This is a genomic window from Arthrobacter sp. MP_M4 (genome assembly GCF_035984855.1).
In the GTDB taxonomy this organism is placed as follows: domain Bacteria; phylum Actinomycetota; class Actinomycetes; order Actinomycetales; family Micrococcaceae; genus Arthrobacter.
In genome coordinates this window covers 1-57,671 of record NZ_JAXCHX010000019.1, presented here as the reverse complement: position 1 = coordinate 57,671, position 57,671 = coordinate 1, and the positions used below count along the sequence as shown (strand labels likewise).

Annotated in this window: 46 protein-coding genes (1 of these 46 running past the window's edge); 20 read left to right on the top strand and 26 right to left on the bottom strand. The window is 67.0% G+C overall.

Features of this window, described 5'->3' with window-relative positions; genetic code table 11:
* A protein-coding gene (locus RCH15_RS13705) for a bifunctional acetate--CoA ligase family protein/GNAT family N-acetyltransferase (RefSeq protein WP_326961220.1) crosses the window boundary here: on the bottom strand, positions 1 to 2,038 show its 5' portion. It extends 653 nt beyond the left edge of the window; the window shows 2,038 of its 2,691 coding nt (coding positions 1–2,038); it begins with the start codon at positions 2,036 to 2,038; its stop codon lies off the left edge, out of view.
* Positions 2,039 to 2,104: 66 nt separating this feature from the next.
* Between RCH15_RS13705 and RCH15_RS13700 the strand changes: the two genes are divergently transcribed.
* The gene (locus RCH15_RS13700) at positions 2,105 to 4,627 is read left to right on the top strand and encodes a DNA gyrase/topoisomerase IV subunit A (RefSeq protein WP_326961219.1); all 2,523 of its coding nucleotides are present in this window, start codon (positions 2,105 to 2,107) and stop codon (positions 4,625 to 4,627) included.
* Between the two features lie 492 nt (positions 4,628 to 5,119).
* On the top strand, positions 5,120 to 5,638 hold the full coding sequence (locus RCH15_RS13695; RefSeq protein ID WP_326961218.1) for a DinB family protein: 519 nt from the start codon (positions 5,120 to 5,122) through the stop codon (positions 5,636 to 5,638).
* 15 nt (positions 5,639 to 5,653) lie between these two features.
* On the opposite strand, the gene RCH15_RS13690 is transcribed toward RCH15_RS13695, so the two are convergent.
* The 5 genes from RCH15_RS13690 to RCH15_RS13670 all read right to left on the bottom strand — a co-directional run bounded on the left by RCH15_RS13690 (position 5,654) and on the right by RCH15_RS13670 (position 13,449).
* Entirely contained in the window at positions 5,654 to 6,646 is a 993-nt protein-coding gene (locus RCH15_RS13690; RefSeq protein ID WP_326961217.1) for a GNAT family N-acetyltransferase, read from the bottom strand.
* A 21-nt stretch (positions 6,647 to 6,667) separates the two neighbouring features.
* Positions 6,668 to 10,192, bottom strand: a complete 3,525-nt coding sequence (gene cydD / locus RCH15_RS13685; protein ID WP_326961216.1) for a thiol reductant ABC exporter subunit CydD — start codon at positions 10,190 to 10,192, stop codon at positions 6,668 to 6,670.
* Positions 10,193 to 10,198: 6 nt separating this feature from the next.
* Positions 10,199 to 11,248, bottom strand: a complete 1,050-nt coding sequence (gene cydB, locus RCH15_RS13680; RefSeq protein WP_326961215.1) for a cytochrome d ubiquinol oxidase subunit II — start codon at positions 11,246 to 11,248, stop codon at positions 10,199 to 10,201.
* A gap of 36 nt (positions 11,249 to 11,284) precedes the next feature.
* On the bottom strand, positions 11,285 to 12,886 hold the full coding sequence (locus RCH15_RS13675) for a cytochrome ubiquinol oxidase subunit I (RefSeq protein ID WP_326961214.1): 1,602 nt from the start codon (positions 12,884 to 12,886) through the stop codon (positions 11,285 to 11,287).
* A gap of 185 nt (positions 12,887 to 13,071) precedes the next feature.
* Positions 13,072 to 13,449, bottom strand: coding sequence for an META domain-containing protein (locus tag RCH15_RS13670; protein WP_326961213.1), 378 nt, complete (start codon positions 13,447 to 13,449; stop codon positions 13,072 to 13,074).
* A 186-nt stretch (positions 13,450 to 13,635) separates the two neighbouring features.
* Between RCH15_RS13670 and RCH15_RS13665 the strand changes: the two genes are divergently transcribed.
* On the top strand, positions 13,636 to 14,022 hold the full coding sequence (locus RCH15_RS13665; protein WP_326961212.1) for a BlaI/MecI/CopY family transcriptional regulator: 387 nt from the start codon (positions 13,636 to 13,638) through the stop codon (positions 14,020 to 14,022).
* Between the two features lie 6 nt (positions 14,023 to 14,028).
* Entirely contained in the window at positions 14,029 to 15,018 is a 990-nt protein-coding gene (locus RCH15_RS13660; RefSeq protein ID WP_326961211.1) for a M56 family metallopeptidase, read from the top strand.
* A gap of 40 nt (positions 15,019 to 15,058) precedes the next feature.
* Here the strand turns inward: RCH15_RS13660 and RCH15_RS13655 are convergent, their stop codons facing one another.
* Positions 15,059 to 17,167 carry a DNA gyrase/topoisomerase IV subunit B gene (locus RCH15_RS13655; RefSeq protein ID WP_326961210.1) on the bottom strand — a complete coding sequence of 703 codons (2,109 nt, stop codon included), beginning with the start codon at positions 17,165 to 17,167 and terminating at the stop codon, positions 15,059 to 15,061.
* Positions 17,168 to 17,404: 237 nt separating this feature from the next.
* On the opposite strand from RCH15_RS13655, the gene RCH15_RS13650 reads away from it, so the two are divergent.
* A complete protein-coding gene (locus tag RCH15_RS13650) occupies positions 17,405 to 17,626 on the top strand; it encodes a DUF7455 domain-containing protein (protein WP_326961209.1) in 222 nt (73 codons plus the stop codon).
* A 196-nt stretch (positions 17,627 to 17,822) separates the two neighbouring features.
* Here RCH15_RS13650 and RCH15_RS13645 read toward each other — a convergent pair whose 3' ends face one another.
* From RCH15_RS13645 to RCH15_RS13630, 4 genes are all read right to left on the bottom strand, one after another.
* Positions 17,823 to 19,148, bottom strand: coding sequence for an RNA polymerase sigma factor (locus RCH15_RS13645; RefSeq protein WP_326961208.1), 1,326 nt, complete (start codon positions 19,146 to 19,148; stop codon positions 17,823 to 17,825).
* 530 nt (positions 19,149 to 19,678) lie between these two features.
* On the bottom strand, positions 19,679 to 21,082 hold the full coding sequence (locus tag RCH15_RS13640) for a DUF4192 family protein (protein ID WP_326961207.1): 1,404 nt from the start codon (positions 21,080 to 21,082) through the stop codon (positions 19,679 to 19,681).
* 159 nt (positions 21,083 to 21,241) lie between these two features.
* A complete protein-coding gene (locus tag RCH15_RS13635) occupies positions 21,242 to 22,573 on the bottom strand; it encodes an MFS transporter (protein WP_326961206.1) in 1,332 nt (443 codons plus the stop codon).
* 34 nt (positions 22,574 to 22,607) lie between these two features.
* Entirely contained in the window at positions 22,608 to 23,546 is a 939-nt protein-coding gene (locus RCH15_RS13630) for a proteasome assembly chaperone family protein (protein ID WP_326961205.1), read from the bottom strand.
* A gap of 292 nt (positions 23,547 to 23,838) precedes the next feature.
* Here RCH15_RS13630 and RCH15_RS13625 point away from each other — a divergent pair, with 292 nt between their 5' ends.
* From RCH15_RS13625 to RCH15_RS13605, 5 genes are all read left to right on the top strand, one after another.
* Positions 23,839 to 25,365 carry a leucyl aminopeptidase gene (locus RCH15_RS13625; RefSeq protein ID WP_326961204.1) on the top strand — a complete coding sequence of 509 codons (1,527 nt, stop codon included), beginning with the start codon at positions 23,839 to 23,841 and terminating at the stop codon, positions 25,363 to 25,365.
* Between the two features lie 257 nt (positions 25,366 to 25,622).
* Positions 25,623 to 27,008, top strand: a complete 1,386-nt coding sequence (gene lpdA / locus RCH15_RS13620) for a dihydrolipoyl dehydrogenase (RefSeq protein WP_326961203.1) — start codon at positions 25,623 to 25,625, stop codon at positions 27,006 to 27,008.
* 126 nt (positions 27,009 to 27,134) lie between these two features.
* Positions 27,135 to 28,880, top strand: coding sequence for a 2-oxoglutarate dehydrogenase, E2 component, dihydrolipoamide succinyltransferase (sucB, locus tag RCH15_RS13615; RefSeq protein WP_326961202.1), 1,746 nt, complete (start codon positions 27,135 to 27,137; stop codon positions 28,878 to 28,880).
* A gap of 161 nt (positions 28,881 to 29,041) precedes the next feature.
* A complete protein-coding gene (locus tag RCH15_RS13610) occupies positions 29,042 to 29,392 on the top strand; it encodes a hypothetical protein (RefSeq protein WP_326961201.1) in 351 nt (116 codons plus the stop codon).
* 191 nt (positions 29,393 to 29,583) lie between these two features.
* On the top strand, positions 29,584 to 30,012 hold the full coding sequence (locus RCH15_RS13605) for an OsmC family peroxiredoxin (protein ID WP_326961200.1): 429 nt from the start codon (positions 29,584 to 29,586) through the stop codon (positions 30,010 to 30,012).
* A gap of 81 nt (positions 30,013 to 30,093) precedes the next feature.
* Here the strand turns inward: RCH15_RS13605 and RCH15_RS13600 are convergent, their stop codons facing one another.
* A complete protein-coding gene (locus RCH15_RS13600; protein ID WP_326961199.1) occupies positions 30,094 to 33,708 on the bottom strand; it encodes a S41 family peptidase in 3,615 nt (1,204 codons plus the stop codon).
* A 73-nt stretch (positions 33,709 to 33,781) separates the two neighbouring features.
* Between RCH15_RS13600 and RCH15_RS13595 the strand changes: the two genes are divergently transcribed.
* Positions 33,782 to 34,684: a TIGR01777 family oxidoreductase gene (locus tag RCH15_RS13595; protein ID WP_326961198.1), complete on the top strand. Its 903-nt coding sequence runs from the start codon at positions 33,782 to 33,784 to the stop codon at positions 34,682 to 34,684.
* A 16-nt stretch (positions 34,685 to 34,700) separates the two neighbouring features.
* On the opposite strand, the gene RCH15_RS13590 is transcribed toward RCH15_RS13595, so the two are convergent.
* Positions 34,701 to 36,503 (bottom strand): serine/threonine-protein kinase, encoded by a 1,803-nt coding sequence (locus tag RCH15_RS13590; RefSeq protein WP_326961197.1) that lies wholly within the window; start codon positions 36,501 to 36,503, stop codon positions 34,701 to 34,703.
* Between the two features lie 105 nt (positions 36,504 to 36,608).
* On the opposite strand from RCH15_RS13590, the gene lipB reads away from it, so the two are divergent.
* The 4 genes from lipB (at position 36,609) to RCH15_RS13570 (ending at position 39,639) form a co-directional block, all read left to right on the top strand.
* Complete coding sequence (lipB, locus tag RCH15_RS13585) at positions 36,609 to 37,277, top strand: lipoyl(octanoyl) transferase LipB (protein WP_326961196.1); 669 nt, start codon at positions 36,609 to 36,611, stop codon at positions 37,275 to 37,277.
* Positions 37,274 to 38,281, top strand: a complete 1,008-nt coding sequence (gene lipA, locus RCH15_RS13580; protein ID WP_326961195.1) for a lipoyl synthase — start codon at positions 37,274 to 37,276, stop codon at positions 38,279 to 38,281. Before lipB ends, lipA begins: the two co-directional genes overlap by 4 nt.
* Before the next feature lie 88 nt (positions 38,282 to 38,369).
* Positions 38,370 to 39,131, top strand: coding sequence for a DUF4191 domain-containing protein (locus RCH15_RS13575; protein WP_326961194.1), 762 nt, complete (start codon positions 38,370 to 38,372; stop codon positions 39,129 to 39,131).
* 145 nt (positions 39,132 to 39,276) lie between these two features.
* Entirely contained in the window at positions 39,277 to 39,639 is a 363-nt protein-coding gene (locus RCH15_RS13570; RefSeq protein WP_326961193.1) for a DUF3817 domain-containing protein, read from the top strand.
* Positions 39,640 to 39,856: 217 nt separating this feature from the next.
* Here RCH15_RS13570 and RCH15_RS13565 read toward each other — a convergent pair whose 3' ends face one another.
* Positions 39,857 to 40,294: an RDD family protein gene (locus tag RCH15_RS13565; protein WP_326961192.1), complete on the bottom strand. Its 438-nt coding sequence runs from the start codon at positions 40,292 to 40,294 to the stop codon at positions 39,857 to 39,859.
* 294 nt (positions 40,295 to 40,588) lie between these two features.
* On the opposite strand from RCH15_RS13565, the gene glnA (RCH15_RS13560) reads away from it, so the two are divergent.
* A complete protein-coding gene (glnA, locus tag RCH15_RS13560; RefSeq protein ID WP_326961191.1) occupies positions 40,589 to 42,013 on the top strand; it encodes a type I glutamate--ammonia ligase in 1,425 nt (474 codons plus the stop codon).
* Between the two features lie 111 nt (positions 42,014 to 42,124).
* On the opposite strand, the gene RCH15_RS13555 is transcribed toward glnA (RCH15_RS13560), so the two are convergent.
* From RCH15_RS13555 to glnA (RCH15_RS13525), 7 genes are all read right to left on the bottom strand, one after another.
* Entirely contained in the window at positions 42,125 to 42,325 is a 201-nt protein-coding gene (locus tag RCH15_RS13555; RefSeq protein ID WP_326961190.1) for an AsnC family protein, read from the bottom strand.
* 43 nt (positions 42,326 to 42,368) lie between these two features.
* On the bottom strand, positions 42,369 to 42,974 hold the full coding sequence (locus RCH15_RS13550; protein WP_326961189.1) for a GNAT family N-acetyltransferase: 606 nt from the start codon (positions 42,972 to 42,974) through the stop codon (positions 42,369 to 42,371).
* A gap of 54 nt (positions 42,975 to 43,028) precedes the next feature.
* Positions 43,029 to 43,445, bottom strand: coding sequence for a VOC family protein (locus tag RCH15_RS13545; protein WP_326961188.1), 417 nt, complete (start codon positions 43,443 to 43,445; stop codon positions 43,029 to 43,031).
* Between the two features lie 58 nt (positions 43,446 to 43,503).
* Positions 43,504 to 44,253 (bottom strand): amino acid ABC transporter ATP-binding protein, encoded by a 750-nt coding sequence (locus RCH15_RS13540; RefSeq protein WP_326961187.1) that lies wholly within the window; start codon positions 44,251 to 44,253, stop codon positions 43,504 to 43,506.
* Entirely contained in the window at positions 44,250 to 45,692 is a 1,443-nt protein-coding gene (locus tag RCH15_RS13535; protein ID WP_326961239.1) for an amino acid ABC transporter substrate-binding protein/permease, read from the bottom strand. Before RCH15_RS13535 ends, RCH15_RS13540 begins: the two co-directional genes overlap by 4 nt.
* Positions 45,693 to 45,925: 233 nt before the next feature.
* Complete coding sequence (locus RCH15_RS13530) at positions 45,926 to 48,937, bottom strand: bifunctional [glutamine synthetase] adenylyltransferase/[glutamine synthetase]-adenylyl-L-tyrosine phosphorylase (protein WP_326961186.1); 3,012 nt, start codon at positions 48,935 to 48,937, stop codon at positions 45,926 to 45,928.
* Between the two features lie 9 nt (positions 48,938 to 48,946).
* A complete protein-coding gene (gene glnA / locus RCH15_RS13525; protein ID WP_326961185.1) occupies positions 48,947 to 50,287 on the bottom strand; it encodes a type I glutamate--ammonia ligase in 1,341 nt (446 codons plus the stop codon).
* Between the two features lie 260 nt (positions 50,288 to 50,547).
* Between glnA (RCH15_RS13525) and panB the strand changes: the two genes are divergently transcribed.
* Together panB and RCH15_RS13515 are read left to right on the top strand one after the other, a co-directional pair.
* Positions 50,548 to 51,474: a 3-methyl-2-oxobutanoate hydroxymethyltransferase gene (gene panB / locus RCH15_RS13520; RefSeq protein ID WP_326961184.1), complete on the top strand. Its 927-nt coding sequence runs from the start codon at positions 50,548 to 50,550 to the stop codon at positions 51,472 to 51,474.
* Between the two features lie 203 nt (positions 51,475 to 51,677).
* A complete protein-coding gene (locus tag RCH15_RS13515; protein ID WP_326961183.1) occupies positions 51,678 to 52,073 on the top strand; it encodes an SHOCT domain-containing protein in 396 nt (131 codons plus the stop codon).
* Between the two features lie 70 nt (positions 52,074 to 52,143).
* Here the strand turns inward: RCH15_RS13515 and RCH15_RS13510 are convergent, their stop codons facing one another.
* The gene (locus tag RCH15_RS13510; protein WP_326961182.1) at positions 52,144 to 52,704 is read right to left on the bottom strand and encodes an AAA family ATPase; all 561 of its coding nucleotides are present in this window, start codon (positions 52,702 to 52,704) and stop codon (positions 52,144 to 52,146) included.
* A 10-nt stretch (positions 52,705 to 52,714) separates the two neighbouring features.
* Entirely contained in the window at positions 52,715 to 52,882 is a 168-nt protein-coding gene (locus tag RCH15_RS13505) for an SPOR domain-containing protein (RefSeq protein WP_326961181.1), read from the bottom strand.
* Between the two features lie 101 nt (positions 52,883 to 52,983).
* Between RCH15_RS13505 and map the strand changes: the two genes are divergently transcribed.
* Positions 52,984 to 53,862 carry a type I methionyl aminopeptidase gene (gene map / locus RCH15_RS13500; RefSeq protein ID WP_326961180.1) on the top strand — a complete coding sequence of 293 codons (879 nt, stop codon included), beginning with the start codon at positions 52,984 to 52,986 and terminating at the stop codon, positions 53,860 to 53,862.
* Between the two features lie 88 nt (positions 53,863 to 53,950).
* Positions 53,951 to 54,754: a polyphosphate--glucose phosphotransferase gene (gene ppgK, locus RCH15_RS13495; RefSeq protein ID WP_326961179.1), complete on the top strand. Its 804-nt coding sequence runs from the start codon at positions 53,951 to 53,953 to the stop codon at positions 54,752 to 54,754.
* A 142-nt stretch (positions 54,755 to 54,896) separates the two neighbouring features.
* On the opposite strand, the gene nrdR is transcribed toward ppgK, so the two are convergent.
* The 3 genes from nrdR to RCH15_RS13480 form a co-directional block, all read right to left on the bottom strand.
* The gene (gene nrdR, locus RCH15_RS13490; RefSeq protein WP_326961178.1) at positions 54,897 to 55,388 is read right to left on the bottom strand and encodes a transcriptional regulator NrdR; all 492 of its coding nucleotides are present in this window, start codon (positions 55,386 to 55,388) and stop codon (positions 54,897 to 54,899) included.
* Positions 55,389 to 55,527: 139 nt separating this feature from the next.
* Positions 55,528 to 56,928 carry a histidinol dehydrogenase gene (hisD, locus tag RCH15_RS13485; RefSeq protein ID WP_326961177.1) on the bottom strand — a complete coding sequence of 467 codons (1,401 nt, stop codon included), beginning with the start codon at positions 56,926 to 56,928 and terminating at the stop codon, positions 55,528 to 55,530.
* Positions 56,925 to 57,566: a hypothetical protein gene (locus RCH15_RS13480; protein ID WP_326961176.1), complete on the bottom strand. Its 642-nt coding sequence runs from the start codon at positions 57,564 to 57,566 to the stop codon at positions 56,925 to 56,927. Before RCH15_RS13480 ends, hisD begins: the two co-directional genes overlap by 4 nt.
* Between the last annotated feature and the right edge of the window lie 105 nt (positions 57,567 to 57,671).

Below are 57,671 nucleotides of genomic sequence, written 5' to 3'. Positions count from 1 at the left end.
CGGCGGCCTTCTCGGGGTCCAGCCGAACCAGCTGCTCACCGCCCACCGTTTCCAGCAGCCCTTCGAGCAGCTCGTGGGTGCCGTCGGCGTCGCATCCCTCCGGTTCCACGAACAGTCCCTGGTCCCGGTCCAGCCACTGCGCGTACCGGACCACAGCACCCAGGGCTGCGACCGCGGCGCCGGGGTTGGAGTAGCAGGGAACAACCGTGGTTCCCGCGTCGTCACCGACCATGCCCTCCACGTAAATGGACGGGTCCAGAAGACCGCTGAACGCCGCGACCACGGGTTTACCGGCCGCCACGGAACATTCGGCCAGTACCCCGGCGATTTTCTCCACGGTGAGGCCGTGGGCCGGCAGCAGGGCAACCACGACGGCGTGGACGGAATCGGCGGTGAGGACCTCTTGCAAACTGTGCCGCAGCGCGGGCAGGGCCACGGACATCCCGGCGTCGAGGTCTATGTCGGTGACAAGGCGCTCAACGCCAAGTCCCTGCGCCGCTGCACTGTCCGCAACGACTTTGCCGAGCGCCCGCGAGTTGCTGAAGACCGCGATGCCGGGTCCCGTGGGCAGGGGCTGGCTTGAGACGATCTGGGCGATGTCCATGAGCTGTTCGATGGTTTCCACGCCGATGACGCCGGCCTGGCGCATCATCGCGTCGAGGGCTTCCGGCGGCGCCATGGTGGTGCGGACAGCGTGGCCGGGCGGCAGTCCGAGGCCCATGGCACCGGACTTGGCCACGATGACGGGTTTGGTCCGTGCCAGCCGCCGGGCCAGGCGGGAGAATTTACGCGGATTGCCGATCGACTCCAGGTAGAGCCCCACGGCGGTGGTAGCGGCGTCGTCCTCCCAGAACTGCATCATGTCGTTGCCGGAGACATCAGCGCGGTTCCCCGCCGAGAGGAAGGTGGAGAGCCCGACGCGGCGGCGGCTGGAGGCGGCGTAGAGGGAGACTCCGATCGCCGCGGACTGGCTGAACAGGCCCAACCCTCCGCGGCGGGCCAGCGAGGGCGCCATCGAGGCGTTCAGGGACACTGCCGGGTCGGTGTTGAGGATGCCCAGGGAAGCGGGGCCGATCACGCGCATGCCGTTGGCACGGGCTTGCCGGACAAGCTCGCGCTGGCGGGCGAGGCCGCGCTCGCCGTCATCCGCGAACCCGGCGGTGGCCACCACGATGCCCTTGACGCCGGCGGCGCCGCATTCCTCCACGACTTTGGGGACCTCGGCGTACGGGACGGCGATGATGGCGAGCTTGACGGGGCCCGGGACCTCGGACAGCCGGGCGAAAGAAAGCATCCCGGCGAGCTCAAAGGCTTCGGGATTGATCGCATAGACCGGCCCGGTGAAGCCGCCTTCAATGATGTGCTCCAACAGCTGGTAGCCCACGGTGCCCCATTTGCGGCTGGCACCGATGACGGCTACGGAGGTCGGGGCGAGCAGTTCCTGGATGCTGCGGGCTTCTGCACGGTGTTCCCGGGACTCCATCACGGCGCGGGATTTGTCCGTGGGGTCGATATTGAATTCGAGGCTGACCACGCCGTCGTCGAAATGGCGTTTGACGTCGTACCCGGCGTCAGAGAAGACCATCAGCATTTTGCGGTTTTCCGGCAGGACCTCGGCACTGAACTTCCGGATTCCGTTTTCGCGGGCGGCGGCGGCGAGGTGTTCGAGCAGGATCGAGCCGATGCCGCGGCCCTGGTGCGCGTCTGAGATGTTGAACGCGACTTCGGCCTCCACGGGGTCGTCGAGCCGGTCGTAGCGGCCGATCCCCATGATTTCCCCGCCGATGGTGATCACCAGCGCCACCCGGTCCTTGTAATCCACCTCGGTGAACCGTTTGAGTTCCTTCGCGGAGAGTTTGGACTTGAACGCGAAGAACCTCATGTAGATGGACTTCTGCGACTGCCCGACGTGGAAGGCCTGGACCGCGTCGGCGTCCGAGGGGTGGATGGGACGCAAATGCGCGGTGCCGCCGTCGCGCAGCACAACATCGGCTTCCCAATATTCCGGATATACGCCGTCCGCGGGCTGATCCACCATAGGCTTAGCCTAGTCATAAACTCAGCCAGTTTTCGTTCTGCCCCCTCAGAAGGACCCACCAGCCTCATGGCCCGCCGCCAAACCCCGTCCCCGGCAGGGGAAGCCAGCCAGGATTTCGTAGAGAACATCGTCGACATCGACGTCACGTCGGAGATGGAAGGTTCGTTCCTCGAGTACGCCTATTCGGTGATTTACTCCCGCGCCCTGCCCGACGCCCGCGACGGCCTGAAACCGGTGCAGCGGCGCATCCTGTACATGATGAGCGAGATGGGCCTGCGGCCGGACCGCGGCCACGTCAAGAGCGCCCGGGTGGTGGGCGAGGTCATGGGCAAGCTGCACCCCCATGGTGACACCGCAATTTACGACGCGATGGTGCGCATGGCGCAGGACTTCTCGCTGCGGCTGCCGCTCATCGACGGCCACGGCAACTTCGGCTCGCTCGACGACGGCCCCGCGGCGCCGCGGTACACCGAAGCCCGCCTCGCTGCCGCCGCGCTGACGCTGACCGACCACCTCGACGAGGACGTCGTCGATTTCGTGCCCAACTACGACAACCAGCTGACCCAGCCCGACGTACTGCCGGCGGCCTTCCCGAACCTGCTGGTCAACGGCGCCACCGGCATCGCCGTCGGCATGGCCACGAACATGGCCCCGCACAACCTGGTGGAGGTCATCGCCGCCGCCCGGCACCTGATCGAGCACCCGGACGCCACGCTGGAAGACATCATGAAGTTCGTCCCCGGCCCTGATTTGCCCACGGGCGGACGGATCGTCGGGTTGGACGGCATCCGCGACGCGTACGCCTCGGGACGCGGCTCCTTCAAGACCCGCGCCAAAGTCGAAGTCGAGCAGCTTTCGGCCCGCCGCACCGGACTGGTGGTCACCGAACTGCCGTACATGGTGGGGCCGGAAAAGGTGATCGAGAAGATTAAAGACGCCGTCAACGGCAAGAAGCTCGCCGGTATCAGCGACATCGTGGACCTCACCGACCGCAAGCACGGCCTGCGCCTCGTCATCGAACTCAAGAACGGCTTCAACCCGAACGCCGTGCTCCAGCAGCTGTACCGCTACTCGCCGATGGAGGATTCCTTCGGCATCAACAACGTCACACTGGTCGACGGCCAGCCGCAGACCCTGGGACTGCTGCAGCTGCTCTCCGTTTATGTGGAGCACCGCATCACTGTGGTGCGCCGCCGCACCGCGTTCCGCCTGGGCAAGAAGAAGGACCGCTTGCACCTGGTGGAGGGCATGCTCATCGCGATCGTGGACATCGACGAGGTCATTCAGATCATCCGGTCCTCGGACGAGGCCGCCGCGGCCAGGACCCGGCTGATGTCCATCTACGACCTCTCCGAGATCCAGGCCAACTACATCCTGGAACTCCGGCTCCGGCAGCTGACCAAGTACTCCCGGATCGAACTTGAGAAGGAGCAGGACGAGCTGCGCCGCGAGATCGCCGAGCTTGAGGCCATCCTGGGTTCGGGCGAACGGCTCCGCGCCCTGGTGTCCGCCGAACTGGCAGAGATCGCCGAGAAGTACGGCACCCCGCGCCGGACCGTGCTGCTCGAGTCAGAAGCTGTTTCGCCTACCGTCGCCGCAGCCCTGGCCGCCGCGCCGGGCGCCAAGGGCAAGGCTGCGCCCCTGGCACTGGAAATTGCGGACGACCCGTGCTGGGCGATCCTGACCGTTTCGGGTCAGATCGCGCGCACCGCCAACCAGGACAGCCTCGCCGAGTCCGGCCCGCGGACCCGGCACGATGTCTTCACGTCGGTGCTGAAGACCTCAGCGCGCGGCGAGATCGCCGCTGTCACGTCGCAGGGCCGGATGCTGCGGCTGCAGGTGATGGACATGCCCGTGCTTCCGCCAACCTCGGGCACCCCGAACATGGCGGGAGGCGTGGCCGCCAAGGACTTCATTACCCTCCTCAAAGGCGAGTCCCTCGTGGCGTTCGCCCCGCTGGATGAGGTGCTGGCGATCGGCACGGCGCAGGGGGTGGTCAAGCGCGTGCAACCGGATTACCCGCTGAACCGCGAGGACTGGGAAGTCATCGCGCTCAAGGACAGGGATGCCGTGGTCGGTGTGGCCCCGGCGGGTTCCGACGACGTCGATCTCGTCTTCGTGACGCGGCAGGCCCAGTTGCTGCGCTTCAGTTCCGCCGCCGTCCGGCCGCAGGGCCGGACCGCCGGCGGCATGGCCGGGATCAAAGTTGCCGCCGGGGACCGGGTGCTGTTCTTCGGCACCGCCAGCCCGGCCGACGCCGCCGCCGTCGTCGTCACCATCGCCGGCACCGAGGGGGCGCTTCCGGGCACCGCTCCGGGAGCCGCCAAGGTCACCGCCCTCGCCGAATACCCGGCGAAGGGCCGCGCTACGGCCGGTGTCAGGGCGCACCGCTTCCTCAAGGGTGAGGACACCCTGCTGCTGGCGTGGTCCGGTCACGGCCCCGCGAAGGCATCCTCCCAGGCCGGGGTGGCCCGCTCCCTCCCCGGGGAACACGGCCGGCGCGACGGCTCCGGCATTCCGCTGTCCCAGGCCATCGACGCGATCGGCCCGAGCATGTCCTGGGAGCCTGCGCCGGCGCCGGACGCCTAGGCCCTCTTGAGCCCGGGTGGCCGGGCGCGGGGGTCGTCCTGGTCGCCGGGCCTTCCTGTCGCCCACCCATTTGCCTCAAGTGGCCGTTGCCGCTCACCGTTCGCCACAGATGGCCGTTACCGCTCGCCGGTTCACCACAAAAGGCCGTCAAGGAGCCGGGCAATGCGGCCATTTGTGCTGAATCGCGGGCGGTGAACAACCGGCACCGTCGCCCCGGCGGGTCGGACCCGGGCTGGGCAACGGCGCCTAAGCCGCGGGCACCTGTGACTTCGGCTTCGAGGTCTGCAGCCCCTGCCGGCAGGGGCTGCAGAAGCGGGCCCCTGTTCGCGGCTTTCGTCCCCGGAGACCTTCTTTGCATTACCCAAAAAGTGAGCCCTGCTGACCAGCGTCTTTGAGAGGAGCTGTTGAGCAAACGGACATACGTTGAGGTCCTGACCAGTTGCGCACCCTGCCCTCGCGGGCAGCGGAACGCACTGCCCTTAGACTGCTCCCATGCCTATCATTCCCGATGTCAAGGATTGGACCTGGGTCCTGCAGCGGCCCTGCCCGGAGTGCGGTTTCGATGCGTCAGCGGCGACCCCCGCAACAGTGCCGGGGATCGTGGCGAGCATGCTCCCCCGCTGGCGGGTCGCGCTGCGGCGCCCGGATGCGGCGGCCCGCCCCGGCCCGGACACGTGGTCGGCGCTCGAGTACGCCTGCCACGTCCGGGACGTCTTCAGCCTGTTCGACCACCGGCTGAACCTGATGCTGGCCGAGGAGGATGCCCGGTTCCTGGACTGGGACCAGGACGCGACCGCCGTCGAGAAGGACTACGCCAACGCCGATCCCGCCGAGGTCAGCGCGGGACTCACCGCGGAAGGCGAGCAGATCGCCGCGTCCTTCAGCCGGGTTCCGGAGGATCAGTGGGGCCGGACAGGTACCCGCAGCAACGGCTCGGAATTCACCGTCCTGACGTTCTCGCAGTACTTCCTGCACGATGTCGTCCATCACCTCCACGATGTGGATGGCTAGCGTGGGGACCCGTGGCTAGAGCTCCTTGTCCCAGGCCATGCTGGTGTTGACTGCGGCATAGCCCATGGCGGCGTAGAGGGCCAGGGCTCCGGTGGGGTTCTCGGAGTCGACGTCGAGCGAGGCCATGTCCATACCCGCCGCGGCGAAGCGGTGCATCGCATCCGCCAGCAGGGCCCGGGCCAATCCGTGGCCCCGGAACTCCCGCCGCACGCCCAGAAGGTCCGTATAGCCCTCCGTGAAACCCCGCGAGGCTGCGATGACCGGGTCGTGGCTGGCGAGCTGGTACCCGGCCACCTTGCCGGTGGCCCGCTCCAGGACCACCGCACTCAGGTCAGGCCGCGCCAGAGGATCGTGAACGACAAGACCCCAGCCCTCCTCATCCCGGGGCTCGCTGCCCCAGTGGTCCTGGAAGGCGTCGTTGTGCGCCAGCCGCACGGGCCCGCGCAGCTCGGGGCCGAAGCCCACAAGTTCGAACCTATCGTCCAGCACCACCTCCGGGAGTCCAGCCCTAAGCGGCCGGTGCATCTCGTGGTAATACCGCACGATCCGGTAACCGGCGCTTCCGAACAGCGCCGCCTGGTGGGTGTGCTGCTGTTCCGAGTGGAGCCGCAGCCTGGGCGTGGTTGCTGCCCTCCCATCCCCGGCAAACCGCAACCGGGCCCTGCCCTCCATCCAGCCCAGCAGCCCGCGGCCGATCCCTTTCCGCTGCCAGCCTGGATCAACGCAGCCGTACCCCACCGCTTTGTCCCCGTCCGGGTTCTTCGTGATCCGGGCATAGGCCCGGGCCACACCCTCAACGTCGGTGCCGAGGACAGTGTTCGTGGCGGCCGGGTTCTTCTGCGATCCAAGAACCTGTTCCAGATCGGCGCGGCACTCGAACCAGACGGGCCGTTCGACGGCGGCGGTGCGGGCGATGAGCGCCGCCCAGCCTTCAAGGTCCGCATCCGCGGCAGCACGCCACGAAAGGCGGGGATCCAGGCTGGTGTGGGGCTCGGCGCGTCCGTTCATGGCAACAGGCTAGCTTCCGGCCTAGCCCCGTGCCAGCAGGGCTGGCCGATTGGGCCCCGACGCCGGGGTGGAACGTCCCGCCGCCAGGTCCAGGTCCAGCCGGTCGTCCTCCGCCGCAATGTCCTCCGGATTGTGCGTTACGAGGACCACTGTCCGGTTGCGCAGCCCGTGCCGGAGCTCGGCCAGCATCGCCTCACCGGACTCCGCATCCAAATGGGCCGTGGGTTCGTCGAGCAGAATCACGTCGGCTCCGGTCAGGAGGGTGCGGGCGACGGCGAGACGCTGCCGCTCACCGCCGCTGAGGAAGGCCCCGCCGGGTCCAATCCGGGTGTCCAGGCCGTGTTCCAGCCGGCCAATCAGCGGTCCGAGGCCCACCGCGGACAGGGCGTCCGCCAGCCCGGGGTCCGATGATTCGCCGCGCCGGTCGTCCGGAAGCCCCAGCAGCAGGTTGCCGCGGATGGTCGAGTCAAAGAGGTGGGCCTCCTGCGGACACCAGGCGGCCCGCCCGCTGAGCCCGATGTGGCCGCCCGCCGCGGGGAGGAACCCGAGGACGACGGCGAGCAGGGTGGACTTTCCGGAACCCGAGGTCCCGGTGACGGCGAGCCAGCGCCCGGGTTCGGCGGTGGCGGTCACACCGGTGAAGACCTCGGGGCCGCCGGGCCAAGCGGCCGCGAGGTTCCTGAGTTCGATCCCGGGCTTACCCCCGGCCCGGCCGGCCACGGGGACCAGGCCGCTGGAGGCAGCCGCTGCGCCGGCGTCGAGGACGCCGGCTTCCCCGATGCGATCCAGGACCGCACGCAGCGCCGGGTACTGGCGGACCGCCGTCGTGATGGCCGCGTAGGGCTCGACGAGCGCGAGCTGGAGCAGCACAACAACCGCAACCGTTGAGGCCTCGGCCGCTCCGCTGCTGACCAGCGGCGCGGCCAGCACGGCGCTGGCCAGGGCAGCGGTCCCGCAGGCCAGTACCGTCAGCCCCTGGCCGAGACCCTCGGCCCACGCGGACCGCTGGGAAGCGGCCGTCGCGGAGCGGTCGGCGCGGATGATGGCGGCGAGTACGGGTGCGGCGACGTGGTTGGCGTGGAGGTCGGCGCGGGCGTCAAGGGCTGCTGCCACCTGGCGGAGGACGCCGGAGCGCAGCCGCTGTTCGGTGCCGGCGGACATCCGGTCCGCCGCGAGTGCCAGGGCCGGGGCGGCCACCAGGCTCAGCAGGGCAGCAGCAACGACGGCGGGGAGTGCTGCCGGCAACAGCAAGGCGATCCCGGTGACGGCGCCGGCTGCGACGGCCACGGCGGTCAGCGGCGGCAGAACCACACGGGGCAACAATTCACGGACGGTGTCGACGTCATCCACCACGGTGCCCAGGACGTTGCCGCCCTGCAGCAGCCGGCGCAGGGACAGGGCCCGCCGGCTCAGCGATTCCCAGAGCCGGCCGCGGAGCCGGGTCAGGGCAGCGAACACGGCGTCGTGCAGCAGCAGCCGTTCAAGGTAGCGCAGCGCGGCCCGGCCGATACCGAAGAAGCGCACGCCCACGATCGCAGTGAGCAGGTAGAGGATGGGCGGCTGCTCGCTGGCACGGATGATCAGCCAGCCGGAGAGCCCGGAGAGGGCGACGGCGAAAAGGGCCGCCAGGGTGCCAACAACTCCGGCTGCGGCGAATTTGGGCCCTACCGGCTGGAGCAGCCGCCGGAGCCGGGCTGCCGTTGAAGGCCGAGCGGGCTCTGCCGGCTGTGGTCGCGTTGGCCGGGTCTGTACGCGCCGGATCTGTACGGGCCGGATTTGGGAGCCGTCGGCCAGGTGGGGCGCAGCAGTTCCCGGCCGGGTCGTCGCGGCAAGGCCGGCGACAGTTGCAGTCCGGCCTACGGGCGCAGGCACTGTACCCGCGGCCAGCGCCCCACCCGGCGCCACGGCGCCCGGAGCCACAGCCACGAGCTGGTCGGCTAGCTCCCGGGTTTGCCGGTCGTGGGCCACCAGCAGAACCGTGACCTTTCCGCGGAGTCCGGCGATGGCGGTACTGACCGCGGTGGCTGAGTTCCGGTCGAGGTGGGCGGTGGGCTCATCGAGCAACAGTACCGTCGCGCCGGCTTCGATCCGGGCCAGGCCGCGGGCGAGGGCTACCCGGCGCAGCTCCCCCGGGCTGAGTTCTGCCGGGTGCTTGGCTGCGAGGTGCTCCGCGGCGCAGGCAGCCAGGCAGCGCAGGGCCGCCGCGTCGCCGGGGGCTGCTGGGGCACTGCCGGCTGCGGCGCCCAGATAGAGCCGGACCTCCGCCAGCACGGTCGGGGCGACCATCACCGGATGCTGCGGCACCCAGGCCAGGTCCGCCGTCGTAAACCCCCCGAGCCGTCCGGTCACCGTGGCTTCCTGACCCGGGCCGCCGCCGTCCCCGACCGTCCCGGCCAGCACGCCGAGCACGGTGCTTTTGCCGGCACCGCTGGGACCGTCGAGGGCGGTGATCCGCCCGGCGGCTGCTGTGAAGCTGAGCGGTCCGACAACGGCATCCGCCCGGCCGCCGTAACGCACCGTCAGTGCGGAGACCTGCAGGGCGGGAGGAGGCGCGGCTCCCGCGCCAGGTGTGGACGCAGTGCCAGCACCGGCCTCGGGCCGCAACGGCGTGGGCTCGTGCGCCTGGAGGACGGTGGTGGTCTCGGCGAGCGCGGCACGGCCGTCGTCGCTGGCGTGGTGCGCGGTGCCGAGTTCGCGCAGCGGCAGATAACAGTCGGGGGCCAGGATCAGGGCCAATAGTCCTGCCTCCAGTGCCATGTCGCCGTGGACGAGCCGGACGCCGATGAACACCGCGACGACGGCCACGGAGATGGTGGCGATGAGTTCCAGCGCGAGTGCGGAAAGGAAGGCCGTCCGCAAGGTCCCCATGGTCCGGTGGCGGTATTCCTCGGAGAGGTCCTCAAGGGCCTTGCGCTGGGCGCTGGCACGGCCCAACCCCACGAGGACGGGCAGGCCTTTGGCGAGTTCGAGCATGTGGCCCGAGAGCCGGGCCAGGGCCGACTGGGCTTCCCGGACCCGGTCATCGGTGTAGCGGCCGATCAGGATCATGAAGATCGGCACCAGCGGCACGGTCAGGACGATGACGACGGCGCTGATCCAGTCGGCGGACAGAATGCGCGCACCCAGGAGCAACGGAATGGCTGCGCAGTTCACCAGGGCAGGCAGGAACTGGGTGTAGTAATTGTCCAAGGCATCCAGGCCACGGGTTGCCAGGATGGCGAGGCCGCCGTCGGCGGGTCCGGCGGAGCGGGCGCCGCCGCGCAGTGCCCGCTCGAGCAGCTGCGAGCGCAGTTCCTCTTTCACGCCCAGCGCGGCCCGGCGGGATGCGACTGCCTGCGCCCAGACTGTCAGCGCGCGGAGCGCCACCCCGGCCACGCCCCAGTACAGTTGGGCATCCCATGCCGGGATGCCGCCCATCAGTCCGGCCAGCATGGACGCCACGGCCTGCCCGATCAGCACGAGGGACAGCGCCTTGAGGGCAGCGAGCAAGCCCAGCAGGTACAGGGCCGCGCGGTTGCCGGGGCCGGTAGGAAACTGCGGTCTCATCAGATGTCAGTCCTTGGGCGCCAGGGCTTTGGCGGCGATGGCGGGCAGGAAGCTGTGGGCCTCCGGGATATGCGCGTCGCTGACCCGGCGCCGGAACACCCAGTACGTCCACGCCTGGTAGACGAGCACCAGCGGCAGCCCGATACAGGCAACGACGGTCATCAGACCGAGGGTGTAGTCCGAGGATGAGGCGTTGGAGATCGTGAGGTTGAAATCAGGGTTCAGCGTGGACGGGAGCACCACGGGGAAGGCCGCGCCGAAAATCGAAGCGCTGCCCAGAAGCAGGAAGGCGCCCAGGGACAGGAACGCACGGCCTTCGGCACCCTTCCGGGCGGAGTTCCACGCCAGGACAGCTGCCGCCACGGCGGCGACGACGGCCAGCACCGTCCACAAAGCGCCGCTGAGCACCTGCAGGCTCACGGCCCAGCCGGCGATCGGCAGCAGCAGCACGGGCAACAGCCGGACGAACCACCGGCGTGCACGGTGCCGGATGTCGCCGTCGGTCTTCAGCGCAAGGAACGCGAGGCCATGGAGCAGGGAGAACCCCACGACGGCGAGACCGCCCAGGACAGCGTAGGCGCTGAACCAAGCGAACGGGCCGCCCTCCCGGTCACCGTTGGCGTTGACCGGCAGCCCCGTGGTGGTCAGCGCGAGGGCGGCTCCAACGCCGAAGGCCGCCACGAAGGAGCCCAGCGAGATCGCCCAGTCCCAGCGCGCACGCCACACGGGGTCATCCACCTTGCCGCGGTACTCAAAAGCCACGGCGCGGAAGATCAAGGCCACGAGGACCAGCAGCAGCGGCAGGTAGAGGGCGGAAAACAGGGATGCGTACCAGAGCGGGAAGGCCGCGAAGGTGGCGCCTCCAGCGGTCAGGAGCCACACCTCGTTGCCGTCCCAGACCGGGCCGACGGTGTTGAGCAGTACCCGGCGTTCGGTGTTGTTCCGGGCGAAGCCCTTCATCAGCATTCCGACGCCGAGGTCGAAGCCCTCGAGAAAGAGATAGCCCGTCCACAGCACCGCGATGGCGATGAACCAGATGGTGGGAAGCAGTTCCATGCTGAGTATCCTCTGCGTTTTTTGGGGGGCTCGGGCTTAGTAGGCGAACGCCAGGACGTCCTCGGAGTCCCCGGGTTTGCCGGGACCACCGTCTTTGGGGGTGGCGTCCTCGTTCTCGTCGACGGCGGCGTGGACCAGCTCCGGCATGGCCCCGGCCACTCCGCCGCGGATGTACTTGACCAGGAGCCTGACCTCGACCACCAGCAGCACCGCGTAGACGGCGGTGAGCACCACCAGGGAGGTCAGGAGCTCACCGGCCGAGACACCCGGCGAGACGGCCGCGGCGGTGAACATAAAGACCTGGTCTACCCCGCTGAGATCGGGGTTGGGAGCGACGACGAACGGTTGCCGGCCCATTTCGGTGAAGATCCAGCCGGCGGCATTCGCGCCAAACGGTGCGAGGATGCCGAAGACGGCCAGCCGCATGAGGCCACGGGATGCGGGGACGGTCCCCTTGCGGGTGACCCACAGGGCGGCCAGCGCGGCCATTGCCGCTACTGCGCCGAACCCGATCATCATCCGGAAGCCCCAGTAGGTGACTTCCATGACTGGAACGTACTGAATTTCCCGCCCGGCGCGGTCCCCGTAGATCGGGTTGTCCGGCAGGTGGGTGCCGTAGTCGGCCTTGTACTGCTCCAGCAGGCTGTTGACGCCCTTGACCTCGGTGGTGAAGTCCCCTTTGGCCAGGAAGGACAGGATGCCGGGGACCTCAATGACGGCAACAACGTCGTCGCAGTTCTTGGAGCCGACGTTGCCCACGCTCAGGATGGAGAACCCGGTGCCGTCGTGGCATGCCGCCTCCGCGGCGGCCATCTTCATGGGCTGTTGTTCGAACATGAGTTTGCCCTGCAGGTCCCCGGTGATGGCGGTACCGGCGAAGGAGATCATGGCAACGACAGCACCGATCCGCAGGGAACGGATCCACACGGCGTGGTCGGTGCGGTCACGGCCGGGAACCGTTGACTCACCGGGAACCACGCTGCCGTCCGGCCCGATGGTGTCGATCCCGTCGTGGCGGCGGCGCCACAGGTGGTACCAGGCAATGCCCAGCAGGAAAGCGCCGGCGACGGCGAGGGCACCGAAGAGGGTGTGCGGGACGGCCACGAGGGCGGTGTTGTTGGTGAAGACGGCCCAGGCATCGGTCATGACCGGGCGGCCGCTGATCATCTCAACACCCACCGGGTGCTGCATCCAACTGTTAGCCACGATGATGAAATAGGCAGAGAAGACGGATCCGATCACGGCGATCCACAGGCAAGCCAGATGGACGGCCGGCTTGAGTTGCTTCCAGCCGAAAATCCACAGGCCGAGGAACGTCGACTCCACAAAAAATGCCAGCAAGGCCTCCATGGCCAGCGGGGCGCCGAACACGTCGCCCACGAAGCGGCTGTACTCGCTCCAGGCCATACCGAACTGGAATTCCTGGACGATGCCGGTGGCAACGCCCATGATGAAGTTGATCAGGAAGAGCTTGCCCCAGAATTTGGTCATCCGGAGGTACTCCGGCTTTCCGGTGCGGTGCCACATCGTCTGGATGACGGCCACCACAAGACCCAGTCCGATCGTGAGCGGCACCATCATGAAGTGGTAGACCGTGGTGATGCCGAATTGCCAGCGTGCGATTTCCAAGGCGTCCAAGGCAGTCCCTAACGTTGCTGGGCGAGCAATTTCTACGTCCCGTAGAAAGCTTCTTCTACAGAGTGTAGAACATTTTGACGACCGCTTGCGCCGGACCGCGGCCGCACCTCATGCCGCGCCCAAGGCAGAAGGCGGGGCACCCTATGATCAATCGCCGGGGCTGCGAACGGCACGCAGCCGGCAGGTCATTGCCTGGGCAACGTCCCGACCCTGTTGCCACCGTTCCGGTAAAGAACGAGTGCAGACCCCTCCACCTTGGCGGTGTCTGCCAGCGACAGCCACGGGTCGACGCCGCTGCAGGCCATGGAAGTAGCCGCGATGGGGCCGAAGGTAAAGACATCCCCCGCCATGGAACCCTTGCCGGACAGACGGTTGCAGCCGTCGGTTCCCTGGAAGGAGCCGTCATCGGCGATGGTGAGGTTGGGCTGGCCGTTGGCCGTTTGTCCCCAGGCTCCGGTAAATGAAGCCGACGCCGGGCCCGAACACCCGATGAGAGCTGCCACCGCCAGGCCGGCAGCCAGCGTCGCAACGCGCAGAAGGCAACGTCGAGGCAAACGTCCCATGCCGACATGGTAGCCCCGCGGGAACGCCGGACGGAAGCGTCACGGGGCGCCGGCAACACGCCGGTCCGGCTACTTCTACCTCATGTAGAAACTATCGGCAAAACGCGGTAAATTTAGGAGAGAAGTATTCATAGACCGCGCAGCAGAGTTGATCGGCCGCAGCGGCACATACGAAGGAAGTACGCGATGGCGAGTCTCGGTGAACTGGAACGGGCAGTGATGGACCTGCTCTGGGCAGGCCATGAGGCTGCAACAGCAAACACCCTCCGCGACCTGCTCGCGCAGAGTACCCGCACCGAGAACGGCACCGCCGGCTACGCGGGCAAGGATCTGGCAGTCACCACCGTGCTGACCGTGCTTTCCCGTTTGGAGCGCAAGGGCCTCGTGGAGCGGGAACGCGGTACCCGCCCGCACCGCTACAAGGCAGTCTCCAGCCGTGAGGACCACACTGCTGAGCTGATGCATGAGGTTCTGGGCTCTGCGCCGGACCGTGAGGCAGTTCTGGCCCGTTTCATTGGTTCCGTCACCGATACCGAGGCAGAAACGCTGCGCAAGCTGCTGCGACTCAGCTAGCGCCCCATGTTCTGGACCTCATGGTTTTTGGCGGTCCTGGCGGTAGCGCTTGCCTGGCCTGTACCTGTTCTGTTGTCGCGGGCCCAGTGGCCCTCCCGCTCTCCGTTCACAGCCATGGTGCTGTGGCAAACGATCGCCCTCGCCGGCGGGCTGTCCATGATCGGCGCCATGCTGGTCTACGGACTGGAGCCGCTCGGGGACAACCTGCTGGCGGGGTTGAAAGCGCTGGCCGCAATGGTCCTGCATAATGCGCCAACCACCGCGCTGGGTTTCTGGCATATCTTTGCCCTCTCAGCCGCGGCCCTCTTGACGGCCCACCTGGTTTTTACCCTGCTTTTGACCTACTACAGGATTCAGCGCCAGCGGCGGCGGCACCGCGAACTGTTGGCCCTGCTTGCGTCCCCCTCCGCGGATGGCCCGCGGACCATGGTGATCAACGTCGATTCCCCCGTCGCGTATTGCCTGCCGGGAGGCGCCCGCTCGGTCACCGTCCTCTCCGACGGGCTCATGGCCGCGCTGGAACCCGCCGAGCTCCGCGCGGTCTTGAACCACGAGAACGCCCACCTGGACCAGCGCCATCACCTCCTGCTCTGGGCCTTCGCGGCGTGGCGGCAGGCGCTTCCGTGGCTGCCCACCACCCGGCTGGCGCAGGAGGCGGTCAGCTCGCTGATTGAAATGCTGGCCGACGACGTCGCGCTGAAGACCGGGAGCAGGGCCACCCTGATCAAAGCGATCGCGATTGTTGCCAGCGGCTCCAACGGCGCCCGGGGCACCAGGATGGCCTTCGGAGAACCGGAATTTCCCGACGTCGGACCCGGCCAGCCCGGGGCCACCGGAGGCGCCGGCTCAGCGCGGACCACGGCGTCCCGGGTCAGCCGCCTGCTCTCTCCCCCGCGTCCGCTGCCGGAACCCGTGCGGGCAACGGTGTTGGCGGCATGCCTGCTGTTGCTCTCGGTCCCGACCGCCTTGCTGATCGTCCCCGGCCTGCTGGGCTGAGCCCGCGTGGTTCCGCCGCGGCCTCACCCACCCGCCTCCGTCAGGCGTCGATGCGTTCCCGGTCCAGGCTCGCCGCGCCGGCGATGATGAAGTCCTTGCGCGGTGCGACGTCCGATCCCATCAGCAGGTCGAAGGTTTCCTCGGCCTGTTTGGCGTTTTCAATGCCGACCTTGCGCAGGGTGCGGTGCCGCGGGTCCATGGTGGTCTCGGCCAGTTGCTCGGCGTCCATTTCGCCAAGGCCTTTGTACCGCTGGATCGGTTCCTTGTACCGCTTGCCGTCCTTGGCGAGGCGGTTCAGCAGGGTGTGCAGTTCCGCTTCGGAATACGTATAGATCATCTCGTTGGCCTTCTGCCCGGCGTTGATGACCTCCACGCGGTGCAGTGGCGGAACGGCGGCGAAGACGCGTCCCTGCTCGATCATGGGCCGCATGTAACGGAAGAACAGGGTCAGCAGGAGCGTGCGGATGTGGGCGCCGTCGACGTCGGCGTCGGTCATCAGGATGACCTTGCCGTACCGGGCGGCGCCGATGTCGAAGCTGCGGCCGGAGCCCGCGCCCACCACCTGGATGAGGGCCGCACATTCGGCGTTGGAGAGCATGTCGCCCACCGAGGCCTTCTGCACGTTGAGGATCTTCCCGCGGATGGGCAGCAGCGCCTGGAAGTCCGAGGAACGGGCCAATTTGGCGGTTCCCAGCGCCGAGTCACCCTCGACGATGAACAGTTCGGAGCGGGCGACGTCGTCCGTGCGGCAGTCGGCGAGCTTGGTGGGCATCGAGGACGTCTCCAGGGCGTTTTTACGCCGTTGGGTTTCTTTATGGACGCGCGCGGAGATGCGCGACTTCATTTCGCTGACGATCTTTTCCAACAGCAGCGCGGATTGGGCTTTGTCGTTGCGGTTCGCTGAGGTCAGCTTGGCGTTGATCTCGCGCTCCACCACCTTGGCGACGATGGCCCGCACGGCGGAGGTGCCCAGGATTTCCTTCGTTTGGCCTTCGAACTGCGGCTCGGCGAGGCGGACCGTCAGGACGGCGGTGAGTCCGGCGAAGATGTCGTCCTTTTCGATCTTGTCATTGCCGGCTTTGAGCTTCCGGGCGTTGGTTTCCACAGCCTTGCGGAATGTTTTCAGCAGCGCCTGCTCGAAGCCCGCCTGGTGCGTGCCGCCTTTGGGGGTGGAAATGATGTTCACGAAGGTGCGCACGGTGCTGTCGTAGCCGATGCCCCAGCGGAGGGCGACGTCCACCTCGCAGTCCCGTTCGACCTCGGTGAGCTGGCTGTGGCCCTGACCGTCAATTACCGGAACGGTTTCTTTGAACTTCCCGGCGCCGTGGAGCCGCCAAATATCCGTGACGGCAGGGTCGGCGGCGAGGTAGTCAACGAACTCGGAGATGCCGCCGTCGTGATGGAACACTTCCTCGTGCGGGCCGGATTCGCCGGGGGTGCCGGGGAGCTTGCGCTCATCCCGGACGGTGAGCTTCAGGCCCGGGACCAGGAAGGAGGTCTGGCGGGCGCGGGCGGCCAGCTCATCGTAGGAGAATTTTGCGTCGGGAGTGAAGATCTGCCGGTCCGCCCAGTAACGGATCCGTGTGCCCGTGACGCCGCGTTTGGCTTTGCCGATGACGTCCAGAACGGAACCGTCGACGAACGGGCCGAAGACCGAAGCGGGATCGGGCCGGGTGCCGGTGTCCTTAAAGCGGCCGGGCTCGCCTCGGCGGAAGGACATTTTGTAGGTTTTTCCGCCGCGGTCCACTTCCACGTCCAGCCGGGCGGACAGGGCATTGACCACGGACGCGCCGACGCCATGAAGGCCGCCGGACGCGGTGTAGGAGCCGCCGCCGAACTTGCCTCCGGCGTGGAGCTTGGTGAAGACGACCTCGACGCCGCTCAGTCCCGTTTTCGGTTCGATGTCCACCGGGACGCCGCGCCCGTCGTCGTGGATCTCCACCGAATTGTCCGCGTGCAGGATGATTTTGATGTCGTGGCCAAAGCCGGCGAGGGCCTCGTCGACGGAGTTGTCGATGATTTCCCACAGGCAGTGCATGAGACCACGGGAGTCCGTGGAACCGATGTACATGCCCGGGCGCTTCCGGACGGCTTCGAGGCCTTCCAGCACGGAGAGATGCCGGGCTGTGTAATCAGAACTTGGTGCCACGGGGCGAAAACTCCTTCAGGAACGGAACCGTCCTATCGGACGGGGAATGCTTTTTGACGCTCTTCCCAGCCTAGTCCGAGTGCCCGCATCCGCACTGCTGCCACCCCCGCACGGCCGGAAGCCTCTGGTGACGTTACCGAGACGTGATACGCGTACAGCGAAAGTAAGCCATCCGAGCCATGGTTTCGCCGCGAATGCTGGTTATATAGGTATATCGATCTACCAAGGAGGCCGAACATGACAACAGCAGTTGCGGACCGCACACTTACCACCGTCGACCGGTGCGATCGTTGCGGGGCACAGGCGTATGTCCGGGTTGTTCTCGGCGCCTCCGGGGGTGAGCTTCTCTTCTGCGGCCACCACGCCCGCGCGGTGGAACCGACGCTACGGCCACTCAGCTCAGACTGGCACGACGAGACCGGCCGGCTTCACGAGAAGCCGACGGTTCCGGTCGAATAGACCAGACAAGGAAAGCCCCTCCGGAGATCCGGAGGGGCTTTTCCGCTTTAACGAACATCGTGGATGCCCCGCCGTGGACGCACCAAGCCGGACCTGTCCGAAGCCTGGTCGCGGCGTTAACGAACAACGCGGGGCCCCATCCGGCCCATTCCCCGAGGTGAATGGGCGGGACTGGACCCCGCGTTGGCCGTTTTGGCTAGTCCAGGTAATCCCGGAGGACCTGGGACCGCGACGGGTGCCGCAGCTTGGACATGGTCTTTGATTCGATTTGGCGGATCCGCTCACGGGTGACCCCGTAAACCTTGCCGATTTCGTCTAACGTCTTCGGCTGTCCGTCGGTCAAACCGAAACGCATCGCGACCACGCCGGCCTCGCGCTCGGAAAGGGTATCCAGCACCGAGTGCAGCTGTTCCTGCAGCAGGGTGAAGCTCACTGCATCCGCCGGAACCACGGCCTCGGAGTCCTCGATGAGGTCACCGAACTCCGAATCGCCGTCTTCGCCCAGCGGGGTGTGCAGTGAGATCGGTTCGCGGCCGTACTTCTGGACTTCAACGACCTTCTCGGGCGTCATGTCCAGTTCGAGGGCCAGCTCCTCCGGGGTGGGTTCGCGGCCAAGGTCCTGCAGCATCTGGCGTTGCACGCGCGCCAGCTTGTTGATGACTTCCACCATGTGCACCGGGATGCGGATGGTGCGGGCCTGGTCGGCCATGGCACGGGTGATGGCCTGGCGGATCCACCAGGTGGCGTAGGTGGAGAACTTGAAGCCCTTGGTGTAGTCGAACTTCTCCACCGCGCGGATCAAGCCGAGGTTGCCTTCCTGGATCAGGTCCAGGAAGAGCATGCCGCGGCCGGTGTAGCGCTTGGCCAGGGAGACCACGAGGCGGAGGTTGGCCTCCAGCAGGTGGTTCTTGGCGCGCTTGCCATCGTGGATGACGAATTCGAGCTCGCGCTTGAGCTTCGGATCCATGGTTCCGTCGTCGGCGTTGATCTTTTCCTCGGCGAAGAGGCCTGCTTCGATGCGCAGGGCGAGGTCAACTTCCTGCTCAGCGTTCAGCAGGGCGACCTTGCCGATCTGCTTCAGGTAGTCCTTGACGGGGTCGGCGGTGGCGCCAGCCGACATGACCTGCTGCACAGGAGCGTCGTCGTCGTCGGCATCGGAGTAGACGAAGCCGGAGCCGGTAGCAGCTGCTGCCTTGGCCGGGATCTCCTCACCGTCCTCACCGAGCTCGACGGCTCCGACGACGGCGTCGTCGAGGTCTACCTCGGCTTCTTCGTCGTCATCGCCGTTGGCTTTGCCGGCGGCCTGCGCCGCGGCTTTAGCGCCGGGCTTGGGCCCGCGCTTCTTTGGCTCAGGCTTGGCGACTGCCGACGCGGTGCTGTCACCATCGGCCAAGGCGGCGTCTTTGACAGCCTTATTGGCGGCTCGCGTGGCGGCGCGCTTGGCGCTCGTCGCCGCCTTCTTCTCCTCAGGGGACAATACGGCCTGGTCGGCGGGTTCCTTCTTCGCGGAAGACGGGGTCACAGAAAACCTTTCTAGCGGCGGTCTGTGGAATCACCATACGGGCAACACCACTATGACCCTGTCAAGTCCGTGTTTCACATCAGGTGCAATCACGACCAGCAGAGCCACTAAGTAGAACTCCTGGGGCGACCGAAATGTTCCCTGTTTCCAAGGTTCACTGCGAGCACTCAATACACGGACCCAACCGGGTCTCGGGAATCATTGTCTCACGATTTTTGAAACCGTCACCGCCGCGCGGCGCGGCCGTGCCGTCCCCGGCCGGGGCGGCCGCTGCTGTAGACGCCGCCCTCCGCCGCGGCACAGTGCCCGCCTGCCGGTCCTGCCTGGCAATCGTGTCACCGGTACCGCCCTCCGGCCCTGTACGTGATCGCCCCCGGCCCTGTACGTGATCGCCCCGGCCCTGTACGTGATCACCCCCCGGCCCTGTCCCGGGTCCTGCCACCCGTCCCCTCCGCTGGTCGAACCCCTGGATGTCCCTTCCGCGCGGCGCTGATCAAATCCGCGGCCACCCCCTCCGTAGGCTCCTGCCGTCAGGCTACGTCCGGATCAAACCGCTGCCAGGCTGTCTCGCTCCGGCGCGCCCAGCCGCAGAGATTCCCGCGACGGACGAGTTCCTCCAGGAGCTCCGCAAGCCGGTAGCCGGGACATTCCGCCTCCGCCTGCCTGAACAGTTCGTGGGCAAACGATCCTTTCCCCCGGCACCATTCAATCCAGCCCCGCCCGGTCAGTGCTGCCGCTCCCGCCTCGCCGCCGGTCTCACCCAGCTGCACCAGCACCCGTTCCAGGCCCGCCAGCCGGCTCCAGTCCGGCACCGGAGGCGCCAGGCCCAGCAAGACCTCGCCGTAGCCGGCCACATCCTGCCGTTTCAGGCCGGACCGGTTCATGCCGCGGGAGTCTTTGCCTTTCCCGCCACCGGCGGAGGCCCCGCTCCCTGCACCCCTGCTTCCTCCGCGTGGCGTTCCGCAGCTTGCTCGTGCGCCGCTGCCAGCGCCGCTGCCGGGGCTGCCCTCCCTGGCTCCGCCCCGGCCCGGACGCGGGAACCCTTCCAGCGGCGGGAGTGCCGCAGGTGGGCGGACGGCCGGCGGGAAACCGCGGCGCGGACCATCGCTTCCGCGCCCCTGGTCTGCGCCGGAGAGCACCCCGAAGTCCTCGGCGCCGCGCTCTGCCGATTCCCGCCCTGCCGCGGTCATCACCAGTACCGCGTCGCGCCAGGGCAGAACACACAGGGACGCCCGGAGGTAGCCGGCGAGCGCCGGAGTCAGCACCGGGCCCGGCGCCGGAGCCTGCAGCACCCGTGACCACACGTCCAACACCTGGTGGAACTGCGCCCTGTCCCTCGTGCGGACGGAGAACTGCGCCGCCCAATTTCCCTGGGCGGCGGTCACCGCCGGATCCGGCGTTGACCGCGGAACGATCCGGGCGGCGCCGGGGGCAGCCCCGACAGTGCTCCCGCGAAAGACCATCTCGGCGTTGAGCCGGCTGTTCCTGATTTCTTCCACCGGCCGCCCGGGCGGGGCGCAGCACGACGGGTCAAGGCAATAGGCATTGCGCCAGTAGTCGGCGCCGATCAGCCAGGCGTCACGCACCGGCATGCCGGCGTCGGCGAGCGCGCTCTCAAGCTCGGCCAGGAACGGCGCCCAGGGCGCCGGGTCCCCGTCGGTCTCCGTGAAAAGGGCGAGCAGGGAGCCGTCCGCTTTATCGTCGGCTTCGAGATAAGACGCCACGGAACGGGCATAGCCTGCGGGTCCGGCAGCACCGGACCGGCCGGGGCCGCCGGTGTTGCCGGGAAGGTCCACGCGGAGGGTTGCTCCCAGCCGTTTTCCTTGCATGGTCATGGCCACAAGGCTGCGGGCAGGCCAATAGCCCAGGGAATGCGGAATGAACCCCAGGATGTCCTCCGGGCCGGTGATTTTCAGGTGATCGGGAGCTGTCATGAAGCCAGCGTCCCGCGCCGCGCCGGCCCGCATCAGTGCCAGGCTGTCCTATGTGGATAACCCGGCCACAGACTCCCGGACGGCCGCTTGCCGGCGGAACGACCAACTGGCGCCAAGGGCAACGGCCCCAAACCCGACGGCCCCGAAGCCGGGCGGTCCTCAGGGCGTGCGGCGCCGCTGCGCGCTGAGCCGGCGTTGGCTGGCGAGCGCGGCCAGCAGCGGCGGAACCACCACGCCCTGGGCCGCCATCTGCTTCCGCACCTTCCGGCGGATGATGACAATGGCTGCTGCCCCGCAAGCCAGCAGCAGGAACTGCACACTCAACGCGATCCGGAACGGGTCAAGCCCATAGAGCTCGCCACGGGAGAATCCGGTCGCGTAGAGGACGTCGAGGACCAGGCCGATCAGGTAGATGGCGATGAGGGAGGCGATGAACCCTCCCACGTTGACGATGCCGGTGGCCGTGCCGATCCGGTGCGCCGGGTTGAACGTGCGGGCAAAATCAAAGCCGATCATGGAGCCGGGCCCGCCGACGGCCAGCACCACCACGAGCCCGGCCAGCAACCACAGCGGGGTCCGTCCGGGGATGAGCAGCACTGCCGCCCAGGCGGCCGCGGTGACGCCTGCTATCAGCAGCACCATGGTGGACCGGCGCAGCGGGTGCCGTGCCACGAATCTGCCCATCAACGGCCCCGCGGCGATGGCCGTCGCCACGTACAGCGTCATCAACGCCGAAACGGTGGGCGTGTCCAGGCCCTGCGCGGAGATCAGGAACGGATAACCCCATGTCATCGCAAACACGGTGCCGCTGAACTGGACAGTGAAGTGGCTCCAGAGCCCCAGCCGGGTGCCGGGCTGCCGCCAGGCCTGGGCGAGCGAGACGCCGGTGGCGCGCAGCCCCTGGGAGGGTTCCGCTGCGGGGTGCCCGGGCGGAAGGTCCTGAAGCAGGACCAGGACGAGCACGACGGCGAGGGCTGACATGGCTGCCAGCGTCAGGAACGCAGGGGTCCAGCCGGCGAGGTGCAAGATCATGGCAAACGGCACCACGCTGAAGAGCTGGCCAAGCTGGCCGGACATGCCGGTTAGCTGGGTCAGCAGCGGAACGCGCCGGGGGGCGAACCACAGGGGTATCAGCCGGATCACCGAAATGAAGGTCATCGCATCCCCGGCGCCCACCAGGACCCGGCCCAGCACACCGCCGGGGATGTTGTCAGCGAAAGCCATTTGGAGCTGTCCCAGCCCCATCAGCAGGGCGCCTCCTGCGATCATGGCCCGGGAACCGAAGCGGTCCACGAGGATGCCAACCGGTATTTGCAGAGCGGCGTAGACGAGCAGCTGCAGGACCGTGAAGAAGGAGATTTCGGCCGCACTGGCCTGGAACCGTTCCGTGGCCTCCAGACCCACCACGCCAAAGGACGTGCGCTGGCTGACCGCCACGAGGTACGCGAAGACCCCGACCGTCCACATCAGCCAGGCTCGGGGTGAAGTCACCCCTCCATTATGCCCAGTCCCAACTAAATAGTATTTATTCGCCGGGTTCTTTGCTGGCCAGATAGGCCTCGACGGCGGCCCCGAGGGTATCGGCGTTAGGCAGCTGGTCGTTCTCGTCGGCGAGCAGAGACCGGCGGACAGTGCCCTCGGCGCTTTCGTCGTAGCGGGTTTCCAGCCGCGAGACCACCTGCTGGACATCCTCCGAAGCGTCGATCTGCTCGGCAATCTGGCGCATGACGTCCCTGCCGGCTTCCCGGAGCCGGTCGGTGGGCAGCATCAGGGAGGTGGCTGCGCCCAGGTACTCAAGGCCGGCGACCGCGGCCGTGGGGTACTCGGCCTCGGCAAGGTAGTGCGGCACGTGCATGACATAGCCGGCGACGTTGCGCCCGGCCTCCGCGAGCCGAAGCTCAAGCACGTGGCCCACGGCGGCGGGCACCTCGACGGTCGGCTTCCACACGGAGATGCCCTCAATGAGGTCCGGGCGGTTGCCATGGACCGTCACGCCGACCGGACGGGTATGCGGAACGGGCATGGGGATGGAATGAATCCAGGTGACGAGGTTGACGTCGAGGTCCTCAACGATTCCCACGACGGCCCGCGCGAACCTCTCCCATTGCAGGTCCGGTTCGAATCCGGCAAGAAGCAGGAACGGGCTGCCCAACCCGTCGACCAGGCGGTACAGTGCCAGACGCGGCGCCTGGTAGTCCTGCAGGTGGTCCTCGACAAAGCTGATTTGCGGGCGGCGGGACCGGTAATCGATGAGCTGGTCGGCGTCGAATTCGGCCACCATCTCCGCATCCGCGGTGTCCAGCAGTTCGGCGGTGATCTGCCGGACCACGTGACCTGCATCGGCGAATCCGGTGAACCCCATGACGAGGTTCAGCCCGAGCAGGTCGGCGCCCTGGAACAGCGCGTCATCACGCTGGTAAAGCGATTCAGGGTCCAGCAGGGAGCCGGAAATCCGTTTAAGCACGGCATGTTCCTTTCGTCGTCGTCAGTGGGAGCAGCCGGACGGGGCCCGCAGGGCGGCGGCGCTGATATGGGGTACAACACGCGGGGGTTCGGCGGCATTCCTCATCGGGATGTGCTCCAGCTCTCACCTAATTGAACACCCGCGCCGGGGACGGACTACGATCGGAGCTGGCCGTACCACGGCCAGAAGACTCCTGGGCTCCGTCTGGAAAGACAGCGGCCCGGGTTCAATGGCAGGACGGAAAAACATGCAGTTCCTGCCCTCATACCTTAGAGAATTGAGGACTGTCCTCGTGGTCAAGAATACGGAAGTCAAACTTAGCGCAGTCGCAGGGGACCTGAAGAAGTACCCGAGCGACGCCCTTGTCATCGGCGTCGGCCAGGGTACGGACGGTCCCGTCCTGCTCAGCAACCCCCTGACTGCCAAAGCCGCCGAAGCCCTCGCGGAGTCACTGAGTGTTCTTGGCATCACCGGCGCAGCAGACCAGGCCCACCGCCTCCCGGGTCTCAGCGAGGCCGGAGCGAAGGTTCTGGTGCTTGCCGGCGTCGGCAAAGTAACCGCGGGGCAGCCACTCACCGAGGAGGCGCTGCGCCGCGCCGCAGGATCGGCAGTCCGCCAGCTGTCGGGCGTCGGCACTGTGGCACTGGCCCTCCCGACGTCGTCACTGGGCGACGTCGCCGCCGTCGCCGAGGGTGCGGCAATGGGCGCCTACTCCTTCACCGAATACCGCTCGTCCAGGGACGGCTTGAAAGATCCGGTAAACAACGTCCTGATCGTGACCGACTTTGCCGGCGACGCAGGGCTGAAGCCGGTCCTGAACCGCGCCGCCTTGATCGGCAAGGCCGTCAACGCGACCCGCTCACTGGTCAACCAGCCGCCGAGCCACCTGTACCCCGAGTCCTTCGCGGACGCGGCCAAGGAACTGTCCAAGGGCCTGCCGGTCAAGGTGACAGTGTGGGACGAGAAGCGCCTGGAGAAGGAAGGCTTCGGCGGGATCCTCGGCGTCGGCAAGGGCTCCACCCGGCAGCCGCGCCTGGTCAAGGTCGAATACTCCCCCGCCCGGGCAGCCGCCAAGGTCGCCCTCGTGGGCAAAGGCATCACCTTCGACACCGGCGGCATCTCACTCAAGCCGCACCTGGGCATGGGCGACATGAAATCCGATATGGCCGGCGCCGCCGTCGTGTTGAACACTGTCCTGGCGATTGCGGGCCTGGGCCTGCCGGTCAAGGCGACCGCCTGGCTCTGCATCGCGGAAAACATGCCCTCCGGTGCCGCCCAGCGGCCCGCCGACGTGCTCACCATATTCGGCGGCAAGACCGTTGAGGTCCTGAACACCGACGCCGAGGGCAGGCTGGTCATGGCCGACGGCATTGTGGCCGCCAGCCAGGAGTTCCCCGACGCCATCATCGACGTCGCCACCTTGACCGGGGCGCAGCTGATCGCCCTTGGCAACCGGACCGCCGGCGTCATGGGTTCCGAATCCGTCACTGGTGCGATCAAGGTTGCCGCTGACCGGGCCGGCGAGCTGGTCTGGCCGATGCCGCTGCCGGAGGAACTGCGTCCCAGCCTCGAGTCACAGGTCGCGGACATCGCCAATATCGGCGAACGCCACGGCGGCATGATGACCGCTGCCGTCTTCCTGCGCGAATTCGTCGGCAAGGACAAGGACGGCGAACAGATCCCCTGGGCGCACATCGACATTGCCGGGCCGTCCTTCAACAACGGCAGCCCGTACGGGTACAACCACAAGCAAGGAACCGGCTGCACGGTGCGGACCCTCGTGGCGTACGTCGAGGACATCCTGGCCAAAACGGCCTAGCAGCGCCACCGTCCAGGTGTCCGCGCACCCTGGTGGCCGGGGCCCCGCTGCCCCGGTCACCAGGGTGCGTGACACTGGACACAAGCTCTCCACAAACGCCACGGCAAGGTGGAGCATGTATTAGTGGTTCGCTAAGGTGAACAACGGTAGTTCCAAACGAAAGGGAACATTCCTGCCGGCATTACTTACGGCAGCGTTGGTTCCAAGACCAGATGATGCGTACTCTCGTGTCATCGTTCACGCGAGGGAGCGTTTTAGTGGCCGATCAGGCAACTGCGCAAGAATTCGACATCCTGGTACTCGGCGGCGGCAGCGGCGGCTATGCAACTGCCCTGCGGGCCGTTCAGCTTGGCCTCACCGTAGGCCTGGTTGAAAAGGGCAAGCTCGGCGGGACCTGCCTGCATAACGGCTGCATCCCCACGAAGGCCCTGCTGCACTCGGCCGAACTGGCCGACCATGCCCGCGATTCAGCCAAGTACGGCGTCAACGTCACGCTGGACAGCATCGACATCACTGCCGTCAATGCCTACAAAGACGGCATCATCGCAGGCAAGTACAAGGGCCTCCAGGGCCTGATCAAGAGCAAGAAGAGCATCACCGTCATTGAGGGTGAAGGCAAGCTCCAGGGCACCGACACCGTCGTTGTCAACGGCACCGCGTACAAGGGCAAGAACATTGTCCTCGCGACCGGCTCGTACTCCCGCTCGCTGCCTGGTCTGGAAATCGGCGGCAAGGTCATCACCTCGGATGAGGCCCTCACCATGGACTTCATCCCCAAGAGCGCGATCATTCTGGGCGGCGGCGTGATCGGCGTCGAGTTCGCTTCAGTCTGGAAGTCCTTCGGCGTCGACGTCACCATCATCGAGGGCCTGCCGTCGCTGGTCCCCAACGAGGACGCGACGATCGTCAAAGCCTTCGAGCGTGCCTTCAAGAAGCGTGGCATTAAGTTCTCCACCGGTACCTTCTTCCAGGGGGTCGAGCAGAACGCCGACGGCGTGAAGGTCACCCTCGTGGACGGCAAGACCTTCGAGGCAGACCTCATGCTCGTCGCCGTCGGCCGCGGCCCCGTCACGGCCAACCTCGGCTACGAGGACGCGGGCGTGACAATCGACCGCGGCTTCGTCATCACGAACGAGCGCCTGCACACCGGCGTCGGCAACGTCTACGCGGTGGGCGACATCGTTCCGGGCGTCCAACTGGCCCACCGCGGCTACCAGCAGGGCATCTTTGTCGCCGAGGAAATCGCCGGCCTCAAGCCGGTGGTCGTCGAGGACATCAACATCCCGAAGGTCACCTACTCCGAGCCGGAGATCGCAACCGTCGGCTACTCCGAAAAGGCTGCCAAGGCCAAGTTCGGTGACGACCAGGTCATCACCCAGGAATACAACCTCGCCGGCAACGGCAAGAGCTCCATCCTGGGCACGTCCGGCCTCGTCAAGCTCGTCCGGCAGAAGGACGGCCCCGTCGTCGGCGTCCACATGATCGGCTCCCGCATGGGCGAGCAGGTCGGCGAAGCCCAGCTGATCGTGAACTGGGAAGCCTACCCGGAGGATGTGGCCCAGCTGGTCCACGCCCACCCGACCCAGAACGAATCCCTGGGCGAGGCTCACCTGGCGCTGGCCGGCAAGGCCCTGCACGGCTGATAGTTCCGCCCGCACCACCGCAAGAACTTCGTGCGTAGTGCACCCGGCCGCAAAAGCCGGGTGCACTAAGCTCGACCAAGGCAGCATTCATCCGCATTAAAGATCAATAAGGAGAACGGGGACGACATGTCTGAATCCGTTAACTTGCCCGCCCTCGGTGAGAGTGTCACCGAAGGAACCGTCACCCGCTGGCTCAAGCAGGTAGGTGACCGGGTAGAGGTGGACGAGCCGCTGCTCGAGGTTTCCACCGACAAAGTAGACACCGAGATCCCCTCTCCGATCGCCGGCGTGATCGAGGAAATCCTCGTCGCCGAAGACGAGACCGCTGAAGTCGGCGCGCCGCTGGTGCGCATAGGCGACGGTTCCGGCACCGCCGGCTCAGGAGATGCCCCGGCCGCCGAGGCTCCCGCCGCTGAAGCACCCGCAGAGGAGGCGCCCGCCCCGGCGGCCGCCGAGTCCCCGTCCGCCGCCGAAGCACCGGCGCCCGAAGCTGAAGTACCCGCTGCCCAGGAATCTCCCGCCCCGGCGGGCGAGAGCCACGAGGTCACTCTCCCCGCACTGGGCGAAAGCGTCACCGAAGGCACGGTTACCCGGTGGCTTAAGAGCATCGGCGACAACGTCGAGGTCGACGAACCGCTGCTCGAAGTTTCCACGGACAAGGTCGACACCGAGATCCCGTCACCGGTCGCCGGCGTCCTGCAGGAAATCAAGGTCGCCGAAGACGAAACCGCGGAGGTGGGCTCCGTCCTCGCCGTCATCGGATCCGGCGCCGCGGCCCCTGCTGCGGCTCCAGCCCCGGAAGCTCCCAAGCAGGAAGCTCCCAAGGCAGCCGCCCCGGCCGAAGCCCCCAAGCAGGAAGCTCCCAAGGCAGCCGCCCCGGCCGAAGCCCCCAAGCAGGAGGCAGCCCCCGCCGCTTCTGCTGCGCCGGCCGCGTCGTCGGAGTCCGGCTACGTCACTCCGCTTGTCCGCAAGCTGGCCAACCAGCAGGGCGTTGACATCTCGTCCCTGACCGGCACCGGCGTGGGCGGCCGCATCCGCAAGCAGGACGTGCTGGCGGCAGCAGAAGCCAAGGCAGCACCGGCCCCCGCCGCAGCCGCCCCGGCTCCCGCTGCAGCCCCGGCGGCGCGTCCGTCCGCCGAGCTGTCCTCGCTGCGCGGCACCGTGCAGAAGGCGCCGCGGATCCGCCAGGTCATCGCCCGCCGCATGCGTGAGTCGCTGGACATCTCCACCCAGCTGACCCAGGTACACGAAGTTGACATGACCAAGGTCGCCAAGCTCCGCACCAAGGCCAAGAACTCCTTCCAGGCCCAGAACGGCTCCAAGCTGACCTTCCTGCCCTTCATCGCCAAGGCTGTCGCCGAGGCCCTGAAGCACCACCCCAAGGTCAACGCCTCCTACGACGAAGACAAGCAGGAGATCACCTACCACAACGCCGAACACCTGGCGATTGCGGTGGACACGGATAAGGGCCTGCTGGTTCCGGTCATTGCCGACGCCGGCAACCTGAACCTTGCCGGTCTGGCAGGCAAGATCGCCGACGTCGCGGACCGCACCCGCAACGGCAAGATCGGTCCGGACGAGCTCTCCGGCGGAACCTTCAGCATCACCAACATCGGTTCCGTGGGCGCGCTCTTTGACACCCCGATCATCAACCAGCCGCAGGTTGCCATCCTCGGCACCGGCGCGATCGTCAAGCGCGCCGTCGTGGTTTCCGATGAGAACGGCGATGACTCGCTGGCCATCCGCTCCATGATGTACCTCTCCCTGACCTACGACCACCGCTTGGTGGACGGCGCCGACGCGGGACGCTTCCTGCAGACGCTGAAGGCACGCCTTGAGGAAGGCGCCTTCGAAGCGGACCTGGGGCTCTAGCACAACGTCCGGCTCGCCGGAACCGGCGACGGCGGCACTAACATCGGTGGGCAACCACCGGGACCTGTGCCGCCGTCGCCGTTTTGCATGCGCGCCACCTGCAGTTCCGGCCCTGGCGGGTCCTACTACGGAGCGTAGAATCTTCTGGCTAGACTGATGCCATGAATATCGTCTATAACGTCATGGTCTTCCTGCACATCATCGGAGCCGCCATGATCGTGGGCATCTGGATCGTCCAGATGAAGAAACCCACCGTGCATCCCCGCCAGTTCGACGGCGCCGCCCTGCAGCTCATCACCGGCATTGCGATGATGGGACTCATTCCGGCCCTGAACATGGATGCCAACTACGCCAAACTGGGCGTTAAGTTCACCATCGCCCTCGTGGTGGCCGTGCTCGCCTTCATCGGCAGCCGCAAATACAAGAAGGACCAACCGGTCAGCAAGGGCCTCGCCCACGCCGTCGGCGGCCTTGCTTTGCTCAACGTGGCCATCGCCACCTTGTGGCAGTAGGCACCCGTTCACCATTGACGACGGCGGCGCACCCCTTTAGCGGGGTGCGCCGCCGTCGTCGTTCAAGCGGAGGCACAATCCACTGACAGCGGACACCGGTGCGGCCGGAGTGCTAAATCCCTAGGATGGGACACGGCACTATCCGGCGCTGCGCCGGTTCCGTGGCATGACAACAATCTTGAGGAGTGGACATGGCAGCAACACGCACCGCACACACTGTTTGGAACGGCGACCTGATGACGGGCGCCGGCAACACCACCCTGGACAGCTCCGGGCTGGGTAATTTCGATGTCACGTGGAAGGCGCGCGCCGAGGCCTCCGAGGGCAAGACCAGCCCCGAAGAACTTATCGCCGCCGCGCACTCGGCCTGCTTCTCCATGGCATTCAGCCTCGCCGTCGCCCAGGCCGGCCACACGCCCGAGGAAGTCAACACCAAGGCCGACGTCACGTTCGTGCCCGGCACCGGCATCACGGACAGCCACCTGACCGTCAGCGCCCGGATTTTGGACATCACGGAAGAGGAATTCCAGCGTATCGCTGAGGAAGCCAAGCTGGGTTGCCCGGTCTCGGCCGCCCTTACCGGCATCAAGATCACCCTGGATGCCACGCTGGCCTCCTAGTCCCTGACGCGCCAGAGCAAAGGCCCCCGTTCCCTGACCTGCAGGAAACGGGGGCCTTTGCTCTCGGCGCGCTGCGCAGGGCTAGGCGCCGGCCCGGCGGGCAGGCAGCGGAGCCGGCCGCAGGCGACGGTAGCCCTCCCGCAGCGGCGGCCGGTCGGTGGGCAGTTCCTCGATCATTTCCTTGAGGGCCCCGATGCCGAACTCGAGTTGCGGGTCGGTACCGGCGGCGTGGGCGTGCGGCGGGAAGGCCACTTCGATGTCGGGGGCGACGCCGAAGTTCTCGACGCCCCACCCCACACCTCCGGAGAACCAGGTGGCGTAGCGGGGCTGGGTGACACCGGTTCCGTCGGCCAGGGCAAACCGGTTGTCAATGCCGACGACGCCGCCCCACGTGCGGGTGCCAATGACCGGGCCAATCCCGCGCAGCTTGGAAACCTGGGTGATGATGTCACCGTCCGAGCCGGCGAATTCGTCGGTAAGGATTACAACCGGGCCGCGCGGCGCGTGATGGGGGTAGGTCCGCGGCTTCTCTCCGCGGGGCATGCTCCAGCCGGTGACCTTGCGTCCAATCAATTCCGCGACGAGCTGGGAGGTGTGGCCTCCCCGGTTCCGGCGGACGTCGACGAGCAGTCCGTCGAGCGCTGTTTCGGTATCGAGGTCGCGGTGCAGCTGGGCCCAGCCATTGGCCATCATGTCCGGAATGTGCAGATAGCCGAAGGTTCCCTGCGAGGCCTGCCGGACGGTGCGGCGGTTGCCGGCCACCCACTCCTGGTAACGCAGCCGCTCCTCGTCCCGGACCGGAACCACGGCGACGCGGCGCAGCTTGCCGGCCTGGCTTCCGTGCCCGGAGCCGTTGCGCAGCGTGAGCTCCACAGCGCGCCCCGCGGCCCCCACCAGCGCCATGGCGGGTGTGCGCGCTTCGGAGAGTTCGACGCCGTCGATCGCCAAAACCAGGTCGCCGGTCTTCGCGTCGGCGCCGGGGCGGGTCAGCGGCGACGTGGCGAGCGGATCGGAGGACTCCCCCGCGAGGATCCGGATAATTTCCCAGCCCTGGCCGGTGAGGGCAAGATCGGCGCCGAGTCGGCCCTGACCGTTGCTGCCATTCTCGGTGACAGCGGCCGGGCGGACGTAGGCGTGCGAGGTGCCCAACTCACCGTGGAGCTCCCACAGCAGGTCCACGAGGTCATCGTGTGAGCCGAGGCGGTCAACGATCGGACGGTACCGGGCGTGCACGGAATTCCAGTCCTGTCCGGCCATGTCTTCGGTCCAGAAGAAGTCACGCTGAAGCCGCCAGGCTTCATCGAAGGCCTGGCCCCAGACGCTGGGCGGATCAAGCTGCACCCGGATCCGGCCGAGATCAACCTTGACCAGCTGGCCGGATTCCTCGTCCGCCTTGGCGTTGGCGGGCGAGACGCGGACCTGCTTGTCCTGCAGGATAACGACCTTCCCGCCGTCGCCGGAGAGCCGGTAGCTGTCCAGCGCTTCCACGATGGTGGTGCTTTTCCGGCGGGCGAGGTCGAAGCGGACGAGGCTGGGCGCGGCGTTCTTGTCCTCAAGGCTGGCACGGCCGTCGCCGGTCACGCCGAAGAGTTCGCTGTCGAGCCAGAGCAGGGCACCGGCAGTGGCGGTGAGATCGGAGTAGTTTCCCTGCGGCACGGGCACGGTGATGACCCGGTGCGCCAGGCCATCGGCATCCACCCGGACTGCCGGCACCTGGTCCCTCACCGCGTCGTCGACGGACGTGCTCCCGGGGGATGTGCCGTCGGCTGCGGTCCCGTCGTCCTGCAGGTCAACGCCCGGTCCGAAGGGCGAGGGGGTGTCCGCGGCGAGGGCCACCAGGTAGGGCTTGATCGGGCTCGGGAAGGACAGGTCAAAGGAATGCCCGTCGTAGACGGGGTCGAAGCTGCGGTTGGAGAGGAAGGCGAGGTATTTGCCGTCGGGGGTGAAGGACGGCGATTCGTCGCGGAACCGGCCGTCGGTGACATCGATGATGGTGCGGGTTTCCGCCGTTGCCGCGCCGTCCGCTGCGACATCTACTGCGGTGATACGCAGCCGGCTGCGGGACCCGAACGAGGTGACCGGCTCGGACCAGCCCAGCCAGGCCGAGTCCGGGGACCAGCTGAAGCTTTCGATGCTGCCCTCGCCAATGCTGCTGACGAGGGACAACGTTCCGGTCCGGGTGTCGGCCAGGTAGATGTCGCCGAAAGCGGTGCCGACGGCGAGCCAGTTGCCGTCCGGGCTGGCCTCGAGGGCGCTGGCCCGGGTCGGTTTAGGGAAATCGACCCGCGTCGGCCGCCGGTCAGTGCCCTGCAGGGCCGGCGCAGCGCCGCCCGCCGGGCCGGCGGTATCGGCGGCGTCGGACGGGCTGCCCGCGGTGCCGGGCCCCGTTCCGGGACTGCCCGCCCTGGCGGCCGCTGCCGCGGATGCTGCGGGGACCGCAGTAACGGCTTCGGGCCGGGTAAGTGCGGCGGCGGAGACTGGACGGGGCAGTAGCGTGCCGGCGTCGGATTCCGCACCCGGCCGGGCAGCCGGCTGCGCCGGAGAGGCCAAGGGCGCGCCCGACCCGGCGGAGTCCGTCCGGTCAGGGTCCGCCCGGGCAGAGTCCAGGGGCGCGGCGATGGCCTTCAGGTACAGGGCCTCAACGCCGCCGTGGTCAGCCACGTAGGCGATCCGGCCGGCGCCGAAAGGGCGGGGCAGGCGGGCCCGGACGCCGGGGGTTGCTTCCACCACACGTGAGGGGCCGTCTTTGTGCTGCAGCCAGTGCAGGGTGCCGTGCGCCTCGACGGCGCTGGAGCCGCCGGCGTGGTCCGGAACTACTTCGCCCAAGTGGCGGGACGGTTTCAGCGGCGTGCCGCGGCGGGCCTGGGAGGCGGATCCCAGGGTGATGCCGAGTTTGACCGGCTCTGCACCGAGGTCTGCCAGCAGCCATAGCTCACCGGCGGATTCGAACACCACCCGCTGGCCGTCGGTGGCCGCGTGCCGGACATAGAAGTCCTCGTGATCTGTGTGGCGGCGCAGATCGGATCCGTCGGGAAGCACGGAGTAGAGGTTGCCGTAGCCCTCGTGGTCGGAGAGGAAAGCGATCCGGCCATCGACCCACATGGGGTCGGTCAGGTTGCCGTCCAGCCCGGCCGCGAGCCGCTCGAATTCGCCGTTTCCGTCCGCGTCGATCCACAGCTTCCCGGCGGTGCCACCCCGGTAGCGCTTCCACCAGGCCGGTTCCCGCGAAAGGACGCTGGCGAGGACCACGGGCCGTTCGTCGCCGACGACCGGCCCGAAGGCAACGGATTCCACCGGGCCCAGCGGAAGTTCGGTGGCCCAGCCGCCGGTGACCGGCAGGCTGTAAGCGTGCGTAAGACGACTGTCGGCCTGGCGGAAAGCGCTGGTGACCAGGACGGCGCCGTCGGGGGTGAACCCCTTGACCCTGGTGCTCGCGTGGCCGAAGAAGCTCAACTGGCGGTAACCACCGCCGTCGACCTCGGCCGTGACAACCTCCGGCGATGTTCCCTGGATGACCGTCCACACCAGCCGCTTGCCGTCCGGCGTGAAGCGGGGGTTGCGGGCTGGCAGCTGCAGCGAGGAAATCCGCCAGGCCCGGCCGCCGCCGAGGGGCGCAATCCAGACGTCGTCTTCGGCCACGAAAGTGACCAGGTCGCCGTGCAGATGCGGGAAACGGAAGTAGCTGGAAGAAGTCATCGTCTGATCATAGCCACGGCCGGCCGTCCCGCCGGGAGGTGTACCCGCTGCGCCGGGCATGGTGAGATGGACCATGCGAATCATCATTGCCGGGGCCTCAGGGCTGATCGGAACGGCCATTTCAAGCACTTTGCGCAGCGCCGGGCACGAGGTCGGCACGCTGGTCAGGCGTCCGCCAGCCGCACCGGACGAGTACCAATGGAACCCCGGGGAGGGCAGCATTGATGACACCGCACTCAAGGGAGCCGATGCCGTCGTGAACCTCTCCGGCGCCGGCATCGGCGACCGGCCGTGGACTGCCTCGCGCGTCACAGAACTCCGCAGCTCCCGGCTCGGGGCGACCCGGACGCTGACGGCGGCGATGGGGCGCCTGGATAGTCCCCCGGCAGTCTTCCTGAGCCAGTCCGGCTCAGGTTACTACGGCAGCGCCGGACCGGCCGTGCTCCGGGAAAACTCCCCTGCCGGCAGCGGTGTGCTTGCCGGAATCTGCGTCGACTGGGAGGCGGCCGCGCACGAGGCTCCCGCCGGGGTCCGTGTGGTCACTCCCCGCACGGGCGTTGTCCTCAGCCGATCCGGGGGCGCCCTGGGCAAGCTCCTGCCGCTGCTGCGCCTGGGCGTGGGCGGCCCCATGGGCAATGGCCGGCAGTACTGGCCGTGGGTCACCCTGCCGGATGTTGCGGGCGCTTATGCGTTCCTGCTGGACAGCCAGCTCGCCGGGCCGGTGAACCTTTGCGCTCCGGAGAGCGCGGACATGAACTCCTTGATCGCGCAACTGGCCGCCGCGCTGCACCGCCCCGCCGTGCTCCGCGTTCCCGCCCCGGTGCTTCGCCTGGTCATGGGCAAACTCGCCGAGGAGCTGCTGCTCGCCAGCCAGCGGATGGAACCGGCCGTCCTGAGTGAGGCCGGCTTCCAATGGCAGCACCCGTCGCTGGCCCAGGCAGCCGCCTGGGTCGCAGGCAGCGGACCGGACTCTTAGGGATCGCCTGCGGCCGTCAGCCGCCCGGCGCAGAGTTAGTCGTTGCGCCGACGGCGGGTTCGACGGTGTCTGCGGGTTCGACGGTGTCTGCGGGGCCGGCGGGAAGAATGTCCTGGATCCGCCAGCGGCCTTCCACCGAGGCCAGCACCAGCCGCAGCCGCTGTTCCGGGGTGGAAGAGGCCTCGGCCAGCACAGTTCCGGCGGCGTCGCGTTCCTGGTACGGGGGCGTACTCGCGGTGACTGCCACTACGGCCTGCTTCCCGTGGGCCTCTGGGGTAGCTGCCGGCTCCGCGGCCACCCGGGTCAGGACGGTATCGAAACCGGACAGCACACGACCGGATTCCTTCAACGCAGCGATGATGCGTCCGTCCGCTGCGGCCGCGGCCGACGCTGGCACGTTGACGTCCTCCAGCAGTTCGAAGTCCCCCGAGTCCAATGCCCGGGAACGGAGCCGGGCCAATCCGCGGACCGCTTCACCGGGGTCCGGCGACGCCAGCTGCGCCAGAACTTCGAGAGGCAGCCCGGCCGCAGTGGTGGCCGGCGCGCCGGCGTCCGGCGCCGATTTCTTCCCGGCTCCGGCATCCCCGGCGGGAACGGAGTCCGTGACTGGCAAACCTGGAACCGACCCCCGCGTCCAGGCACCGTAGACAGCCCACGCCGCCACGAGGGCCCCCAGAAGCGCGACAGTCACGGCTGCCGCCCGTAAGGCGCCGGCCGGCCGCGCTGAGTGGGCCGCGAAGACCGGGAGGGGGCGCCGGAGCGGCCGATGTGAGGACCGCCGTCCGGTCGCTCTCCCGCGGGCAGATGGCGCTGCGCCGGACAGCGCGTCTGCGGGTTCTGTGCGCTGCGGTTCACCAGCCCGACGCCGCGCGCTGAACCGGGGACCGCGGAGTCGCCGCGGCATGGCCCGCAACAGTTCGATCCGACGCTCCTGTCCGGTGGCCGGCAGTGCCCGCCGCGTCGGCAACTGCGGAATGACCGTGGGGTGGACCGAGACCGAGAGGTCCAGGGGCGCCGCCGGGGCGCTGTGATAAAAGGCTGCCGCCAACTCGGCGGCGAAGGGCCGGAGTCTGCGGTCCTCCTGGAGCCCGGACTCCAGTGCCGCGGTGAGAGCCGACGGAACGCCGGGAACCAGCAACGGCAGAGGCGGCCGCTGCGTTCCGGGCTCAGGAGGATGGCCAGTGAGGCAAAACCAGCCCACGGCAGCGAGCGAGTACAGGTCGCGCTCCGGCAGCAGCCCCGCACGGACGGCGTCCACCGGCGCCGGGTCGCTGAATCCCTCCGTTCCCGCGCCCGCTCCCGCCCCGGTCTCAGCCACCATGCGTGCCACGCCCACGTCGGCCAGCAGCGGTTTTCCCTGGGCGGTAAACAGGACATTGCCAGGTGAAACGTCGCCATGCGTGAAGCCTTGAGCATGCAGATACGCGAGGGCCTGGGCGATCGGCGTCAGGACAGTCACCGTCTCCCCCGGCCCCAGGGTTCCCCTGCTGGCGACGAGCTGCCCCAGCGACCCGCCCGCCGCGTAGTCCATGGTCAGCGCCAGGTTCCCACCGGTTCCTCCGGCAACCGGCACCACGCCGTAAGCCCGCACTAAATGCGCGTGGTCCAAGAGGGAGAGAACGCGCACCTCCCGCCGCGCAGAATCCTCAGCGCTGCCCCCCTCCGGGCCATCAGTGGCAGTGAAACACTTCAACGCGTACTCGCGGCCGGTGGAGCGCTCGGTGGCCAGCCACACCGCGGCGGTACCGCCTCGCCCCAGGCAGCGGCCGACGTCGTACCCGGGAACCACGGGAGCGCTGGAACGAGGGAAATCTTCCATAACCAAGGGATAGCGGATCCCGCCGTTTCCTGCAGAAGTTATCCACAGGTGAGAGCTTCACCACAAAATCAGCTGCCATGACACGCCGGGTCTAAGCTGGATGCCATGACTCTTGAGTTCTCCCAGCTGGGTCTGGCCCCGGAATTTGTCGACTACACGCGCGGCTGGGACCTCCAGCGCGAACTCCACGAGAAGGTCGTCGCCGGTACCGCTCCCAGCACAGTCCTGCTGCTCGAACACGCTGCCGTTTACACCGCGGGTAAACGCACCGAGGACCACGAGCGGCCCTTTGACGGAACACCGGTGGTTCCCGTCGACCGCGGCGGCAAACTCACCTGGCACGGCCCGGGCCAACTGATCGGCTATCCCGTCATCAAGCTCAGGAACAAAGCCGGCATCCGCGATTACGTGGAGCGGCTGGAAGCCGTGATCATCGCTGTCCTGGCGGACTACGGAATCGACGCTGTCCGGATCACCGGCCGGGCCGGCGTCTGGATCGACCAGGACGAGAAGGGCCCTGCGCGCAAAATCGCCGCCATCGGCATCCGCGTCCACGAGGGCGTCACCATGCACGGGTTCGCCATCAACTGCAACAACGATCTGGCGCCGTACGGGCAGATCATCGCCTGCGGCATTTCCGACGCCGGCGTCACCACGGTCTCGCAGGAGATCGGCCGGGACATCACCCCCGCCGACCTCGTTTCGCGGATCATCGAGGAACTGCGCAACAATGAAGAAGCGCTAGTTGCAACCCACGAAGGAGCTCTACTGTGACCCTGGCACCAGAAGGCCGGAAAATGCTGCGTATCGAGCAGCGCAACGCGGCCACCCCGGTGGAACGCAAACCGGATTGGATCAAGGCCAAGGTCCAGATGGGCCCCGAGTTTATCCAGCTCAAGAAACTCGTAAAGAAGGAGGGCCTCCACACGGTGTGTGAAGAGGCCGGCTGCCCCAACATCTTCGAGTGCTGGGAAGACAAGGAAGCCACCTTCCTGATCGGCGGTTCCGAGTGCACCCGCCGCTGCGATTTCTGCCAGATCGACACCGGCAAGCCTTCCCCTGTGGATGTTTTCGAACCCACCAAGGTGGCACGTTCCGTCCAGGCGATGCAGCTCCGCTACGCCACCGTCACCGGGGTGGCCCGCGATGACCTCGCCGACGAGGGTGTCTGGCTCTACGCCGAAACGGTCCGCAAAATCCACGAGCTCAACCCGGGCACCGGCGTCGAACTGCTGATTCCGGACTTCTCCGGCAAGCCCGAGCACATTGAAGCAATCTGTGACTCCAAGCCCGAGGTCTTTGCCCACAACGTCGAGACCGTTCCCCGGATTTTCAAGCGCATCCGTCCGGCGTTCCGCTACGAGCGGTCCCTGGATGTCCTTACGCAGGGCCGCAAGCTCGGCATGGTCACCAAGTCCAACCTGATCCTGGGCATGGGTGAGACCCGCGAGGAAATCTCCGAGGCCCTGCGCGATCTGCACGACGCCGGCTGCGACCTCATCACCATCACCCAGTACCTGCGCCCCTCCGAGCGGCACCTTCCGGTGGACCGCTGGGTCAAGCCGCAGGAGTTCGTTGACCTGCAGCAGGAAGCGGACGAGATCGGTTTCCTCGGCGTGATGAGCGGTCCGCTGGTCCGTTCCTCCTACCGCGCCGGCCGGCTCTGGGCCACCGCGATGCGCAAGAAGGGCTGGGAAATCCCGGCCCAGCTCGCCCACATCGAGTCCTCCGGCAGCACCCGCCAGGAAGCAAGCTCGCTGCTCGCGGCGCATTCCTGAATTAAGTCCTAGCGATTGCGGCACAGGGCCGGCACTGGAGGAATCCGGGTCCGGCCCTGAGCTGTGCATCACGTAGAATTAAGGCACTATGGCGAATTCCCCTAATTCCAGCACGTCCGCTCCTTCTGCCGATGAGCCGAAGCGCGGCCTCTTTTCGCGTAAGCCCAAGGCAGCCAAGGTTAAGAAGCCGAGCCGCCTGAAGCAGATCCGCGAGGTCTTCCAGATGACCCGCCAGCATGACCCGATGGTTCCGTGGCTCATGCTGCTGGCTTTCCTCGGCGTCGTGGCTGTCAGCTTCGGCATCGGATTCCTGCTGGACAACTGGATTACCGGCCTGATTATCGGCATCCCGTTGGGTGTCCTGGCGGCCACGTTCATCCTGTCCCGCCGCGCTGAGCGGGCTGCCTTCGCGCGGATCGAAAACCAGCCCGGCGCTTCCGGGGCTGCCCTGGGCACGCTCAAGCGCGGCTGGATTGTGGAAGAGCAGCCTGTGGCGGTGAACCCGCGTACCCAGGACGCCGTTTTCCGCGCCATCGGCCGTCCCGGCGTCGTCCTCGTGAGCGAGGGGCCCAGCAGCCGCGTCAAGCCGCTGCTCGACGCCGAACGCAAGCGCCTGGCCCGGATCCTGCCCAACGTCACCGTCCACGTCATTGAAAGCGGCCGCGGCGACGGCCAGGTTCCGATCAGCCAGGTCTCCAAGAAGATGACCAAAATGAAGAACGAACTGACCAAGCTTGAGGTCAGCACGGTATCGAAGCGGATCTCCTCGCTTGGCAGCCGCCTGCCCATCCCCAAGGGCATCGATCCTTACAAGGCCCGTCCGGACCGCAAGGCAGCCCGCGGACGCTAGGCCCCACGCCAGAGCAACAGGGACGCCCCGGTAACCGCCTTCCAGGCCGGCAGCCGGGGCGTTTCTCTTGCCCCCGGCCTCTTTGCGGCAGTACTTCCCTCTTGTCCCTGCGCCCCGCCTTTGGCCGGGAGAATCCGGAGCAACCATGAAACGTCCCTCAACCCCCGCCCTGATCCGCATCTTCCGGGTCCTGGCCATCGCCGAGGCCTGCAGCTGGGCTGCGCTCCTCGTCGGCATGTTCCTGAAATGGATCACCCGGACCACGGAGCTCGGCGTCGAAATCGCCGGACCGATTCACGGCGCGTTCTTCATCGGCTACGGCATCGCAGCACTGGGCCTGTGGCGTCTGCAGCGCTGGCCGTTCCGGGTGGCGTTGTTCGCCGGACTGTCCGCGGTGGTCCCGTTCGCCACGCTCGGATTCGAGCGATGGGCCGGCCGCCGCGGTTACCTTACCGCCCGGGAAACACTGGCTGCATCGACTGAGGCCCGCCAGGGGGCCGGCGTATAGCCTCTCGGTTTGGACCTGCCGTCCTTCAGGGGACGCAACGGAGCAGGGGACGCAACGGAGGCAAAAACCGGCCTGGGCCACTCGGTCTGACACGATTGGCCGCTGCGCCGACCCCTTTAGCGGCCATTTGTGCCGGGTGGCGGCGGCCCGATGGAGCGAGACTTTGTCAGGCAGCGCGCCCGAGCGCCGGGCTGGCTGCGGGCTGGAAACCGGCGCGCTACCTTCGGACCAGCAGAGTGTTCATCGCCTTGTCATGGAGTCCGCGGTGATCCGGGTCGAAGATGACGGCAGGTATCACCAGGCAGAGCAGCAGGCTGCGGACCAAAGCCGCCAGCGGGCCGGCAGGGCCGCCGCCTGGCCGTACCACGTGGATTCCCAGGATGCGGTGCCCAATGCTGTACCCCAGGGTGCCGACCAGGAGTGCCTGCTCGATAGCGAAAATGGCCAGTGTTGCCCAGGGGTCACCGCTGAAGGCGTAATTACTGATCAGCAGGGCAATGCCCCAGTCGATGCAGATGGCGGCGATGCGTCGGCCGGCGCGGGCTATGGATCCCGGCCCGGACTCAGGGAGGCCTAAACGCTCCCCCGGGTACTTCGAAATGCCGGATGTATCCGGCCCACTGAGCCAGGAGCCTATATCTCTGCGATCAACCACTCTCTAAGACTAGCTGTATCGCATCCCCGCCCGCGCTGTTCATAGTGTGGACAATAGGGCCCACACTCTGGGCACGGATAGGCCACGTTGTGGACAGCGACTACCGTTTACCTGTCAGGGCATTCTGTAACCTGCCGGAAACAAAGCGGACACGACAGGGAAATCCCGTGTCCTTAGGGTGGTAACAGTTGCTAGCGGCATAGCAGCGGGCAGACTTTTGTGGTTTCCCGCTGTCGGATTGCGCTGGACCACTCGGCCTGACGGCCAGATCTTTCACTTGCATAAGGAGCATAGATGTTCAAGACTGCGGACGAAGTCCTCAAGTTCATCAAGGACGAAGACGTAAAATTCGTCGATATTCGCTTCACCGACCTCCCTGGCGTTCAGCAGCACTTCAATGTGCCCGCCAAGAGCGTTGACGCGGACTTCTTCGTCAACGGCCAGCTCTTCGATGGCTCTTCGATCCGCGGTTTCCAGGGCATCGCCGAGTCGGACATGCAGCTTATCCCGGATGTCACGACGGCGTTCCTCGACACCTTCCGCATCGAGAAGACCCTCGCGTTGAACTTCTCGATCGTGAACCCGCGCACCGGCGATCCCTACCACCGTGATCCCCGCGGCGTAGCCGAAAAGGCCGAGGCCTACCTGGCCTCCACCGGCATCGCCGACACCGCGTTCTTCGCCCCGGAGGCCGAGTTCTTCGTTTTCGATAACGTCCAGTACCAGTCCTCCCCGCAGGGCAGCTTCTACAAGATCGATTCCGAGGAAGCACACTGGAACACCGGCCGCGAAGAAGAGGGCGGAAACCTCGGCTACAAGACTCCGGTCAAGGGCGGCTACTTCCCGGTCGCACCCACCGACAAGCAGGTCGACCTCCGCGACGCCATGTGCATCGCTTTGGACGAAGCCGGCCTGGAGGTCGAGCGCAGCCACCACGAGGTTGGTTCCGCCGGCCAGGCTGAGATCAACTACAAGTTCACCACGCTGACGCACGCCGCTGATGACCTGCAGAAGTTCAAGTACGTCATCAAGAACACTGCCGATGCCTGGGGCAAGTCCGTCACGTTCATGCCGAAGCCGGTCTTCGGCGACAACGGCTCGGGCATGCACTGCCACCAGTCGCTGTGGAATGGTGGAGATCCGCTGTTCTATGACGAAAAGGGCTACGCAGGCCTGTCCGACATGGCCCGCTGGTACATCGGCGGCCTGCTGAAGCACTCCTCGGCCGTGCTCGCCTTCACCAACCCGACGGTGAACTCCTACCGCCGCCTGGTCAAGGGCTTCGAAGCTCCGGTCAACATGGTTTACTCGCAGGGCAACCGCTCTGCCGGTATCCGGATCCCGATCACGGGCTCCAACCCGAAGGCCAAGCGCATCGAGTTCCGCGCTCCGGACCCGTCCTCCAACCCGTACCTGGCCTTCGCTGCCCAGCTGATGGCCGGTATTGACGGTATCCGCAACCGCATCGAACCGCCGGCTCCGATCGACAAGGACCTCTACGAGCTGCCCGCCGAGGAAGCCAAGGACATTCCCAAGGCGCCCGGCACCCTCGAAGAGGCCCTCGACGCCCTGGCCGAGGACAACGAGTTCCTTCAGGCCGGCGGGGTCTTCACCCAGGACCTGATCGACACCTGGATCGAGTACAAGTACGAGAACGAGATCCGTCCGCTCTCGCTGCGCCCGAATCCGTACGAGTTCGAGCTGTACTACGGCGTCTAGGCTTTAGCGGCTCTCTGCCCCCAGGATTGCCCGGCGGCGGCCCCCACCTCTTGGTGGGGGCCGCCGGTCTTTAGCCCATCGCCTGTCGGGCTGCCGCCACCTTTCCGCGCATCAGCGCTTCCCGTACTTCCGGTGGACAGCCTGCTTGCTCACGCCAAGACAGGTGGCGATGGCCTCCCACGACAGACCCGCCTGGCGTGCCCGCAGCACCGCCTCCGTCTCTGTGCGGGCCACTTCCTTGCGCAGCCCGGCCACCGCGTACAGCGCCTCCGCAGGTCCCTTACCGTCCATCGAGCCAATGAGTGTTTTCATTCCGACCTCCCACCGTCAACCCTAGTTGACGAAGTCGGGGCCGTCAATAATAGTTGACGGGCTCAGGTGATGTCGTGCCGGTCCCTGTTCGCCCGTCGACGAGGCCGTCCGGGTCAACTCCCTGGCGGCCCGCGCCAAACCCCCGGTAGAACGTCCGTTGCGGGCCGGCGTCGCCACCCAGATACCGGCCGCGGTCCTCAAACCCGGCCTTGCGGTAGGCCGCCCGGCCAGCAGGGTTCTCTTCGTTGACGGAGAGCACGACGCCGGTCTGCCCGCCGCCCATGGCCGCCGTCAGCTTCGCGGCCGCGAGGGCACTGGCCAGCGCTGCCTGGGTGCCAAGTCCCCGGCCCTGGGACCGGCGGTCGATCAGGAAACCGCGCAGCAGCCATGCCGAGTCGTCATCGGCCCAGCCGGCCAGGCTCGCGGCCCCGCTCTGCAGCGTCAGGACACCGACGGCGGATCCGTTGGCGTCGATGGCAAAGGGGTGCCGGGAGTCTTCTTCCAGCCCAGTAAGCACCATCCGCAGCGGGTCGCCGACGAACCGCCGCTGGTCCTTGGTGAGTTCGAGCCCGGCGATTTCGCCCAGCTTAATAGCACGGGCGTCGTCGTCGAGGTCATTCAGCGGCAGCAGCCACACATGTTCGCGCATGACAAAAGCCTACCCACCCGGCGGTCCTTGGACACCCCGGCCGGACAGCTCGGGTTAGAGCGCCGCGTCCTTGGGCGGCCCGGCCGGATCCATCCAGAAGACCTCCCACAGGTGGCCGTCGGGGTCCTGAAAGCTGTGGGTGTACATGAAGCCGTAATCCTGTGCTTCCTGGGACGGCAACCCGCCGGCGGTCAGCGCGGTCCGGATGAGCTCGTCGACGGCCTCGCGGCTGTCCAGGGAAAAGGACATGATGACCTCGGCAGCCCCGGAGGCATCCGCCACAGTCTTCGACGTGAAGGTCTTGAAGTACGCCTCGACCAGCAGCATCACGTACGCACCGTCGTTGACGATCATGCAGGTGGCATTCTCATCGGTGAAGTCGGGATTGAACGAGAAACCCAACGCGGTGAAAAACTTCACTGTCGTGTCGAGGTCCCGGACCGGGAGGTTGACAAAAAGTTCTCTGGCCATGCGGACAAAGTAGCACCGCGCCGCCGGAGTGTCAGCCCCCGGCGGCGCGCGGGTGAAACTACAGCACTTTGGAGAGGAAGTCCCGGGTCCGCTGCTGCTGCGGATTACCGAACAGCTCCTCTGGAGCGCCCTGCTCGCAGATGACGCCGTCTGCCATGAACAGCACCCGGTCGGCCACTTCGCGGGCGAAGCCCATTTCATGGGTGACCAGTACCATCGTCATGCCCTCGCCGGCGAGATCCTTGATCACCTGCAGCACTTCGCCCACCATTTCCGGGTCCAGTGCGGAGGTGGCCTCATCAAAGAGCATGATGTCCGGGTTCATCGCCAGTGCACGGGCGATCGCGACGCGCTGCTTCTGGCCGCCGGAGAGGGACGCGGGGCGGGCGTTGGCCTTCTCGGCAAGTCCGACGCGGTCCAGCAGCTTGAGGGCGCTGGCCTTCGCTTCGTCCTTGCCCTGCTTCTTCGACTCAACCGGCGCCAGCATGATGTTTTCGAGCACAGACATGTGCGGGAACAGGTTGAAGTGCTGGAAGACCATCCCGATGTGCCGGCGGACCTCATTGATGTCGACCTTGGGGTCGGTGACGTCGAACCCGTCCACGGTGACGTGGCCGGCGGTGATGTCATCCAGCTTGTTCAGGCAGCGCAGGAACGTGGACTTTCCGGACCCCGAGGGTCCGATCACACAAACCACCTCACCCTCGGCCACATCGGCGTTGATGCCCTTGAGAACTTCATTGGAGCCAAAGGACTTCTTCAGCTCCCGGACGGAGATTTTGCTGGGTGCAGTGACTGCCGTGGTCATTTGTTGAACCTCTTATCCGCAACGTTGGCCAGCTTGGTCAGGAGCATGATCACCACAAAGTACAGGACCGCAACGATCAGCAGGGTTTCGGTGATCCGGAAGTTACCGGCGTAGATTTGCTGGCCCTGGTAGAGCAGTTCGGCGAAGCCGATGGCGAGCAGCAGCGAGCTGTCTTTAAGCATGATGATCAGCTGGTTGATCAGGGAGGGGGTCATGATCTTGAAGGCCTGCGGGACCACGACTTTTTGCATGGATTTGGCGTAGCCCAGGCCGAGGCTGCGGCTGGCTTCGAGCTGTCCCGGGTCCACGGACTGGATTGAGCCCCGGACGATTTCGGTGATGTAGGCGCCGGCGTTGAGGCTGAGCGTCAGCACTCCGGCCACCCAGATGTCGATCGGCTGGCCGGTCAGCTGCGGGATGCCGAAGTAGAAGAAGAAAGCCCAGACCAGCAGCGGCGTGCCGCGGAAGATGCTGACGAAGGTGGTGGCGATGCCACGCAGCACAACGCTGGTGGATATCTTCAGGAAGCCCATGAACAGGCCGATCAGCATGGCCAGGACGAAGGAGATCGCGGTGACCAGGACGGTGTTGCCGAGGCCCTTCATCAAGGCCGGGAAGCTGCTGGTCAACAGGTCCCAGAAGCTGGACTGGGCCGCCTGCTCGGGGTCCTTGAGGTACTTGTCCAGAATCGCCTGGTACGTCCCGCTGGACTTCAGCTCGGCCAGTCCGGTGTTGAACGCCTGCAGCAGTTCCGGATTCTGGCCCTTGTTGACGGCGAATCCGTACGAGCCGCCCTTTTCCTTTTCGGAGACGGCTTTGAGGCCGTTGTTCTGGCTGATCCCATAGGCCAGGACCGGGTAGTCGTCAAAGACGGCGACGGCGTTCCCGGACTTCACGAGCTCGTACATGGTGGCGGACTGGTCCAGGGACTTGACCGTGAAGCCGTACGTTCCGGCGATCGATTTGGCGAATGTTTCGCCCTCGCTGCCGGTCTTGGCGGTGACGGTCTTTCCCTGGAGGTCCGCATAGCCTTTGATGTCCGTATTGGACTTGGCGACGGCCATCTGGACGCCCGACTCAAAGTAGGGTTCCGAGAAGTCATAGATCTGCTTGCGGGGCTCGGTGATGGACATGCCCGCGATGACGCCGTCCACCTGGTTGGAGGACAGCGCCTGCAGGGCCGCGTTGAAGCCCAGCGACTTGATCTCCACGGCGAAGCCCTGGCCCTTCGCGATCTCACGGATGATGTCCATGTCGATGCCGGTCAGTTCACCGCCCGCGTCACGGAACTCGAAGGGAGCGAACGTGGTGTCCGTGCCGATGACGAACGTTTTGCCGGAAAGGCTCGACGGCGCGGCGGCCTGGTGCGCTGCACCCGCGGCTGTGGCGGCAGGCGGCTCAGCCGGGGACGCGGCCGCGCCGGCGGCTCCGAAGAGCATTGCGGCGAAAGCCAGCAACGCTCCGATGATTGCGGCTTTCCGCGGCCTGGCGGTCCCGGCCTGCTGGAATCTGGGCAAGATTTACAACCCCTAGAGAAGTGCGGCACCGGTCACAGGACCGGCAAAGTACCCCTAGAGGCTACCCGCATTTACCAGCGCCCCTTGCCAGCGCCCTCCGCCGGCGGGCTCCCGGCAGTCCCGCCGGGAGCCGCGCCGCGGCGCTGCGTGGCCGGTTACTGGCCGTAAAAAACGCGTTCGAAAACGCCCCGCGCCCGGCGGCTGAGCCGGAGGTAGTCCTCTTCCAGCGCGGCGGCGTTGCCGTGTCCGTAGCCGCACCAGCGGGCCACCGCCTCGAGATCCCGGCGGGAGGACGCCAGCACGTCCGACGCCCGTCCGGTCCAGATCACGTTGGCCGAACGGATCCGGCTCGCCAGGCGCCATGCCCGGAGGAGGATTACCACGTCCCCCGCTTCCAGGAGCCCGACGCCGGCCGCTGCTTCGAGCGCGTCGACCGTGGAGGTGGTCCGCAGCCCGGGATGCTCTCCGGCGTGCTGCAGCTGCAGCAGCTGGGTCAGCCATTCGACGTCGCTAAGGCCGCCGCGGCCCAGCTTCAGGTGCCGGGCGGGGTCAGCGCCGCGGGGCAACCGTTCGGCTTCCACCCGTGCCTTCACGCGCCGGACCTCGCGAACGTCCTGCTCGGCGAGGGAATCGGGGTAGCGGATGGGATCGATCAGGGCCACGAAGTCAGCAGCCAGTTCGTCATCACCCGCCATCGGGCGCGCCCTCAGCAGCGCCTGGGCTTCCCAGACCAGCGACCACCGCCGGTAGTACTCTGCATAGGATTCCAGCGACCGCACCATCGGCCCGCTCTTACCCTCGGGGCGCAGGTCGGCGTCGACCATCAGGACGCGTTCGGCGAGGATGGCAGGCTTGAGCGGCTGGGTCAGCAGGTTCGAGAGCCGTCCCACGATCTGCAGCGCCTGCTGTTGGGCCTCATCATCCGGGATCCCCGGCCGCCCGCGGTGCACGTACATGACGTCTGCGTCCGAGCCGTAACCAATCTCCCGGCCACCCTGCCGTCCCATCGCGACCACCAGCACGTGCGTCTTGAGTGGCTCCCCGGCCGCCACGACGGTTTCCGCGACGCGCAGCGCGCCCAAAACCGCCGCCCGGTCGGTGTCTGCCAGCGCTGCGCCCACCTGGTCCTGGTCCAGCAGCCCTGCACTGTCCGCGATCGCGATCCGCAGGATTTCGCGCCGGCGGATCAGCCGGATCAGGCGCATGGCGCTTTCCGGATCCGCGTGCCGGGACATCTTGGAGGCAATCTCAAGCCACTGCGCCTCGAACGTCACCGGCACGAGTTCTTTATCCGAGCCGAGCCAGGCCACGGATTCGGGTGAAACCTCCAGGAGGTCCGCGATCAGCCGGGAATTGGACAGCACGTGGCAGAGCCGCTCGGCGGCCGCCGTCGAATCCCGGAGCATGCCGAGGTACCAGTGGGTGGTGCCGAGAGCTTCACTGACCCGGCGGAAGGCCAGCAGGCCGGCGTCGGGGTCCACACCTTCCGCGAGCCATCCGAGCAGAACCGGCAGAAGCTGGCGCTGAAGGGCGGCGCGTCGGCTGACCCCGCCGGTCAGCGCCTCGATGTGCCGCATGGCACCTACCGGGTCGAGGTAGCCGAGCGCGGCGAGGCGCCCCTGCGCGGCTTCCGGACTGAGCCGGGCTTCCTCGCTGCTGAGTGCCGCCGCCGTGTTCAGCAGCGGACGGTAAAAGATGCGTTCGTGCAGCTCCCGTACCGAGCGCTTGGTTTTCCGCCAGGCCCCCATGAGGGCATCGGGTTTGGGCCGTTCGCTGGAGAAGGGCCCCAGGGCGGCTTTGGCGAGCGCCCGCAGCGCTGCTTCATTGACTGGCATGAGGTGGGTGCGGCGCAGCTGGAACAGCTGGATCCGGTGTTCGAGCAGCCGGAGGTAGCGGTAGTCGCGGTCGAATTCTGCGGCGTCGGAACGGCCGATGTAGCCGCCGGCGGACAGGGCGGCGATGGCGGAGGTGGTGTCCCGGCACCGCAGGGACTCGTCGGCTTTGCCGTGGACCAGCTGCAGCAGCTGGACGGTGAACTCGACGTCGCGCAGGCCTCCGCGCCCGAGTTTGATTTGGCGCTGCTCCTCCTCGGCGGGGATGTGCTCGGTGACGCGGCGGCGCATGGAGCGGACGGATTCGACGAATCCCTCCCGGCCGGCCGAGGACCAGATCAGCGGCGCGAGGGCGGCCTCGTAGCGGGCGCCGAGCACGATGTCCCCGGCGATGGTCCGGGCCTTGAGCAGCGCCTGGAACTCCCAGGTCTCAGCCCACCGGGCGTAGTAGCTCTCATGCGAGGCCAGGGTTCTGACCAGCGGGCCGGACTTGCCTTCCGGGCGCAGGTTCGCGTCGACCTCCCACAGCCCCGGTTCCCGCCCGGTGGACATGATGGCGCGGGAAATGCCGGAGGCCAGGGCAGTGCCGATGGTGCTGGCGCGCGAATCGTCGAGTTCCCCGGGGTCGATCACGTAGATGACGTCGACGTCGGAAATGTAGTTCAGTTCCCGGGCTCCGCACTTGCCCATGCCGATGACGGCAAGTCCGACGTCGGCCACCTCAGCGGCGCTGAACTGCTGTGCCGCCTCGGCGCGGGAAACGGCCAGGGCAGCCTCAATGGCGGCACCGGCAAGGTCCGCGAGTTCGGCTCCGGCAGCGGGCAGGAAGTCCAGCGGGTCGGCCGCGCAGAGGTCCTTGACGGCCAGTTCCACAAGGCCGCGACGGTACTCGGTGCGGAGCGCCTCATACCCTTCCTGCCCGGTGAGCGCAGCCACCGGTCGGGCGGATTTCGGGTCGGCGCGCACCGACTGCAGGAGCCGCCCGCGCAGCTCGGCGGTGTCCGCAGCACGCGGTTCGGGGCTGGATGTCACCTCGAAGGCGTCCAGATGCTCGGGGTGCCGGATCAGGAACTCGCCGAGCGCCTCGGAGGCGCCCAGCACCCGGTACATGGGCTCGCTGCGGTCCAAGTCCGCAACCGCCAGGGTCCGCAGGTCGTGGTGTTTTTCGATCAGCCTCACGAGGGACTGCAGCGCCGTGTCGGGGTTGGCGGCAAGCTGCAGTCCTGCGAACAGAACATCCTGGTCCAGGCCGTCCAGCTCCGGGGCGGCGAGGAACCGTTCCCCCTTGTCCAGGTCGCTGAAACCAGCCGCAATGAGGCGTCGTGCCAGGCTCACCCGGGCCGCCTAAAGGATGCCGAGGTTGCGCTGCAGCTCGTAGGGCGTGACCTGGAGACGGTAGTCCTGCCACTCGGCCCGCTTGTTGCGCAGGAAGTGCTCGAAGACCTGCTCGCCGAGGATCTGCGGCATGAGCTCGGACTCTTCCATCGAACGGATGGCATCGTGCAGGCTGGCCGGAAGCGGGTCGTGGCCCATCGCCCGGCGCTCGGCGGAACTGAGCGACCAGATGTCGTCCTCGGCCGCGGCGGGAAGCTGGTAACCCTCCTCGATGCCCTTGAGCCCTGCCCCGAGCAGCACGGCGTAGGCGAGGTAGGGGTTGGCCGCAGAATCGATGCCGCGGTACTCGATCCGTGCGGACTGGCCCTTGCCCGGCTTGTAGAGTGGCACCCGGACCAGCGCCGAACGGTTGTTGTGGCCCCAGCTGAGGTAGCTCGGGGCTTCGCCCCCGCCCCAGAGGCGCTTGTAGGAGTTCACAAACTGGTTGGTGACGGCGGTGAACTCGGGAGCGTGCTTGAGGATGCCGGCGATAAACTGCCGCGCGGTTTCGGAGAGCTGGAATTCCGCACCGGCCTCGTAAAAGGCATTTGTATCCCCCTCGAAGAGCGAGAAGTGCGTGTGCATGCCGGAACCCGGGTGGGCCGTGAAGGGTTTGGGCATGAAGGTGGCGTAGGTCCCTTGTTGCAGCGCCACCTCTTTAATCACGGTGCGGAAGGTCATGATGTTGTCGGCGGTCTGCAGGGCGTCAGCGTAGCGCAGGTCGATCTCGTTCTGGCCGGGGCCGGCCTCGTGGTGGCTGAACTCAACCGAAATGCCCACGGACTCCAGCATGGTGACGGCCGTGCGGCGGAAGTCCTGCGCCACGCCGCCGGGCACGTGGTCGAAGTAGCCGCCTTCGTCCACCGGGACGGGGGACCCGTCGGGACCGGGCTGCTGGGACTTCAACAGGTAAAACTCAATTTCGGGATGGGTGTAGCAGGTGAAGCCCATGTCCGCGGCCTTGGCCAGGTTGCGTTTGAGCACGTTGCGGGGATCAGCGGCGGAGGGTTCGCCGTCGGGCGTCAGGATGTCGCAGAACATCCGCGACGTCGCTTCCGTCTCGCCGCGCCAGGGCAGGATCTGGAAGGTGGCGGGGTCCGGCTGCGCCAGCATGTCGGATTCGAACACCCGGGCCAGGCCCTCGATGGAGGAACCGTCAAAGCCCAGCCCCTCTTCGAATGCGCCCTCCACTTCGGCCGGGGCCAGCGCCACGGACTTCAGCGAGCCAACGACGTCGGTGAACCACAACCGCACGAACCGCACGTCGCGCTCTTCGATCGTCCGAAGGACAAACTCTTGCTGGCGATCCATACCGGCCTCTTTCCAATTCTTTCGTCCGTGCCCGGGACCATCACGCCGAGGTCCACAGCTGCTCACGGTTCACTTTACTGATCATTGCCGCTGTTTGCTGTCGCGGCCGCGGCGCGTAACACAGCGTTAACACCGGGGGCCCTGTATTTCCGGCAGCCCGGAATCCGTTCCGGCCGGGCCGGCGGCGTGTGATGTGATTCACCCGCCCACGGGCCGGCGCCCGGTAGCTAGGACCCGCGGTATCGCACTACGCTCGTGCCATGGCCACAAGTAGCAACTCTGACTCCAGCATGCCCGCAGAAGTTCCTGCCCCCTACGGCACCGGCCCGGCGGCTGCCGCCGCAGCCCAGCCTGTCCCAGGCGCAGGCCGGGAACCCGGCACCCGGAAGCCGGTGGCCAGGATCCGCACCCACCACCTGCACCAGGCCAAGCTCAACGGCGAGCGCTTTGCCATGCTGACCGCCTACGACCAGTACACGGCGGAGATTTTCGACCAGGCGGGAATCGAGGTCCTCCTGGTAGGCGACTCGGCCTCCAACAACGTCTTCGGCAACGAAACCAGCCTGCCTGTCACCGTGGACGAGCTCCTCCCGCTGTGCCGGGCCGTCGCCCGCTCGGCCAAGCGCGCGCTGGTGGTGGCGGACCTGCCCTTTGGCAGCTACGAAGTCTCCGCCCAGCAGGCCGTTGCCACCGGCGTCCGGTTCCTGAAGGAAGGACTCGCCCACGCCGTCAAGATCGAGGGCGGCAAGTTCTACGCCGAGACCGTCCGGGCCATGGTCCAGGCCGGGATTCCAGTGATGGCGCATATCGGCTTCACTCCGCAAAGTGAGCACGCTCTCGGCGGATACCGGGTCCAGGGCCGCGGCGACGACGCCCGGCGCTTGATCGAGGACGCCGTCGCCCTCGCTGATGCCGGTGCGTTCTGCGTCCTGATGGAAATGGTTCCGGCGGAGACAGCGGCCGCCGTGAACGCCGCCGTCGACGTCCCCACGGTGGGCATCGGTGCTGGCAGCGCCACCACAGGCCAGGTGCTCGTGTGGCAGGACATGGCGGGTCTGCGCGGCGGAAGGATGGCCAAGTTCGTGAAGCAGTATGCGGACCTCCGGACCTCCCTCAGCGACGCGGCAAAGGCCTACGCCGAGGAGGTGCGTTCCGGCCAGTTCCCCGGACCGGAGCACTCGTTCTAGGCGGATTCTCCCGGGGCGGGCGGCCGGCCGCAAGGAACGCGGCGCCACCTCATCCTTCGCGGGCGATGTGCCCTGGCGCCTGCCCGGGCAGGCTGGCCACTACAGGCCTGCATCGGCCCCAGCAATGCTGGGTCCGATCCTGACGTTCTCTTCGTGCTTAAGGAGAAGGTCAGGCCCGGACGCAGACTAGTGGAGGAGTATCGATGGACTCGATTACGACCGACTTTGGAAGCGTCCTGCTGTGGAGCTTCTGGTTCTTTATCTGGATCTCGGCGCTGATGGTGTGGTTCCGCTGCCTGTTCGACATGTTCAGTGACAGCACACTGAGCGGCTGGGGTAAGGCGGGCTGGGCGATCCTGCTGGTCTTCCTGCCGTGGCTCGGCGCCATCATCTACCTGATCGCCCGGGGTCGCAGCATGGCCGAGCGGCAAATGGCCGCGGTGACCGAACAACAGGCCGCCCAGCACGAATACATCCAACGTGTCGCCGGGAAGTCGTCCAGCCCGGCCGGTCAGATCGCCGATGCCAAGGCCCTGCTCGACTCCGGAGCCATCAGCCAGACCGAATTTGATTCCCTCAAAGCGAAGGCCATGGCCTGAACTTCACGGCGGCTCCCCCGGCGGTCACCGTCGCCGGCTGGTGACAGCTGGTGACAGTTGGTACCGGCCGTCACCAGCTGTCACCAGCCGGTGACGGCCGCACAGGGCAGGAAGGATACTGTTCCAGCGCCCGGCACAGCCGGAATACGTCAACCTTTTCTTCCGTGTCCACTTCCAGTACCGGCGCCAGGCCGAGCGGCGCTGCCTGCCGTGCCCACTCGGCCCAGACCACGTCGTCGTTCTCCGCCGCGTGGTGCACGCGGTGCCGTTCCCGGGTCCGGCAGCGCTGCCTCGCAGTGGCCGGAGCCAGCGAACACCAGACTTCCACGTCGACGCTCTTGGCGGAGCTCCGGAGGTCCGCGCGCAGCAAGTGAAGATCACGCGGCGCGTACCAGAAAGACTCAACCACGGCGGGGCCGGGAGTGGCCGCAATGGCGGCCCACATAAGCTCCACAGCGCGCCGCCCAAGTGCGCTGGACGCGGCGGGGTCCGGTGCCCGGGAGCCGGCCCACAGGTTTTCCTTGAAGGCGTCCTTGGAGAAAAGCGGCAGGTCCAGCGCGGCCGCGAGCTCAAGCCCCAACGTCGACTTTCCGGACCCGGGCAGCCCGTTGATCAGGATCACCCCGGTCATTGAGGCCCCGCTAGTCGTCCTCGTCGCCTTTGTCCCAGGATTCGTTGCGGGCCTTGACCTTCTCGAGGGCGTGTTCGGCTTCCTCCCGGGTCTTGTACGGGCCGATCAGCTGGCTCCAATCAGACATGGCGTCCTCTTCGACCTCGTGCGTGTTGACGTTGTACCAGTACTCCGGCATCGCTGCTCCTTAGCTCCTCGGGTGGCGGCCGCCCGTTATTTGGCGCCGGGTAAGTGGCGGTTGTTTCTGTGCCTCCGGCCGGGTCCTTATATGATCAATGTATGCCTTCTCTCGCCTCGACTGCACCCACCGGCACCCTGGTCCCGGGAGCTGTCAGTCCGCAGCTGCCCGTCCCGGCGTCGATCCCGCGCCCCGAATATGTGGGGAAGCCCGCGCCGGCCAAATTTACCGGCTCCGAGATCAAATCACCGGAAACCATCGAGAAGATCCGTATCGCCTCCCGGATTGCCGCTCAGGCGGTTGTGGAGGTGGGCAAGCACATCCAGCCCGGCGTCACCACGGACCAGCTGGACCGGGTGGGGCACGAATTCCTGCTCGACCACGACGCCTATCCCTCCACCCTGGGCTACCGCGGTTTCCCCAAGTCCCTGTGCTCGTCGCTGAACGAGGTCATCTGCCACGGCATCCCCGACAGCACCGTTGTCCAGGACGGGGATATCGTCAATATCGACATCACCGCCTTCATCGGGGGCGTCCACGGCGACACCAACTACACCTTCCTGGCCGGCACCGTGGACGAAGAATCCCGGCTCCTCGTCGAGCGCACGCAGGAATCCCTGAACCGCGCCATCCGCGCCGTGGCTCCCGGGCGGGAAATCAACGTCATCGGGCGCACCATCGAGTCCTACGCAAAGCGCTTCGGCTACGGCGTCGTCCGTGATTTTACCGGCCATGGCGTGGGAGAGGCCTTCCACACCGGCCTGATCATCCCGCACTATGACGCCGCCCCGGCTTACAACACAGTCATTGAAACGGGGATGGTTTTCACCATTGAACCCATGCTGACGCTCGGTACCGTGGACTGGGACATGTGGGCCGATGACTGGACTGTCGTCACCCGGGACCGTAAGCGCACGGCACAGTTCGAACACACCCTGCTGGTCACGGAGTCCGGTGCAGAGGTGCTGACGCTCCCCTGATTCCTGCTTCACCTGAAGATTCCGGTCTTCGCCCGCCGGCCCCGGCCCGCACCCTCCTAGCTCCGCCCCTGCCACGAACGGAACCACATTGGCCAAGAAGGACGAGAAGTCGAAGAAGAACGCCCCGCTGATCGGCATCGATGTTGGTGGCACCGGCATCAAGGGCGGGATCGTCGACCTGAAGAAGGGCAAGCTGCTCGGTGACCGCCTGCGCATCCCCACCCCGCAACCGTCGACACCGGAATCCGTCGCCGAGGTCGTGGCGCAGGTTGTTGCCGAACTTTCCGCCCGGCCCGATGCCCCGGCCCCCGATTCGCCCGTTGGAGTCACCTTCCCCGGCATCATCCAGCACGGCGTGGTTCACTCCGCTGCCAATGTGGACAAGTCCTGGCTGGAAATGGACATCGATGCCATGCTGACCGCCCGCCTGGGCCGTCCCGTGGAGGTCATCAACGACGCCGACGCCGCGGGCCTCGCCGAGGCACGCTTCGGCGCCGGAGCATCCGTGGCAGGGACGGTGCTGGTCATCACGCTGGGCACAGGGATCGGCTCCGCCTTCATCTTTGATGGCAAGCTTGTGCCCAACGCCGAACTCGGACACTTGGAAATTGACGGGTTCGACGCCGAAAGCAAGGCCTCCGCCGTTGCCCGCGAGAGGGACGGGCTGAGCTGGGAGCAGTACAGCGTGCTGCTGCAGCGCTACTTCTCCCACGTGGAATTCCTCTTCTCCCCCGAGTTGTTCATCGTCGGGGGCGGCATTTCCAAGCGGGCCGACGAGTACCTGCCGCGGCTGCAGCTGCGTACGCCGATCGTTCCGGCCGAACTGAAGAACGACGCCGGAATCGTGGGAGCTGCCCTTGAGATCGCGCTGAAACACAAACTGGCCAAGTAACGAAAAATGCGCCCGTACTGAGGTCGTTCTAAACGCCGGGAACGACCTCAGTGGGGGTGCATTTTCTTGGTGCCGGTGGTGGCCGCGGCTTCCCCTCCGCTGCCACCACCGGAGTCTGTGCGCCGGCGCGCCTGAACCGGTGCTAGAGCGGGCTTTTCTGCTGGCTCTGGCCCTCGCGGCCCTTGGTCTCGGCTTCGTGGCGGAGCAGCGAGATGGCGGCTTCGAAGTCCTCGAGGGAGTCAAAGGCCTGGTAGACACTGGCGAAACGCAGGTACGCGACCTGATCGAGGCGCTGCAACGGGCTGAGGATTGCCAGACCGACTTCGTGCGCCTCGATCTCTGCGGCGCCCGCGGCCCGGATGGCCTCTTCCACTTCCTGGGCGAGCATGGCGAGATCATCTTCGGTGACGGGCCGGCCCTGGCAGGCCTTGCGGACACCGTTGATAACCTTGCTGCGGCTGAAGGGCTCGCCGACTCCGGACCTCTTAATAACGGTGAGGCTGGTGGTCTCAACGGTGGTGAAGCGTCGTCCGCATTCCGGGCACTGCCGACGGCGGCGGATGGCCGAGCCGTCGTCTGCGATCCGGCTGTCCACCACGCGCGAGTCAGGGTTTCGGCAAAACGGGCAATACATGACGCCTCCTCCCCTGTCGCGAACCAATGAGACCAGCCAGCACCCCCGGCATCGGGTGCGAACATGCACAGCACGCAGGCGCGACCGGCTTTGCCCTCATTTTACGACTAGATGTAGCGGAATAACAAGCCTGTAATTACTACATGTAGTGGTGTGCTGCCTGGGCGAACCGAACGGTGACCGCCTCGCCATGCGCGGGCAGATCCTCGGCCCCTGACAGGCTGACGATGTGCGCGCTGACCTCCGCCAAGGCGGCCCGGGAGTAGTTAATGACCTGAATGGCGCGCAGGAAGGTGGTCACGTTGAGCCCTGAGGAAAACGCCGCGGTGCCACTGGTGGGCAGCACGTGGTTGGACCCGGCGCAGTAATCCCCGAGGCTGACGGGGCTGTAGTCCCCTACAAAGATCGCCCCGGCGCTGCGGATCCGGGCCGCGACCGTCGCCGCGTCCGCCGTCATGATCTCCAGGTGCTCGGCGGCGTAGGCGTTGCACGCCGCGACGCCCTGGTCAAGGTTGTCCACGAGGACGACGCCGGACTGCGGGCCGGAAAGGGCCTCACGGACCCGCAGGCCGTGCTTCGTTGCCGCCGCCTGGCGGCCCAGTTCAGCCCGGACGGCCGCAACGAGGTCCTCCGAGTCCGTAATCAGCACCGACGCCGCCTTGGGGTCGTGCTCGGCCTGGCTGATGAGGTCCGCCGCGACCAGGACCGGCCGTGCCGTAGCATCAGCCAGGATCGCGATCTCCGTCGTGCCGGCCTCGGAGTCGATACCCACCACGCCCTTGACGAGGCGCTTTGCCGTGGCGACAAAGACGTTGCCCGGGCCGGTGACAACGTCCACAGGATCCAGCCCTGCCAGCCCGTCCGTCGCGGGAATGCCGTAGGCAAAGGCCGCGATGGCCTGGGCACCGCCTATTGCGTAGACCTCCTCGATGCCGAGCAGGCACGCTGCGGCGAGGATGGTGGGGTGCGGGAGACCGCCGAAGCCCTTTTGCGGAGGGGACGCCAGTGCGATGGACTGGACACCGGCTGCGAGGGCCGGGACAACGTTCATGATGACGGAGGAGGGATACACGGCCAGGCCGCCGGGAACGTACAGGCCCACCCGCGCCACGGGCACCCATTTCTGGCTCACCACCGCCCCTTCGCCGAGTTCGACGTCGGCGTCTGCCGGGCGCTGGGCGTCGGCAAAGCGACGGGCCCGTTTGATCGATTCCTCCAACGCGGCCCGCACGGCGGGATCCAGCCCTGCCAGGGCAGCCGTCAACGCTTCCGCCGGCACCCGGGGATGCGTCTGTTCCACGCCGTCAAAAGTCAGGGCCAGCTCACTGAGCGCCTCGAAGCCGCGCGCACGGACGGCCTCGATGATGGCCAAAACCTTTGCCTCGGCATCAGCCAGGGTGCCGGCCTTCGCCCGGGGTACCGCGGCGCGGAGACCGGCGAGGCTCAGCCGCTGGCCACGGAGGTCGACGGTGCGGAAGGTGAGGTCGGCGGCCGGGGGCGCAGTGGCGGCGGGCACGGAGCTGTCAGCTGAAAGGGTCACTTATCCATTTTACGTGCCGCCCCGGCAAGTTCTGCGCCCGGGGCCTGATATGCCGGCGTGGTGAAGATGGTGCCCAGGAAAATCGCCAGGGCGGTGGCGGCGGGCCAGATGGCGAGGACGGCCAGGGACCGCAGCGAAAAGGCGATGCTGGCGTTGGCTGAGGTGTCCCCGGGCAATCCCCACCACAGGCCGCACACCACGCCTGTCCCCCAGGCCGCCACTGCGCCGAGCGCTGCCGCTGCCACGGCACGAAGGACGGCGCGTCCGTCGGGCCCGTTGTTCCTGGTCCCGGACGCGGCCGCCCCGGAGATGCAGCCGGCCAGGAGGAAGAGCCCAGCCAGTACAAGGTCACGCGGCAGCCACCCTTCGGTGTTGGCGCCGCTGCGCAGCTCCGGATTACCGGAGAGCAGATTCAGTCCCGAAGGTGCCAGAATCCACCACAGCAGTCCCACCGGCACACCGGCACCGGCCATGACCGCCACGTTGCGCCACGTCATGGTGCGGCCGGCGGGCTCCCGTGGTACCGGACCGGAGGCGGTGCCCGTGAGGGTCCCGGGAACCGGTAAGGGTGCAGGGATCCCGTCCGGGGCCTGCGCTGGGTCCAGGGGAAGCTGGCCGTTGACTGGGGGGCGTGTCATGGAACAAACCGGCTCTTCAAGGTTCCCGGGGAAATAGGTTCGTGTTGTAGCTAGAAGAGGACTCGTGGTCCTGCTGGGATGAGTGTTACTACGCATTCAACCTGA

Coding starts and splice junctions, on each gene's coding strand:
- RCH15_RS13700 (WP_326961219.1), top strand. CDS start 2,105: ATGGCCCGCCGCCAAACCCCGTCCCCGGCAGGGGAAGCCAGCCAGGAT.
- RCH15_RS13695 (WP_326961218.1), top strand. CDS start 5,120: ATGCCTATCATTCCCGATGTCAAGGATTGGACCTGGGTCCTGCAGCGG.
- RCH15_RS13690 (WP_326961217.1), bottom strand. CDS start 6,646: ATGAACGGACGCGCCGAGCCCCACACCAGCCTGGATCCCCGCCTTTCG.
- cydD (WP_326961216.1), bottom strand. CDS start 10,192: ATGAGACCGCAGTTTCCTACCGGCCCCGGCAACCGCGCGGCCCTGTAC.
- cydB (WP_326961215.1), bottom strand. CDS start 11,248: ATGGAACTGCTTCCCACCATCTGGTTCATCGCCATCGCGGTGCTGTGG.
- RCH15_RS13670 (WP_326961213.1), bottom strand. CDS start 13,449: ATGGGACGTTTGCCTCGACGTTGCCTTCTGCGCGTTGCGACGCTGGCT.
- RCH15_RS13665 (WP_326961212.1), top strand. CDS start 13,636: ATGGCGAGTCTCGGTGAACTGGAACGGGCAGTGATGGACCTGCTCTGG.
- RCH15_RS13660 (WP_326961211.1), top strand. CDS start 14,029: ATGTTCTGGACCTCATGGTTTTTGGCGGTCCTGGCGGTAGCGCTTGCC.
- RCH15_RS13650 (WP_326961209.1), top strand. CDS start 17,405: ATGACAACAGCAGTTGCGGACCGCACACTTACCACCGTCGACCGGTGC.
- RCH15_RS13640 (WP_326961207.1), bottom strand. CDS start 21,082: ATGACAGCTCCCGATCACCTGAAAATCACCGGCCCGGAGGACATCCTG.
- sucB (WP_326961202.1), top strand. CDS start 27,135: ATGTCTGAATCCGTTAACTTGCCCGCCCTCGGTGAGAGTGTCACCGAA.
- RCH15_RS13610 (WP_326961201.1), top strand. CDS start 29,042: ATGAATATCGTCTATAACGTCATGGTCTTCCTGCACATCATCGGAGCC.
- RCH15_RS13605 (WP_326961200.1), top strand. CDS start 29,584: ATGGCAGCAACACGCACCGCACACACTGTTTGGAACGGCGACCTGATG.
- RCH15_RS13600 (WP_326961199.1), bottom strand. CDS start 33,708: ATGACTTCTTCCAGCTACTTCCGTTTCCCGCATCTGCACGGCGACCTG.
- RCH15_RS13595 (WP_326961198.1), top strand. CDS start 33,782: ATGCGAATCATCATTGCCGGGGCCTCAGGGCTGATCGGAACGGCCATT.
- RCH15_RS13590 (WP_326961197.1), bottom strand. CDS start 36,503: ATGGAAGATTTCCCTCGTTCCAGCGCTCCCGTGGTTCCCGGGTACGAC.
- lipB (WP_326961196.1), top strand. CDS start 36,609: ATGACTCTTGAGTTCTCCCAGCTGGGTCTGGCCCCGGAATTTGTCGAC.
- RCH15_RS13575 (WP_326961194.1), top strand. CDS start 38,370: ATGGCGAATTCCCCTAATTCCAGCACGTCCGCTCCTTCTGCCGATGAG.
- RCH15_RS13570 (WP_326961193.1), top strand. CDS start 39,277: ATGAAACGTCCCTCAACCCCCGCCCTGATCCGCATCTTCCGGGTCCTG.
- glnA (WP_326961191.1), top strand. CDS start 40,589: ATGTTCAAGACTGCGGACGAAGTCCTCAAGTTCATCAAGGACGAAGAC.
- RCH15_RS13555 (WP_326961190.1), bottom strand. CDS start 42,325: ATGAAAACACTCATTGGCTCGATGGACGGTAAGGGACCTGCGGAGGCG.
- RCH15_RS13550 (WP_326961189.1), bottom strand. CDS start 42,974: ATGCGCGAACATGTGTGGCTGCTGCCGCTGAATGACCTCGACGACGAC.
- RCH15_RS13545 (WP_326961188.1), bottom strand. CDS start 43,445: ATGGCCAGAGAACTTTTTGTCAACCTCCCGGTCCGGGACCTCGACACG.
- RCH15_RS13540 (WP_326961187.1), bottom strand. CDS start 44,253: ATGACCACGGCAGTCACTGCACCCAGCAAAATCTCCGTCCGGGAGCTG.
- RCH15_RS13535 (WP_326961239.1), bottom strand. CDS start 45,692: ATGCTCTTCGGAGCCGCCGGCGCGGCCGCGTCCCCGGCTGAGCCGCCT.
- glnA (WP_326961185.1), bottom strand. CDS start 50,287: ATGGATCGCCAGCAAGAGTTTGTCCTTCGGACGATCGAAGAGCGCGAC.
- panB (WP_326961184.1), top strand. CDS start 50,548: ATGGCCACAAGTAGCAACTCTGACTCCAGCATGCCCGCAGAAGTTCCT.
- RCH15_RS13515 (WP_326961183.1), top strand. CDS start 51,678: ATGGACTCGATTACGACCGACTTTGGAAGCGTCCTGCTGTGGAGCTTC.
- RCH15_RS13510 (WP_326961182.1), bottom strand. CDS start 52,704: ATGACCGGGGTGATCCTGATCAACGGGCTGCCCGGGTCCGGAAAGTCG.
- RCH15_RS13505 (WP_326961181.1), bottom strand. CDS start 52,882: ATGCCGGAGTACTGGTACAACGTCAACACGCACGAGGTCGAAGAGGAC.
- map (WP_326961180.1), top strand. CDS start 52,984: ATGCCTTCTCTCGCCTCGACTGCACCCACCGGCACCCTGGTCCCGGGA.
- nrdR (WP_326961178.1), bottom strand. CDS start 55,388: ATGTATTGCCCGTTTTGCCGAAACCCTGACTCGCGCGTGGTGGACAGC.
- RCH15_RS13480 (WP_326961176.1), bottom strand. CDS start 57,566: ATGACACGCCCCCCAGTCAACGGCCAGCTTCCCCTGGACCCAGCGCAG.